The sequence below is a fragment of the Veillonella sp. genome, from assembly GCF_032470285.1.
Classification (GTDB): domain Bacteria; phylum Bacillota; class Negativicutes; order Veillonellales; family Veillonellaceae; genus Veillonella.
On the sequence record NZ_JAWEKP010000001.1, the window covers coordinates 230,687 to 288,357 of the forward strand.

Below are 57,671 nucleotides of genomic sequence, written 5' to 3' on the forward strand. Positions count from 1 at the left end.
GTTTGATGAAATACAACATAGGGTAAGCCAATGGATGGGGAAAAAACGTTTTAAGCATACCTTGGGTGTTGTTGAATCTGCAACTCAGTTGGCTAAACTTTATAATGTTGATGTAGAAAAAGCACGATTAGCGGCATTACTACATGATTGTGCTAAAGAAATGCCTTTGAAAGAGATGCAAGATTTGGTGAAGGAGAATAATTACAAAGCTGATGAAGAATTATTAGCCAATGGTAATCTTTTACATGGATTAGCAGGTATGATTCGAGCTAAACTTGAGTTCTCTATAACCGATTCAGAGATTTTAGAAGCTATTCGTGTTCATACAACTGGTAAGGTGGGAATGTCTAAATTAGATAAAGTTATATTCTTAGCAGATTATATTGAACCCAATCGTGATTTTCCAGGTGTTGATGAACTTCGAAATGTGGCTAAAAAAGATCTAAATAAGGCTGTATTGCTTGGTTTTGACAATACTATTAACCACCTTATTGAGCAACATCTTTCAATTTATCCTTTGACCATTCTTGGTCGTAATGATGTATTAAAATCTTGTAAATAATGGAGTTTTTATATGGACGAACGTGAACGTGCAAGAGCTCGCCGACGTAGAAAAAGACGTCAACAAAAGCCATCTGTGAAGTGGCCTAGAGTTATTTTGGCTATTGTTGTAGTTTTCACTTTGCTCGGTGGGATAGGGTATGGCATATATAGTGGTGTATCTTATGCATATAGAGCAATTGTAGGAACTACTGAAGCTACTGAAGCCGTGACAGATAGTGGAAATAAACAGGACGCAAATACTGTATCAGTAGAGCAAAAAGGCTTAGATAAACCTTTATATATTTTGGTTATCGGCACTGATGACAATAATCCTAGTCAAGGTGATAGTCTATTCCTATTATCTGTAAACCTTGATCAAAAAACGATGGACGTTATCGGCATTCCAAGTAATAGTAAAATCGATAATCGTGATCAAACCGATGCGACTATGTTAAATAGTATTTATGAAAAAGGAGGCATTGAACTTAATAAAGCTGTTATTGAGGATATGTTCCATATTTCAATCCCGTACTATGTAGTAGTTAATCAAACTGCCTTCAAGAAAACTAATGATGTGTTAGGAAATCAGCAAATTTATGTAGAACAACCGATGGAACATATTGATGCAGAAGGCAATATAGATATTGATTTGCGACGTGGTTACCAAACTTTAGATAGTAATAATGCCTTAGCGTATTTACGATATTCAGATCCTAAACACGATACCTTTACTCGTGTGCAACGACAAGAAAGATTCCTAAAATTGTGGGTGGAACAAGAACATAATGCATTTTTCTTAACAAATGCATGGCATATTTGGCGTATTTGGGATCATTATGATAGTAATATTTCTACTTTAGATGCTATTAAGTTGGTATACAATGCGAGCAAAATTAATAAGGAAGAAATTCATTTCTATATTCTTCCTGGAGAAAAAGAGCTTATAGGTGAAACGACTTATTGGAAGGTAAACCCTACGGAAGCTCAACGTTTAGTAGGGATAACAATGGGTAATTTGCCAGCTAATGAAATGACACAATTTATATCTGCACCAACTAATAGTACGTCGAAGGTTGCACCTGAATCAGAACATAATGGTGGCACTATTACAAAGCCAACAGAACCTGGTGAGGAGAGCGGTAGTAAGCGATAAGATAAGAGGCTAAATAATGAAAAAGAAAGAAGATATTAAACAAATCGTATTAGAGCTTGCACAAGCTGCATTTGATAAAAAGGGGAGAGATATTGAGATTCTTGATTTAGAAGGAATTTCTATGTTAGGCGACTATTTCTTAATTGTTAGTGCAAATAATAGTAAGCAATCTCAAAGTATTGCTGATGAAATGGAAGATAAAGCAGCCGAATTAGGTATAACAGTACAGCATAGAGAAGGTTATCGTGAAGGTGAATGGATCTTATTGGATTTTGGCGATATAATTTGTCATGTCTTTGGTGGTGATGAATTGCGTGAATTCTACAGTCTAGAAGAATTGTGGAATGATGCTGGTCGAGTTCCATTTGAAGGAGTATAATATGGCTACAGAATTGTTGGAAAATACAATTGCCACATTAAAAGTGTTGCGTACTAGTGATCAAGGTGCTTTTTTAGATGGTCAAACTGGCAATACTAATGATGATATATTGCTTCATAAAGATCAACAAATTGCTCCTGTGGCTATCGGAGATGAAGTCGAGGTTTTTTTATATCGAGATCCAAAAGGTCGTTTAACTGCCTCTATGCGTCTACCAGCCATGAAGGTTGGCCAAATTGGTTATGTTGAGGTTATCAATACTACAAATTTTGGTTGTTTTGTTGAGGTAGGTACAGAACGTGGTATCTTTATGCCTCATGCGGAGATGCGTGGTAGACCTCAGGTAGGTGAAAAAGTATGGGTTCGTCTATATACTGATAAATCCGGTCGTTTGGCGGTATCCATGGATGTAGATGATGAAATGCGTCGTGCTTCTAAAGCTGCAACAGAAGCTATGGTAGGACAACTTGTAAAGGGGGCAATCTATAATTTAACTAGTGAGGGGGCTTTTTTTATTACCCCTGAGCGTTGGATTGCCTTTTTGCATCGTTCCGAAATGACGAGAAAGTTAAAAGTAGGGGAAATGATTGAAGGCCGTATTACTTTCAAACGTGATGATGGTCGCGTTAATGTCTCTATGCGTCCTACAAAGGAAAAGGCTCTTGTTTCAGATGGAGATATTATCATGGGGTACCTGTTAAATCGTGGGGGTAAGATGCCTTATAGTGATGAATCTTCTGCTATGTTGATTAAAGATAAATTTAACATTAGCAAATCTGCCTTCAAACGTGCTTTGGGGCATTTAATGAAAGAGAAAAAGATTGTTCAAGAGGAGGGGTGGACATTACTTACCGACATAGGTCGGCAGTGGACACCGCCTGCTAATAATGAGTCCCAAGATGAGGAATAAAGTCAATGAAAATAGTCATTGTAGGTGCTGGTAAGGTTGGTTATTCATTAGCACAACGACTTATTCAAGATGATCATGATGTATATGTCATCGACCGTTCTCCAGAACGCATTCATAATCTTGAAAATACGTTAGATGTTAGTCTAGTTCTAGGGAATGGCAGTGATGTTCAATTATTGAATGAAATCGATATGTCTGATGTTGGTATGTTTATTGCTGTTACTGATTCAGATGAGGTTAATATGCTATCCTGTTCGGTAGCAAAAATAAAAGGTGTTCCTACGACTATTGCACGCGTTCGCGATAATAGTGTGGCGGAACATATGGATGAGGAGATACGAGCTCAATTAGGTGTTGATCTCTTCATCAATCCTGAAATGGTTACAGCTCAAGAGTTATTACGAATTTTAGAAACACCATCAGCTATAGATGTTGAGGAGTTCGGACAGGGTGCTGTGCGCCTTATGGAATTCAAATTGAATAATGAATTTCCTCTATTAGGACAGCCATTAAAAGAGATTCGCTTTCCTGAAGGTGTTCTGTTAGTTGGTATTTTACGCTATGGTGAAATGATTATTCCTCATGGTGAAAGTCGATTACAGGCTGATGATAGTGTATTTTTCCTAGGTTTGAAAGAGTCCGTTTCTGAAGTGGAGAACCTTTGGTTCCATAATTATAATACATTCTATAAACGGGCTGTCATTATTGGGGCAGGTCTCTTAGGTCGGAACTTAACTGTATTACTAGAAAAAGCTGGTTTTTCTGTGAAGGTTATTGAAAAAGACTTTGACCGTTGTGAGAACCTGGCAAATCAAGTGGATAAAGCCATGGTTATCAATGGAGATGGCACTGATTTTGATTTGCTCGAAGCTGAGGAAATTGCTGATAGTGATGTAATTATTGCTCTAACTGATGACGATAAACTTAATTTACTAGTAGCACTCGTAGGTAAGCATATGGGCATCCCAAAAACCGTTGTTCGTGTGGGACGGCCAGAATATATTATGCTGATGGAGCAAGTAGGTATTGACGTTGTATTTTCTCCACGTTTATTAACAGCAAGTCAAATTTTGCGCTTTGTACGAAGTGGAGAAGGGGTTGTATCTATTTCCACCTTTGAAGGTGGTAAAGCTGAATCTATCGAAATTGAAATTACCAATGAATCGCCTGTGGCAGGTAAACAATTGAAAGATATACGTTTACCTGGGAAGGCCTTAGTAGGTGTAATTTTACGGGAAAATGAAGCTATCGTACCTCGTGGTAATACTCAAATTTTAGATGGTGATCATATCGTTCTCTTTACATTACCTGAATCGGTAAGCAAATTGCTTAAATATCTTACTTAGTAAGGAGGGGCTATGCGAATTCAAATCGTTATGTCCTTAGTGGGTCGACTACTCTATATATTTGGGGTTTTTACTTTAATCCCTTTTATATACAGTGTTGTATTTGAAACTGCATATTGGTCATTCCTTATAACTACAAGCCTTTCTTTAGTTTTGGGGACGCTTTTATCTTATTACGGTTGTGAAAGTCAAAGCTTTAGTATTCGTGATGGGTTCTTAGTTGTATCCTCTACTTGGATATTCACGGTTATTTTGGGGGCTTTACCTTTTTTGGGGAGTGGCATATTGACTAATGTTTTTGATGCTTTATTTGAAGCCACTTCGGGTATTACTGCAACTGGTGCAACTATTATTTATAGTGTTGATGCGTTACCAAACACATTTGTATTGTGGCGTGGTCTTATGCACTGGGTTGGAGGGATGGGGATCATCGTCCTTATCTTATCATTTTTAAAGAATTTAGGAGCAGATGCAGCACATTTCTTTAATGCAGAGGCATCTGTACCAAAGCCTGGCGTTGTAATGCCACGTATTCAATCAATGGCCAGCAAGCTTTGGCAGTTGTATATTGCCTTTACTGCTCTTTGCTTTCTTATGCTGTGGGCTGGCGGTATTGAACCTTTTGATGCGTTAAATTATGCCTTTTCTATTATTGCCACGGGTGGATTTGCACCGACATCAGCAGGGGCTTTTATTTATGAACAAAGTAATTATATTTGTTTCGTATTTATATTCTTTATGTTTCTTGCTGGTGGCAATTTCTCTGTGTATTACAATGCACTTCAAAAAGGAATTCGCGTTTTAATTAATGATTTTGAAACACGTATGTACTGGCTTGTAGTGTTTATTGGTATTGCCATTGTATCAATATCTCTAGCATTACAATCTAGCTATTCTAGTCCTTTAGAGATTGTTAGAAATGCTGCCTTTAATTTAGTTTCGCTTCAAACTGGTAGTGGTTTTGCTATTAGTGATTATGATTTGTGGCCTGCTGCAGCACAGATGATGTTATTTATTTGTACATTTTTTGGTGGCTGTAGTGGTTCTACAACGGGCGGTGTAAAAATTATACGACTTATTATTTTGATTAAGAGTTCTATAATTTATCTGCGAAAATCAATTCATCCTGATATGGTTCAAGTAGTACGTATTAATGGCAAACCGATGCCTACTAAATGGATCCAGATGACACATCAATTTTTATTTTTATATTTAATGATTTATGTGGTATCTGTTTTTCTAATGACTTGTACTGGTCTTAATACATATGATTCTATGCAAGTGGTTACGGCCTTTCTTAGCAATGTAGGACTAGGGTTTGGTGGCTTTGGTCCTACTGACTCCTTTAGTGTTATGCCGGATACTGCTAAATGTATTGCTATTGTAGACATGTTACTAGGTCGTTTGGAGTTATTTACGATTTTAGTTATGCTTCACCCTCAGTTTTGGGAAGGGTATTTTATTAAAAAAGAGGTTCCTAAACGATATCGTATTCTATAGAAGGGCGGGAACTATATGGAAGTTATAAAACGTCCTCTAGGGCTTTATAAAGCAAATTGTTATGTGCTTATCAAAGAGGGAAAATCTATAATCATTGATCCGGGCTTTCATTGTAACCACATTATTGATATGGTTGCAGATTCTGAGCCCATAGCAGTTTTATTGACACATGGTCATTGTGATCATGTGTCAGCCTTGGATGAAGTGTGTATACATTATAATATTCCCGCTTATTTACATCCTTTAGATCAAGAGTTGTTACAGTTAATTCGACGGAGACCAAGTGTATATAAGAAAAAAATGTATACACACTGTAATGATTTAGTAGAGGGGCAATTAAATTTAGATCCTTTTGATATATTAGTTCATCATACACCTGGGCATAGTGCGGGATCGGTTTGTTTAGAAATTGAAGGTTATCTATTTACTGGTGATACCTTATTTAAGCAAAATGTGGGAAATACAGATAATTATAAAAGTGATCCAGCTGATTTGATTAAGAGTTTGAAATATCTTTTAACCTTGTCCAAGGATTTGATTGTTGAGCCAGGACATAGGGAATCTACCATATTAAAAAATGAGGAAGAATTTATTAAAAATATTGTAGTATAGTGTTGACAAAAGTCCTGATAACCGATATACTAAGCAAGTACTTTGGTTACGGCCCCGTGGTGTAGCGGTTAACATGTCGCCCTGTCACGGCGAAGATCGTCAGTTCAAATCTGATCGGGGTCGCCATTTATGCCTCGGTAGCTCAGTTGGTAGAGCAACGGACTGAAAATCCGTGTGTCGACAGTTCGATTCTGTCCTGAGGCACCATTTATATGCGGGAATAGCTCAGCGGTAGAGCACCGCCTTGCCAAGGCGGGGGTCGCGAGTTCGAATCTCGTTTCCCGCTCCAATTTTATATGGCGGCATAGCCAAGCGGTAAGGCAGAGGTCTGCAAAACCTTTATTCCCCAGTTCGATTCTGGGTGCCGCCTCCACAATCGTTACCCATGCCGGGGTGGCGGAACAGGCAGACGCAACGGACTTAAAATCCGTCGGTTGGAAACAACCGTACCGGTTCGATTCCGGTCCTCGGCACCAATTAAGACTAACTTTGGGTTAGTCTTTTTTTCTTATATACAATTAAAACGATTTGTGAAAATTATTACTATAAGTTACGTATAAATATATAAGAGATAGATAAATCTATGAATAAGAAACCTAAGTTATTAATTAGTGAATGCCTATTTGGTGTACCTTGTCGATATGATGGCAAAGATAATTATATAGAAACGATAGAGGCTCTAAAGGAATATTATGAATTAGTACCTGTATGTCCGGAAGTGTTAGGGGGACTTAGTACGCCTCGTGATCCTGCGGAGCGGCAGGGTGAACGTATATGTACTGTTAATGGAGCTGATGTTACCGATGAGTTTGTAAGAGGTGCTCAATTAACAGTTGATATTGCACTAAAATATGGTTGCAAGCAAGCTTTGATGAAGGCGAAAAGTCCTAGCTGTGGATATAAGCGCATTTATGATGGAACTTTTACTAGAACAATGAAAAATGGCCATGGATGTACTGTAGAGGCTCTACTTGAAAAGAATATAACAATTTATACTGAAAATGATATAGAGCTTTTACTTGCAGAAAAAAAGAGATGAGTTTAACTCATCTCTTTTTGATTATATCAAGTTATTTTACTGGTAAAATAACTCAATATAATAGAAAAATAATGGCTACAATATTAATTAAAGACTACTTGTTTGCATTAACAGGATCATTTGCTAATGGTTGTTCACCAAGTAATGTAGTTAAGTTATGTAGATTAAATCGATATTGAGCATTACTAAAATCTCGTGTTGCATCATATCGTTGACTTGGAGCATGCATGAGACCAACTAATGTATCGTATAGCAAATCATTAGTAAAGAATTGATGCTCGTGTTTTGCAAGTACCTCAGCAGTCTGTGGATAGGTTGAGCGATATTGTGGAGATAGGTATACCCAGAATGGAATATGTGTCATAACAAAATCAAATGTATCAGGGTTATGCGATTTGTCTAAACTTTCACCGTGATCGGAGAAATACACCATGGCTTGTAAGTTTAATTTGTCTTTGCCATAATTGTAAATTTGTTGTAATAACCAGTCTGTGTATAATTGGCTGTTAGCATATGCTTCTTGACCATCAGGATACGGACCTTGTTTCCACTTGCTAAATTCATGAGGGTAACGGTCATTGTAATAAATATGACTACCCATAATATGTATAACGATAAAGTTGTTTTTGGTAGGATCTACAGTTTCTAATAATGGCAATAGAGCTTCATCATATCGATCTGAGAATGCATAAGATTCATGGGCCCATTTTGTTGTGTCTGCAGTCTTAGCCATTAATGAAATAGCTGTATCATATTCACCGAATACACCTTGATTGCTAAACCAAGAAGTCGTGTATCCCGCTTTTTTAGCAATATCTAAGATATTGGCTGAATCAAGAAATGGTTTATCATCATATTGATTTCGTTCAGATAGTGCACGCTCCAAGGTTGGTACTGTTTGTACGTAGGATGAATAGGCATTATCAAAGAAGACAAAGTCTTTATTGTCCGAACGCATATTGCCTTGCCATGGAGTATCGTCATATGGGAAGTTTGGATTATATACTTTCATATAATCTCGAGAACTAGATTCTCCAATGACTAGAATAATAGTACCAGGTGTTTTGTTCACCGCTGTTTCCTTTGTGTCTAAATTAAAGGAATCAAATACTAAGTGGTGATTATCATTATATTGTTGCATTTGTTTTACATAATCGCCTGCAGCAATCCAGTTCGCCACAATACAGGTTTGTGGGAACAAGAAGAATGGTACATATACTAAAAAAGCTACAAGGGATGCGATAAGCATAGCTGAGCGCATAGGGCGTGTAGTATTTAAGTTTACTACTGCTTTCATCCCTAAGGTAGACCAGTACAATAAATAAGTCCATAAGATAAGACCAATACTTATTGCTATAAGACCAGGTATTCCAGCTGCATTCTTTAAAAAACCAAATGCTTCTTCTGGATTGGTCATATATACGGCTAGCAGACTGGCTGGCGTTAAGCAATGCCAAGTAGTCATGTAATAGCCAATTTGTAAGAATGGTATTAAGCTCAAGATCATGGAAATGATAGCCATGATTAAGGATGTTGTTTTATGGAAGCGATTTGTTTGGTTCAGTAAAAACTGAATGCCTGATAATCCCATGAAAATTAATAAGCCAAATAAAAAATCATTAGCAAATTCATAGAAGTATAATGGCTTCACATAGGACCAATGGAATAAAAGAGGAAAGGTAAGTGCCCATAAGATTCCGACTAGGCCATACCCTAAAAAAGGCCTGTGGAAAACGGTACACCCCATAAAATATTGAAATAAAAAGGTACCTACAATTGTTGGTACAGCTAAAATCGTAATATCCTCTACATCAAGCCCTAAGGTTATGGGCTCATAAATTAAAAATAAGATGATATATAAAACAATACCTATAATACCAAAGCGAAAAATTGGATTTCGCCCAATTTGCCTCACACTCGATGACATAATAAATCCTCTCTAAAAGGAATACACAATAACGTATCTTTTTTTAATATAAAATAATTACAATAATAAAGATAGCAGATGAGTGTAAAAAAAACAATTATTTGAAAGTACTACTATAAATGCTTTATAATTATATAGTTAAAAACATTTTTTCTGAGGATTGGGTTTTATGGGAGATTATAACTACAAGTTGGACGTTTTTGAAGGTCCCCTTGATCTGCTCTTGCATCTCATTGAAAAACATAAAATAGAAATTACCGATATTCCTATCGTTGAAATAACGAGTCAATACTTGGCATATCTAGACAATTGGAACCATTTTGATATTCATTATAGTAGTGAATTTCTTGTTATGGCATCTACCTTATTACAGATTAAATCACGCATGTTATTACCTAAGGCTGAACCTGAGCCTGATGAAGCAGAGGATCCACGTGACGAGTTGGTAGCAAAATTAGTAGAATTTAAGAAAATTAAGGATATTACATCTCTATTAATGGAGCGTACCGCTGTATCTGCGAATATATTTAGTCGTCCTGAAGAAACGAGTGTGCTTGGATTAGATAGTGTATATAATTTGGAACTTTCACAGTTATATCAAATTTTTTATCAAACTATAAAACGGGCTAAAGAGTTACCAGAAGAAGAGACAATTCGTGAGGTAAAGGTTGAAAAGGATACGTATAGTTTAGAGGACATGATTATATCCTTGTCTAGTCGTATACATCGTGGCGAATGTCTATATTTTAGGGAGTTATTAGTAGCAATTGATACGAAAAGTGGTATGGTAACTATCTTTATGGCTGTTTTAGAATTATTAAAACAACAAGTTATTGAAATGCGCTATGAAGATGATGATATTATATTCACTGCTACCTTAGAGAGGGCCGTGTAGAAAGGGGGCCATATGAGCTTACCAACGATGCATTTAGAAGCCGTTTTGTTTTCATCGGCAAAGCCTATATCGATAGATATGTTAGCAGAAGTGTTTGGGCTTTCCACAGAGGCGACACAAAAATATATAGAAGAATTACAACGAGAACTAGAAGAACAGAATCGAGGTATTCGAATACGTATATCTGGAGCTGGTGTTGAATTAGTAAGCGCTGTTGAATGTGCTGATTATGTTGGGCATATTCGTAAAAGAGAAGATAAATTATCTAATGCGGCTATGGAAACATTAGCTGTTATCGCCTATAAGCAGCCTATTACAAAGGCTGAAATCGAAGAGGTGCGCGGTGTAAATAGCGATAAAATTATAAAACAATTATTAACTCGATCTCTTATAGCTGAATTAGGTCATAAGGATACTGTAGGTAGACCGATTCTATATGGCACGACTGATGAATTTTTGAGAAGTGCTGGTGTAGAATCGATAGAAGCCTTACATCAAGAAGTTTCGGAAACAGAAGGATAGCATGGAACGATTACAAAAATATATTGCCAGTTGTGGTATTGCATCACGGCGTAAGGCAGAAGAACTAATTACAGAAGGTAAAGTACAGGTCAATGGTCGCAAGGTAACCGAATTAGGGGTCAAAATTAATCCACAAAAAGATAAGGTTAAGGTTAATGGCCAATTATTGGCTCAAGAGAAACCAGTATATTATTTGTTAAATAAACCAAAGGGTGTCATTACATCTGTGTCTGACCCTCAAGGTCGAGAAACGGTTTTAGATTATATAAAAAATGAAACGAAAAGAATTTACCCTATTGGTCGTCTCGATTTATATACAGAAGGTTTGTTACTGCTTACGAATGATGGAGAGTTGGCACAAAATCTAACACATCCATCTAAAGGCATTGAAAAGACTTATGAAGTTCGTATCAAAGGTCGTGTTCGCGATGATGATTTACAAATTATTGCAAATGGTGTAGAGCTTGAAGATGGTATAACTGCACCTGCAACAATTGTAGATTTAGGTTTTGATGATCATAATGGTGTACATGAAGTAGAAATTACAATTCATGAAGGTCGTAATCGTCAAGTTCGTCGTATGTTTGAACACTTTGGCTATCGTATTCATAATTTAAAACGTATTGCGTATGCTGGTCTTACTTTAGGTGGTGTGAAACGAGGCGCTTCTCGTCAACTAACAATTCGTGAAGTAAAAGCGCTAAAAGCATTGGGGACAGATAAGGCATGAAGCAAATCATAGTCATTGGCGGTGGTGCGGCAGGTCTAATGGCAGCTGTTATAGCAGGCCGTGAAGGAGCACGCGTCATCTTATTGGAAAAAATGAATATGGTTGGCAAGAAAATGGGCATTACCGGTAAAGGTCGCTGTAATATTACGAATAGTGCAGATATGACCGAATTTATAAAAAATACGCCTGGTAATGGTAAGTTCTTGTACGGTGCTTATGAACGCTTTAGTAATGAAGATCTTCTGGACCTTTTGCATAGCTGGGGGTTAAAAACTAAAGTAGAACGTGGGGGACGAGTGTTTCCTGAATCCGATTCTGCATTAGAAGTTCGCAATATCTTTATGAAAATCCTAAAAAAGTATAATGTTCAAGTTCATTTAAATGAACCTGTTACATCGATTACTGTACAGGAAAATCGTGTAGTTGGTGTTACAACGGATAAGGAACAATATGCTTGTGATGCTGCTATTATTTGTACTGGTGGTGCATCTTATCCATTGACAGGCTCTACTGGTGATGGTTACGTTTTAGCCGAAAAAGTGGGACATACTATTACTGATATTCGTCCATCCTTGGTTCCTATCGTTACAAACGAAACGTGGGTAAAGGAAATTATGGGGCTTAGTCTTCGTAATGTTGAGGTTTCCGTAATTTCTAAAAGTAAGGTACAAGCAAAACAATTTGGGGAAATGATGTTTACTCATTTTGGTCTTACGGGGCCTACAATTTTATCATTAAGTCACACGGTAGGTAAGTTGCTTCGTAAGAAAAATCCTCAAGTTACCATTGAAATTAATCTTAAACCTGCTTTAACTGCAGAAGTATTGGATAAGCGCTTGCAAAAGGATTTTGATTTATACTCTAAAAAACAATTGTCTAATGGGATGAAGGATTTACTACCTGTTAATCTTATTCCCATTGTTATAAAGCTTGCTGAGTTAAATCCGGCTAAACCAATTAATCAAATTACAAAGGAAGAGCGTTTGCGCTTATGCCATGTATTGCAACATATGACAGTAACTGTTAAGGAATTACGACCTGTAGCGGAAGCTATTGTTACAGCAGGTGGTATTTCATTAAAAGAATTTAATCCTAAAACTATGGAGTCTAAATTGATTGGTGGTTTATATGGTGCTGGTGAAGTACTAGACATAGATGCTTTTACAGGAGGCTATAATTTACAAGCTGCCTTTTCCACAGGCTATGTGGCGGCTATGCATGCCGTACACGGTGATAAAGAATAGAGGTTATTATGAACACTAAAAAAATTGCCATTGCTATTGATGGTCCTGCTGGGGCTGGTAAAAGTAGCATTTCTAAAGTAGTGGCCAATGAATTAGGGTATTTATATATCGATACAGGTTCCATGTATCGCGGTGTTACATGGGCAGTTCTTGATAGTCAAATCGATGTTAAGGATCAAGCTGCTGTAGAAGCTTTATTACCTTCTTTAAATTTGACTTTAGAGCCTACTGCAACAGCATGCAAGGTCTATATTAAAGGGAAAGATGTTACATCATTAATTCGCCAGCAGCAAATTAATGATAATGTATCGACTATAGCTTCTTATAAAGGGGTTCGACAATATTTGGTAGAACGCCAACAAGAGATGGCCGCCGTTGGGGGAGTTATATTAGATGGACGTGATATCGGTTCTGTCGTATTACCTAATGCAGAGCTAAAAATTTATTTAACCGCTTCTGTAGATGCGCGTGCAAAACGTAGATGGTTAGAAGTACAAGGTACATCAAACGAGCAAACACTAGATGAAATTAAAAAGAATGTTGTTAGTCGTGATGAAATGGATAAAAATCGTGAAGAGTCTCCACTTGTATGCGTTGAAGATGCAGTAGTTGTAGACTCTAGTAATATGAATTTCGATGAAACTGTGGCATATATATTGAATTTAGTACAGGAGACAATCAATCATGAATAAATTTTCTACCTGGTTATGGCGTACCGCTTTTTGGCTTCGCTATAAGGTAGGGTATGGGTTGAAAGTATATGGTCGCGATAATTTTCCAATGGAAGGGCCTGTTATCGTGGTGCCTAATCATTTAAGTAATAACGATCCCCCTATCTGCGGCTATGCTTTGCCTAGACATGTACACTTTATGGCTAAACAAGAATTATTTGTGAATCCCATTTCACGTTTTTTTTGTACATGGCTTGGTGCATTTCCGTTAAATCGCGGTGCTATTGATAAAGTTGCTATTCGTCATGCCATGGGACTACTTAAAGACAATAAGGTTTTAGGCATATTTGCAGAAGGAAACCGTCAAAAAAGTGGTAAACTTGGTAGATTCCATGATGGTGCAGCATCAATTGCTCTTAGAACAGGTGTTAGCATAGTGCCTGTTGCTATCATTGGCTCTCACAATATGGAACGTAATAAAGTGGCTTGTATTATTGGTAAACCAATCCCAGTTGAAAAAGCTAAAGCGACTCCAGAAGCAATTCAAAAAGTAAATGATAGTGTTAAAAGTGAAATCCAACGAATGATAGATTCTTATCATAACAATTGTATAGAGGAGACTTTATGGAAATAATTTTGGCTGAAAACCATGGTTTTTGCTATGGTGTAAAACGGGCTGTCGAAATGGCAAATGAAGCTGCAAATAGCGATGGTAAAAGCTATACATTAGGACCTATTATTCACAATCCTCAAGTTGTAGGTCGTCTTGAAGATAAAGGGGTAAGCCCTGTTCAAGAAGTGTCTGATATCGCTGAAGGCACAATGATTATTCGCTCTCATGGTGTAGGACCTGCTATTTATGAAGAGGCAGAAGAAAAAGGATTACATGTTGTGGATGCCACATGTCCACATGTAAAAAAGGCACAGCAAGATGCAAAGTCTGTTATAGATGAAGGTATGACTTTGGTGATTTTGGGAGAAAAAAACCATCCTGAGGTCAAAAGCATTAATTTATGGGCAAATAACGAAGGAATAATCATCGAAGATGAAGAATCCGCTCAAAAACTACAAGTTGTGGAAAAAATGGGCGTTGTTGTACAAACAACCTTTTCACAATTCAAATTTAACAGTATAATAGACATATTAGAGAAAAAATCTAAGAATCTTAAGGTTTTCAAAACGATATGCAATGCAACGCAAGAACGACAGAATTCTGCCGTTGATTTAGCACGTAATGTAGATCTTATGATAGTGATAGGCGGTAAAAACAGCGGCAACACAAACCGATTGGCAGAGGTTTGTCGTGACGTTGGATGTACAACGTATCACATTGAAACTTCTACTGAATTACAACTGGAATGGTTTAACCGAGTACAGACGGTAGGAGTAACAGCAGGAGCATCGACTCCCGACTGGATTATTAAGGAGGTCATTGAGACAATGAAAGATTTTGCAGAATTATTAGCAGCCGAAGGTCAAGAAGAATTTAAGAAAGGGAACGTTGTAGAAGGTACAGTAGTTCAAGTCGAAGATGAACGAGCTTATGTATCTTTTGGCTACAAAACTGAAGCCATTTTGAACAGAACTGAAATTTCTTATCCAGCACCAGAATCTGCCAAAGATGTGTTAAAAAATGGTGATGAAATTAAAGCAGTTATCATGAATCACATCAAAGAAGATAATCCTATTTATCTTTCCATGACTCGCTTGGCTAAAGATGAAGATTGGCAATATGTTATCGAAGCACAAGAAAAAGATGAAGCTATCGTATGTAAAGGTATTGATGCTATCCCAGCAGGTTTAGTAGTAACAGTTAAATCTCTTCGTGGTTTCATTCCATTGTCCCAAGGTGATGTTCATTTCGTGAAATCCTTGGACAACTTGGTTGGTACAGAATTTGAAGCTAAAGTACTTGAAATCGATGAAAAGAAAAACCGTTTGGTTCTTTCTCGTCGTGCAGTATTGGAAGTGGAACGTCAAGCTAAATTAGCTGAAGCATTGAAAAATATCAACGTTGGCGAAAACTATAAAGGTATCGTTCGTAAAATTATGCCTTATGGTGCATTCGTAGATATCGGCGGTATTGAAGGTTTACTTCACATTTCCGATATTTCTTGGCAAAAAATCAAAAAAGTGGAAGATGTTCTTTCCGTTGGCCAAGAAATCGAAGTTAAATTACAATCTTTCGACGCTGAAAGCAATAAATTATCCTTGTCCTTAAAAGCTTTATCTAAGAGCCCATGGGACGTTGCTGAAGAAACATTGCATGTTGGCGATGTTATTAAAGGCAAAGTTGTTCGTTTAGTAGCTTACGGTGCATTCGTAGCTGTTAATGACGACATCCAAGGTTTACTTCACATTTCTCAAATTACAAAACAACGTAATGCGAAAGTTGAAGATTACTTGAATCGTGGTCAAGAAGTTGAAGTTAAAATCATTTCTCTTAACAAAGATGAAAAGAAATTGGGTTTGGCTTTGACTGAATTGATGGAATCAAAAGAAACTGCAGAAGACGCTGAATAATTCATTGTCTAATATAAGGCTAGCCAAGGTTTCCTTGGTTAGCCTTTTTGCGTACTTTACTTAGTATATGATAAAATATAGTAATGTATTAGATTAGATAATGAGGTGAAACTATGGCAAAACCATTAGTGGCTGTTGTAGGCCGTCCAAACGTAGGTAAATCTACACTTTTTAATGCCATTGTTAATAAACGTATCTCTATCGTTGAAGATATTCCTGGTGTGACAAGGGACCGTATTTACTTCGATGCAGAGTGGTTAAATCGTGAGTTTACAATGATCGATACTGGTGGTATCGAGTTCATTACTGACAATAGTCATGTTATTCCTAAGATGATGCGACTACAAGCGGAATTAGCAATTGAAGAAGCAGATGTAATTCTATTTGTCGTTGATGGTAAACAAGGTATTGTACCTGCTGATGAAGAGGTCGCAAATATTCTTAGAGCTAGTGGAAAACCTGTTGTACTCGTAGTTAATAAGATTGATAGTGTAAATCAAGAACCGAATATTTATGAATTTTACAATCTTGGTTTGGGGGACCCCATTGGTATTTCCGCTAAAAATCTTATGAATTTAGGTGATCTATTGGATGATACTGTAAAACATTTTCCTCCAGTAGGTACTAATGTAGATGATGAAGATACTATTCATGTTGCTATTATAGGTCGTCCAAATGTGGGTAAATCTTCTTTGACTAACGCATTGTTAGGACAAGATCGTGTAATTGTATCTGATGTAGCAGGTACTACTCGAGACTCTATTGATACGTATTGGACTCATGAGAATCAAAAGTTTGTACTTATTGATACAGCAGGTATGCGTCGTAAGTCTAAAATCGAAGAAGCCGTTGAACGATATAGTATTGTTCGTTCTTTGCGATCAGTAGATCGTGCTGATATTGTAGTCCTTGTACTAGATGCTCAAGATGGTGTTACAGAACAAGATAAAAAAATTGCAGGTTACGCTTACGAAGCTGGCAAGGGTGTAGTGATTGTTGTAAATAAATGGGATCTTGTTGAAAAAGATGACAAAACAACATTGCGTTTTACTGAAGATATTTATGATGAATTAGGTTTCTTGCAGTTTGCACCTATCCTGTTTGCTTCTGCTTTAACTAAGCAACGTATTCATCGTTTAGCTGATATGTTGAAGTTCGTATCTGAACAACAATACCGTCGTGTATCTACAGGGACGTTAAATCAATTATTACAAGATGCACAAACCGTAAATCCTGTGCCGTCTCGCAATGGTAGAATTCCAAAAATCTATTATATGACGCAAGCTAGTGTTAAACCGCCTACATTCATTTTATTTGTAAATGAACCAGAGCTAATTCACTTCTCTTATATGCGTTTCTTAGAGAATCGATTGCGTGAATCCTTTGGTTTTGAAGGAACACCGATTCGTTTAGTATTACGTGGCAAGAAACGGGATGATGAAGACTAATGGATATTATGATTATTGTATATGCTGTATTATCATATCTTATCGGTTCGATTCCTAGTGGATTAATTATAGGTAAGTTTTTCTTTAATACAGATGTACGGCAATATGGCTCTAAAAATATTGGCGCTACTAATACATATCGTGTTATAGGTCTTAAAGCAGCCTTACCTGTATTTCTATGTGATGCTTTAAAAGGGGCAGTAGGAGTAGTGCTACTCTCACCCTATGGGCCTATGTTTATGATCTTAGGTGGTATTCTTGGAATGATGGGGCATAACTGGTCTGTTTTTCTGGGCTTTAAAGGTGGTCGTGGCGTTGCTACGGGTTTAGGTGTACTTATTGCTCTTTCACCAATAGTAGCATTGATTTGCTTTTTGGTATGGGGTGTTATCGTATACTTCACTAAACTTGTATCTTTAGGCTCTATCATTGCCGCTGCATTAGTACCAGTACTGATGTATTTCACTGGAGAATCCTTCTGGTTTGTTGGCTTTGGCGGATTAGCAGCTTTGTTTGTCATTGTACGTCACTGGGATAATATTAAGCGTCTACTTGCTGGAAATGAGTTAAAAGTAGAGCGCATTAAAAAGGATTAAAGAATGAATGTTGTTGTTATCGGCTCTGGTAGTTGGGGGACGGCCCTTGCTATTAAATCCGTTTTAGCTGGAAATACTACAACTATATATTGTCGTCGTCCAGAATTTGCAGATAAACTTGCAAAAGACTTAGAGAATAAAGACTATTTACCAGGTGTAAAACTTCCAGAAGAATTACAATATAGTTCTGATTTAGAGGCCTGTATTAGTAATGCCGAAGTGGTATTAATGGTTACTCCTTCTGTACATGTACGTACCAGTTTAGAGGCTATTAAACCGTATGCTCATAAAAATCAAGCCTATATTCTATGTTCAAAAGGTGTAGAACGAACCAGTGGCAAACTTTTGACGACTGTGATGAAAGAGGTTCTTGCTACCATAGGGTGTAATTTAGCGGTTTTGTCTGGACCTAATCATGCAGAAGAGGTTGGTCGCAACTTACCTGCTGCATCTGTGCTGAGTACTGAAAGCCTAGAGGTAGCTACAACATTGCAAAAGGCATTATGTAGTCAAAATTTTAGAATTTATGCAAATACTGATATGATTGGTGTTGAACTAGCAGGAGCCACGAAAAACATCATTGCCCTTGCAGCTGGTATTGCAGATGGTTTAGCTTTAGGGGATAATTGTAAGGCTTTACTATTAACACGTGGTCTTCATGAGATGACTCGCTTTGGGGTGGCCTTAGGGGCCCAAAAAGAAACCTATGCTGGTCTTGCTGGTATGGGGGATTTGATTGCTACTTGTATGAGCCCACATGGTCGTAACCGTGCGGCTGGTCAAAAACTAGCCGAGGGTAAGACTATGGATTTTATTGTTAATCATACTAATATGGTTGTAGAAGGATTTTTCGCAACAGAAATTATTTATACAATGGCTTGTAAACATCAAATTGAAATGCCTATAACGAAGGCTTTATATGAGGTTTTATACGAAAAAAAATCTCCATCCATAGCATTAGCTGAGTTGATGGGGCGTGATATTAAAATTGAAGTATCATAAATAAAAGATACTTTTAATTTGGTTATTTATATACTATAATTAATGAGTATAATCTTGTGAGGGTTGTATGCGAATTATTGGCGGAACTGCTAAGGGACATGCTATAAAAGCACCTAAAGGATTAGATACTAGACCTACACTTGATCGTGTTCGTGAAAGTGTATTTAATGTATTAGCAAATAGAGGTATATTTGGTTCTGATATACTAGATATATTTTCTGGCACTGGTGCAGTAGCAATTGAAGCCTTAAGTCGTGGTGCAGCACATGCAGTAGCAGTGGACTTTAAAACGGGAAAACTAATTTTAGAGAATGCTAAACATTGTCGTGTGGATGATCGGTTAGAAATTATTCCGAGGAAACTTTCACAATTAAAAAATTATATAGTAGGGCGACAGTTCGATTATATATTTTCTGACCCGCCATATGAAAATGGATTTATACAAGATACTATAGATTTGGTTGTGAACTATGATTTGTTAAAACCTGAAGGTGTTTTATTATTAGAACATCATAAGGATGAGGTTTTTACCTTACCAGAATCATGGGAATGTATAAAAGAACAGAAATTTGGTTATACGTTGGTTTCCTATTTTGTAAAGACAGCTGAAAGGAGCTAAACCTGTGCGTATAGGTGTATGTCCGGGTAGTTTTGACCCAGTTACTAATGGACATGTTGATATTTTTGAACGGGGCAGCCGATTGGTTGATAAATTAATCATTGCTGTCAGCTCAAATCCGAATAAAAATTCCTTATTTTCTATGGAAGAACGGGTTGAGATGATTCGAAATTCTGTCAAACATATTCCTAATGTTGAAATTGATTGTACAGGTGGCTTACTCAATGAGTATGTTAAATCCAAGAATGCTACTATTATTATTCGAGGATTACGTGCATTGAGCGACTTTGAATATGAATTTCAGCGCGCATTATTTGCAAAATATTTGGATGATGACATTGAAACAGTATTTATTATGACAAATAACAAATACTCTTTTGTCAGCTCCACGGGTATTCGTGAACTAGCTAAATTTGGTGGTAAGCTAGATGGTCTTGTTCCGGATGATGTTAAGGAAAAACTTGAAGAACGCTTTAATACGGTCCATAATAAATAGGGGTGAATTGTATGAAAACAGAAAAATTATTAGAAGATTTAGAGGTTCTTATTGAATCTAGCAGCCGTATTCCTATGACTACAAAACGTATGGTTGAGGAAGACGAAATTATGCGTATTATTGATTCTATTCAGGAATCCTTACCTTTGGAACTTGAAGAATCTCGTCGTATTGTAGCAGATAAAGATAAAGTGTTAGCTGATGCTCAACGTCAGGCTGAAACTTTGATCGATCAAGCTAAAGACTACATTGCTAAATTGACAGCTGAAAGTGAACTTGTAAAACAAGCTCAAGAACAAGCGAATCAAATTATTAATGCAGCAAATCAATCCTCTGATGAGTTGAAAGCTAGTTCTATTCAATATGCTGGTGATGTTCTTAAATATGTTGAAAACAACTTGGAAAAAACATTGGAAAGTTTGCGTCAAAATCGTGAAAGTTTGAAACAAACTGAACAACGTACAGAAGAAAACCAATAGTTTAAACAAAGGCTAGATATCATATTATATCTAGCCTCTTTTTTTATATTTTAAATTCCATAGAAAATTTAAGATAAGTAATATCAATTTTCAGATAAATATGTAAAAAATAATGTGAGCGAAATAATAAACCAAAAATAAAAGCGAAGGGATACCTTCGCTTTTTATCATTCATTATAGTTTTCTGGCTTTTTAGGCTCCACAATCATAGTTTGATGGGTATTAAAAATAACAAATCCCAAAGGAGATCCAGGTGGCTTTTTGATATTTTTAATGTATGTATAATCTACTGGGACCTTACTAGTATCACGAGCTTTACTGAAGTAGGCTGCATATTGAGCTACTTTAGATAGAATCATATCGTCTGGCTCAACATTGAGTCTTAAAATAAGGTGCGAACCTTGGATATCCTGTGTATGGAACCAAATGTCAGTTGGCTTTGCAAATCGGTGTGTTAAATATTCGTTTTGTTGATTGTTACGACCGATGAATATTTCACCTTCATCAATTGTTAAGTGAATGTAGTTAGATTTGCCAAGCTTGTAAGATAGTGGTTTTTTTGATTTTTTTATGATACCTGCATCCATGCATTCTTTGCGTATTTCTTCTAAGCTTTCACGAGTTGTGGCTAAAGAGATGCTGTACAGAATAGATTGTAAGTATGCTAGTTTTGTAGTACTAGCATTGAGTTGGAACTCGCCACTAACCATACGATTTTTTAGTTTTGTATAAAGCTTATAATACCATTGTGCATTTTCCACAATCGTTAAGTTTGGCTTTAAAGGAATCGTTAACATTTCATTTTCTTCAGAGAGCAGATTTTGTAATTCAATAGAAGGCTCATATTGCACTTGAAGGTGTGCATTTATCATTAGAAGATCACCATATAATTTATAGGTTTCCATTTTCTTAGTATCTTCTAATTCATCTTTAATCTTTTGATGGCGACCTTCTTCCTTTTTGATGGCTGCTGTTAAGATTTTTTCTAACTCTTTATCAGCTGTATGAATTGCTTTTGTATTATGAATGGATTCCTCTAAGGCTTCAGAAATAGTGTTGTATTCTTTTAATACCTTATAGTTATGTAATAAAATACTTGCGTAAGCTTTTTTATTGTTATCGTTGACTAAAGTAAACAAACCTTTGCTATTTTCGAGTTTTACCTTGAGGTTGTACAAGGCTTTAGCAAGTGTATCTAGTTGAGAAGTATCTAAATCAGTTATGATTTCCTCACCACTTAATTTGGAAATATATAAAAGTTCATCCAATAAAGGTTTACCAAAACCATTAAAGATAGCTCGAATAGATTGCTGCACAGAGCCATTACCAAAGGAAGTAAGTAGATTTTTTATTTCATTATTATCAAAGTCCATTAAACTTACGCGATTAGCATTAGGTGGTAAATCATACTGTAATTTTGGACTAATAATACGTTCACGGTTCATGAGAGGGGAAACGTGAATTAAGGACTCTAAAATAATACCGTCTTGTACGAAGATACAGTTGGAATATTTGCCCATTAATTCAATATAAATATATGTACTCGTAATAGAACCATCCATTTCTAGTTTATCCGTTTGGATACACATGATACGGTCGCCGTTGATTTGTTCCACCTTTACGATGCGGCTACCTTCAATATGCTTTCGTAAGAACATGCAAAGTGAGCTTGGTTCTTTTGGTAGATCTTGAAGTGGTTGGCTAAGATACATTGCTGGTGTGGCACCTACGGTAATAATTAAGTTTTGGTCTTCGTTAAGTGCTCGAACTTTAAATAATAATGTAGTTTTATCTATTTGATATAGTTTTTGTATTTGACCTGTTTGTAGTCGCTCGTTTAATTCTTTAGCGAGTACAGACATGGTAAGTCCGTCTAAATTCATAGTACTCCTTTCAAATATATTTAGAAGTATAGTTTAGTATACCATAGTGTACATATAATTCTTAGTATTTAAACACGGATTGTGTAATTCGTGGTACAATAATAAAAACTACTAAGGAGGATGATTTATGAAAAGTATGACCGGTTTTGGTTCTGGCACAGCAACCAAAGATGGCATTACCTGTACGGTAGAAATTAAGTCCGTAAACGCTCGCTTCTTGGATCTGTTTATTCGTAGTCCAAAACAAATGAATCCTTTTGAAAGTACTATTCGTGGAATGATACAAGATCGTATTACTCGTGGTAAGGTTGAGGTATCAGTTTCTATTTTAGATACAGGGGAGCGACCTAAAACTTTTACTATTAATAGTGTATTGAGAAAACAAATACAAGAGTTGTTGGTACAAGAAGAATTCTATGATGATTCTAAAAAGGTACCTTTACAAGCTGTAAATTCGATTTCTACCGAATGGGTTCAACAACAAGATACACCAATTGGAGAAGATGTTCTATCAGATATTGTAAAAGAAGCAACGACTCAAGCATTAGATGCTTTAATAGCAATGCGAACTGCGGAAGGTCAACATATCAAGCAGGATTTATTAGATCGTATCGATACACTTGAAAAGATCATTACTAAAATTGACACTAATAAATCTGGTGCTGTAGAAGCATATCGCGAACACATAAAAACTAAAATTCAGGAATATTTAGTTTCTTTAGAAGCGAGTATTAGTGAGGATCGTTTTATACAAGAGATTGCTCTATTAGCTGATAAGACGGATATTACGGAAGAGATTGTCCGATTTACCTCTCATGTGGTACAATTAAAAAATACACTTGCAGATACAAACTCAATCGGTCGTAAGGTCGATTTTATTTTGCAAGAAATGAATCGTGAGGTAAATACAATCGGCTCCAAAGCAATGGATTCGATTATTACTGAGCTTGTGGTTCAACTTAAATGTGAGTTAGAGAAAATTAGAGAACAAGTACAGAATGTAGAGTAATAGGAGGTCTATGAATGAGTATTCAATTACTGAATATAGGCTTTGGTAATATGGTATCTGCTAACCGTGTTATGGCTATTATTAGTCCTGAATCCGCCCCTATAAAGCGGATGGTTCAAGATGCTAGAGACAAGGGATTGCTCATTGATGCCACATATGGTCGTAAGACACGTGCTGTATTAGTTATGGATAGTGGTCAAATTGTATTATCTGCAATTCAACCTGAAACCGTAGCACATCGACTTGTGCAACATGATGTGGATGTTGATACAGTGGAATCATAGGAGTGCATATGTCAGACAGAGGATTATTAATCGTTATATCCGGGCCATCTGGCGCAGGTAAGGGTACGATTTGTGCGAATATTCGTAAAGAAATGCCTAATTTAGTTTATTCCGTTTCTATGACAACCCGTGCTCCACGTGTGGGTGAAAAGGAAGGAATTAACTATTTCTTCCGCTCTAAAGAGGAATTTGAGTCTTTACTTAGTGAAGACGCATTCTTAGAATATGCTAAGGTATATGATAATTACTATGGTACTCCAAAACAACATGTAATGGATTTATTAGATGATGGAAAAAGTGTACTATTAGAAATCGATATTCAAGGCGCTATGCAGGTTAAGGAACGTTTTAGCGATGCTGTATTTATTTACATTGTACCGCCTTCACTATCTGAGTTATCTGAACGTTTACATAATCGTGGCACAGATGCTAAAGAAGTCATTGATAAACGATTGTCATTGGCTTGTTCAGAATTGGCCTTAGCTCATCGTTATGACTATATCGTCGTAAATGATGATTTAGCAGAGGCTTCTGAAAAGGTTGCCTCTATCTTGCGAGCTGAGTCTTGTAAGATTAGTCGTAATAAAGAGCAAATTCAATATATTTATAAACAATATCAAGAGTCTAAGGAGAAGTGATAGTATGATGGTAAAACCTCCATTAAAAAAATTGGAAAGCCAAGTAGATAGCAAATATACATTGGTGACTTTAGCGGCTAAACGCGCTCGCGAATTAACAGATGGCGAACCTTGCTTAGCAGAATCTACACATGCGACTGACAAGCCTGTATCTTTGGCATTTTATGAAATTGCTGAAGGTGAAGTGACATATAAACGCACTAAAGAAGGCATTAAATAAAAAATCAATTCCTTGTATCATTGATACAAGGAATTTTTAAAAGGAGAAGAACATGCGCGGAAAACATATCATTGTCGCAGTATCTGCAGGTATTGCAGCGTATAAGGCAATTGAAGTGGTAAGCAGACTTCGTAAAAAAGGGGCTGAAGTAAAGGTTGTAATGACACAAAATGCAACGTATATTGCGTCACCTTTAACATTTGGCGAAATCAGTGGACATCCTGTAGCTCTAGACATGTTTGAACAAGTTCATCAGTGGGATGTAGAACATATTGCACTGGCCACTTGGGCAGATGCATATGTAGTTGTGCCTGCAACAGCAAATGTGATCGGAAAAATTTATGCAGGCATTGCTGATGATATGTTAACTACAACAATTATGGCTACCACAGCACCTAAGTATCTTTGTCCTGCTATGAATACAGAAATGTATAATAATCCTATTACTCAACGCAATTTAGAAGGATTACGTTCTTTGGGGTACCATATTATGGACCCTGCAGAAGGCTGGTTAGCTTGTGGTATTACTGGTGTAGGACGTTTACCGGAGCCCGAAGCAATTGTGGATTGGCTAGAAGCTAAAATGTGCAGCACCAATGAGCTTGAAGGTACTACTATACTTGTTACAGCTGGCGGAACACAGGAGAGTATTGATCCTGTTCGGTATATTGGAAATCGTTCTAGCGGTAAGATGGGATATGCCATTGCAGAACAGGCTGCACACATGGGGGCTAAGGTGATATTAGTAAGTGCTCCCACATCCTTGCCTATACCAAGTGGCGTAGACTTTATTTCTGTAGATTCTGCGGTATCTATGCAGGAGGCTGTTGAAGCTCGTTATAATGATGTTAATGTAGTTATTATGGCTGCCGCTGTTTCTGACTTTAGAGTCCTTCATAAAGCAGAGCAAAAAATAAAAAAAATGGAGTCTATGACCATAGAACTTGTAAAAAATCCAGATATTCTACAAGGGTTGGGCTCTAAAAAAAGTCATCAAATTCTTGTTGGTTTTGCGGCAGAAACAGAACATGTAATCAAGTATGGTCAGGATAAAGTGGCTAAAAAAAATCTAGATATGCTTGTGGCCAATGATGTAAGCAAATCGAATGCAGGTTTTAATGTAGATACGAATGAAGGCTATTTTTTATATCCTGATAAAGAGCCTAAAGAAATGCCTAATATGAAAAAATCTGACCTTGCTCGACATATCCTTAGAGAAGTTATTGACTTAGTAGCAAACAAACATAGCTAACATAAATTAATTCTTGTGTGTGTTCTTTTAAGAAGGGTGTGTTTTTGTTATATGTTTGCTATACAAAAAGCGTATTTAGAGGGCTCCTTAGGAAAGGGAAAATGGAGTAATAATATTATCGCCGGATTGGTCGTAGGGGTTGTGGCTCTGCCTCTAGCAATGGCCTTTGCTATTGCTAGTGGAGTTACACCGCAAGCGGGCATTTATACGGCAATCATTGCAGGTATATTTGTATCCTTGTTTGGTGGCTCCCCTGTTCAGATTGCGGGCCCTACAGGGGCATTTATCGTTCTATTGAGCAGTATCGTTGTCAATTATGGCTTTGAAGGTTTACAAATTGCGACCATGATGGCAGGGATTATTCTGGTTTTAATGAGCGTTGCAAAGTTAGGGACAGTCATTCGGTTTATACCGACACCTGTTATTATGGGTTTTACAGCAGGTATTGGTGTTACGATCTGGGTAGGGCAATGGCCATATTTCTTTGGATTTCCACCGTTGCCTTATATGGCTCATTTCCATGAAAAATTATGGGCTATGATTCAGTCCTTACCATACTCTGACTTACCTACATTGGGGATTGCACTCTTAAGCTTAAGTCTACTGTTAGTTTTACCTAAAATCCCATATATTAATAAAGTTCCAGCTCCCATTGTAGCTATGATTGTTGCTACGGTTATTCAAGCTATCTACCAATTTCCTACGGTTTTAACCATTGGTAGTGCATTTGGTGGCATACCTCAAGATTTGCCAGAATTTTCTGTACCAAAATTGAGTTTTGATAAAATCTTATCCTTAATCGGGCCGGCTTTTACAATTGCCATGCTAGGCGCTATTGAATCCTTATTGTCTGCAGTTGTTGCTGATGGTATGAGTGGCACCAAGCATGAATCTAATACTGAATTATTTGGACAAGGATTAGCTAATATATTTGCGCCATTGTTTGGTGGAATTGCATCAACCGGTGCTATTGCGCGAACTGCTACAAATATTCGTCAAGGTGGTAATTCTCCGGTGGCAGGTATTGTTCATGCCATTACATTAGGTGCCATTCTTTTATTTTTAGCCCCATATGCAGTGTATATTCCGTTGGCATCTATGGCAGCCATATTATTTGTAGTAGCCTACAATATGAGTGATGTACCACGTTTTATACGAATGCTTATTCTCGCACCTCGTCCAGATCAAATAATATTATTGCTTACCTTTTTCCTGACTATTTTTACGGATTTAGTAGTAGCTGTAAATGTAGGTGTAGTACTTGCAGTGTTGCAGTTTATGCGCAAAATGGTTAATACAATTGATGTGCATGAAGCAAGTAGTGCCGAATTATCAGCACAGATTAGGCATGAGATTACAATCCATCCAGAAATAATGGTATACACTGTAGAAGGCCCATTATTCTTTGGTGCTATAAGTGCATTTGATAGAGCGTTAAACTCTATACATAAAGATCCTAAATATTTAATCATTCGTTTTGTAAAAGTACCATTTGTAGATTTAACGGGTTTACGTATTTTACGAGGTATTATTGAAGAACTTCAAAAAAGAGGCATAGAAGTTTTGCTTAGTGATGTGAGTTACGATATACGTAGAGAGATGTATAAATCTGATTTCTTGGATATTCTGGGCCGTCATCATATCTATCGTCAGTTTGAAAGTGCCCTTCATAAGGCTGAACATGATTTAGCTTTAAAAGAGGCAAGAGAGGTATAATAATGACTTGCTTTCTCACTGTAAATACACTATAATATTTTTGTAACTCATCAAGAGTAGTGGAGGGATAGGCCCTGTGAAGCTACAGCAACCATTCCAAGCGGAAAAGGTGCTAATTCCTATGACAAATGTCGTTAGATGGGAGGGTCTCTCATGAGTGCATGAGAGACTTTTTTTCGTATTAGGAGGATAAAATGGCTGAAAAACATATGTTTTTTACTTCTGAATCTGTTACTGAAGGCCATCCAGATAAAATAGCTGACCAAATTTCTGATGCTGTTTTGGATGCGATTATTGAAAAGGATCCAACTGCTCGTGTGGCTTGTGAAACTTTAGTTACTACTGGTTTAGTTCATGTAGTAGGTGAAATTTCTACTCACACATATGTTGATATTCCTCGCATCGTACGTGATACAATTCGTGAAATTGGTTATACTCGTGCAAAATTTGGTTTTGATTGTGATACTTGTGGTGTACTTGTATCCATCGATGAACAATCTGCGGATATCGCCATGGGCGTTGATGAAGCACTTGAATCAAAAGATGGCAATGGTGAAGTGCTTGATAAAATCGGTGCTGGTGACCAAGGTATGATGTTTGGCTATGCATCTAATGAAACACCTGAACTCATGCCTTTGCCAATTTCCTTGGCACATCGTTTATCTCGTCGACTTACAGAAGTTCGTAAGGATGGGACTTTAACTTACTTACGTCCAGACGGTAAAACTCAAGTTACTGTAGAATATGTTGATGGTAAACCTAAGCGCATTGATACAATTGTTATTTCTACGCAACATAGCCCTGAAGTGACCCAAGAACAAATTAAAGCCGATTTGAAGCGTTATGTAATTGACGCAGCGTTGCCTGCTGAATTCGTTGATGAAAATACTAAATACTTCATCAATCCAACTGGTCGTTTCGTAATTGGAGGCCCTCATGGTGATGCTGGTTTAACTGGCCGTAAAATTATTGTAGATACATACGGTGGTATGGCCCGTCATGGTGGCGGTGCATTTTCTGGTAAGGATCCATCTAAAGTGGACCGTTCTGCAGCATACGCAGCGCGTTATGTAGCTAAAAATGTTGTAGCAGCAGGTCTTGCTGATAAATGTGAAGTGCAAGTTGCTTATGCAATTGGGGTTGCTCATCCTGTATCTATTTTAGTTGATACTTTTGGTACAGGTCGCATAGAGGAAACAAAAATTCAAGAGCTTGTTAAAAAACATTTCGACCTTCGTCCAGCAGGAATCATTGAAATGCTTGATTTGTTAAAGCCTCATTATCGCAAAACTGCAGCGTATGGTCACTTTGGTAGAACTGATGTGGATTTACCTTGGGAACGTACAGATAAAGCACAAATCCTAAAAGAAGAAGCTGGCTTATAATACAAAAGGTCTTGGTAGAATTTCTACTGAGACCTTTTATAATAAACGAAAGGAAATAATGTATGCGCGTAGCACAAGTTATAATTAACAGACCAGCCAAACAACTTCATAAACCTTTGAGCTATTTAATGCCTGAAAAGTTTGGTAATGTTTTACCTGGTACGCGCGTACTCATTCCTTTAGGACATAGTCGTGAAGAAGGCATTCTTATTGGTTACGACGAGTTAGTTGAGCCGCCAGAGTTCATTTTACGAAATATTGTGCAAGTATTAGATAGTGAACCTTGGTTTACACCGGAAATGATGGATACGGCCCGTCGTCTAAATGAGTATTATTTATTCTCTTATGGCGATGCATTGCGATTGTTTACAGTGAATAAGACATTAAAATCTTACGAGGCACCAAAGGAAGAATGGTTAGTAGTTATGCCAGAATTTTCGGTGGCACAATTTAGTGAACGGAAAAAGAAACAACGAGAATTAGCAAAATACTTACTTGAAGTGGGCGGAGCATCTAAGGCATTACTGCTAGCTAAAGGCTATTCTCGTATGGTCATTAAACAAGTGAGTGAAGCTAAAGGTATTGTCGTTGAAGCTCGTTTTAAAGCCACAAAAACAACATTTGATGAGCTTTTAACAGAAGAAGTTAATATTCCTCTTACTGAAGCTCAACAAGCTGTATATGGACCAATACAAGCTGCAATGAATAGCCATGAACATAAAACCTTTTTACTTCATGGTGTCACTGGTAGTGGTAAGACTCAATTATATTTACGTGCTACAGCAAAATGTATTAGTCAGGATAAGACGGCTATTATTTTAGTACCTGAAATTATATTGACTGATCAAATTGTGAGACGATTTGTAGAAACTTTTGGTGACGAAGTCGTAGTATTTCATAGTAAATTGACGGTACAACAACGGAACAATAATTGGGAGCGTTTGCGCCGTAAGGATAGTCACATTATTATTGGTGCTCGTTCTGCCGTATTTGCGCCAGCTGAGGATATCGGCCTTATTGTGGTCGATGAAGAACATGATCCATCTTATAAACAAGAGGATATGGTTCGATATCATGCACGTAACGTGGCATTGTGGCGTGCTGAGGCACATGGTTGTCCCGTTATTTTAGGTTCTGCTACACCATCTGTTACTTCGTATTATAAAGCTAAGCAAGGGGAGTATCATTTACTAGAGTTGCCAAATCGCATTTTTGAGCAACCTATGCCGAAGGTTACTATAGTAGATATGAAGGAAGAAATTCTTCATGGAAATTACTCCGTTTTTTCTGATGCCATGAGTCGCTTAATTCAACATACATTGGATGAGCATAATCAAATGATTATTCTGTTAAATAGACGCGGTTATAGTACTTTTGTTATGTGCCGGGATTGTGGGGAAACTATTATGTGTCCTCATTGTGATGTAGCTATGGTTTATCACCAAGCTGGTGAAGAATTGCGTTGTCATTATTGTGAACATCATGAACCAATTCCAACTGTTTGTCCCAAATGTAATAGTAAGAGGATTAAGTTTTTTGGTTCAGGCACACAAAAGGTAGAGGAAGAGTTACGTCGTCACTTTAAATCGGCCCGCATTGCTCGTCTTGATCAAGATGTGACAAAAAAAAAGCAATTAGCAGAAGATATTTTACATGACTTTGGGGCTCATAAATATGATATTTTGTTGGGAACACAAATGGTATCTAAAGGTCATGACTTTAAAGATGTAACAGCTGTTGGTATTTTAACAGCCGATTCAGTTTTGAATATTCCTGTTTATACAGCTTCAGAACGAACTTTTGATTTACTTACTCAAACCTCTGGACGTGCCGGTAGGGGTGAAAAACCGGGTAGCGTTGTAATACAAACATATAATCCTTTAAATTATGCTATAATAAAGAGTAAGGCTCATGATTATATAGGCTTTTACAATGAAGAAATTAAAAATCGTAAAGCTTTAGGATATCCTCCATTTCGCGAAATGATTCATATGGTAGTGCGTCATCAAGATATGAAAACATTAGAGTCTATAGCAAATCGTATTGTCGATGACTTGGAGTCTTATAAAGGAAATCAGGATATTTTGATTAATGGTCCTTATGAAGCGCCTATAAAAAAAGTGCGCGATATGTATCGTTTAGCTATTATGATTCGCGGTACAGATTTAACAAATTTGAAAGAATATATATATAACTCATGGATTTTCACGCAAGAAGGACTGCTGATTGACGTGGATCCCGTGTAGTGTAGGAGTATCAATGGCTGTATTAGATGTTGTGAAAGCAGGTCATCCCGTTTTAAAACAAGTGGCGGAACCTGTAGAACATGTTAATAAAAAACTTAGAGTCCTTATCGATGATATGGCTGAAACTATGTATAAGACTGAAGGAGTTGGTCTTGCAGCACCTCAAGTGGCTGTAGCTAAACGTATTATCGTTGTAGATGACCAATCTGGTAGTGGTCTTATTGCGCTAATTAACCCTGAAATCACTCATGCTGAAGGTTCTCAAGTTGGACCTGAAGGATGCTTAAGTGTGCCAGGATATTTCGGAGATGTGGAACGATTTAATAAAGTCACCGTTAAAGGTATTGATCCATATAATAAGAAGGTAACTATAAAAGCTGAAGGTTTTTTGGCGCGTATTTTCCAACATGAAATTGATCACTTGGAAGGTCATTTGTTTATTGAAAAAGCAACTAACTTACGATTAATTACTGATCATCCAGAGGAGAAAGAAATTGTCTGATAATAAACAATTACGCATCGTTTTTATGGGGACACCAGACTTTTCTGTGCCTACCTTAGAGGCTTTGATTCAAGCTGGTCATTCTATTGTCGGTGTGTATTGCCAGCCTGATAAACAAAAAGGGCGTGGTAAACAAGTTCAAATGCCCCCTGTAAAAGTAGCTGCTTTAGAGCATGACTTGCCTGTATATCAACCAGTCACTTTGCGTGATGAACAAGTGAGAGCCGAATTAGAAGCATTACAACCAGATGTAGTGATTGTTATTGCGTATGGTAAAATTTTACCTCCTTGGCTTATTCGATTGCCGCAATATGGTTGTATTAATGTTCATGCCTCTATTTTACCTAGTTATAGAGGCGCTGCGCCAATTCACTATGCAATTCTTAATGGAGACTCTAAAACGGGTGTTACCATAATGCATATGGATGATGGACTTGATACAGGTGATATCATCGACATTGTGGAGACAGATATTTTACCCGGTGAAACGACAGGACAGTTATTTGAACGTATAGCTGTACTGGGGGGTGAAACTATAGTACCTGTATTAACTCGTTGGGTTAATGGAGAAATTGTGGCTACACCACAAGATGATACAATGGCTACACATACTACTAAGATTACAAAGGAAATGGGGCAGATCGACTGGTCTAAGCCGGCTAATGAAATTGCAAACCTCATTAGAGGACTTAATCCAGCACCTGGATGTTATACATATCTCGATGGAAAACGTTTAAAAGTATGGTCTGGAGAAGTGGTTCCCAGTGATACGACTCACTGTTTGATAGATGTTCATGGTAAACATGTACCAATTGCTATATCAGCCACAACTGTGCCTGGTACAATCGTATCTAAAATAGCCGGTTTAGGTGTATTTTGTGGTGATGGAAATATAATTCTATTAACAGAAGTCCAACCAGAAAATAAAAAACGCATTTCTGCAATTGATTTTATAAATGGACATCAGATAAAGGAAGGTATCGTTTTTGGGGACTCAATATAAGCAGTACGAAACGTATCCGTTATACTTGATTTTATCAACTATTACATGTGCTTTGCTCACAGCAGTACTAGCCTTTCTAATGTATATATTAGAACCAGGACTTTTACAATTGCATCCATTTGCATCAATTATAAGTAGTGTAGTTATATCTATACTTATTGCTATTATATGGATTTTGTGCTTATCTTTAATTGTTGCTAGCACAGGTATTATACGGTTACATCCTATTGTTTTAAGACTAGCCAATCAGTTTATTTATGGATTATTTCCATTGACTTTGGCGATTGGTAAGGTGAGAGGGGTTACTAAGGATCAACTCCGCCAGTCTATGATTGATTTAATCAATCATTTAGTAATGTTAGATATGTATACGGTAGATCCAGAACGTATATTATTATTAACTCCTCACTGTTTACAAGAAAGTTCGTGTGTTCATAAGGTTACACATGATGTATATAATTGTAAGCAGTGTGGGCGATGCCAGGTTGGTAATTTGTTGCAAGTGGCTAAGGACTATGGTTGTCAATTTATAGTTGTCACTGGAGGCACCTTAGCGCGGATGAAGGTAAAGGAAGCACGCCCAAAAGCTATTGTAGCAATAGCTTGCGAACGAGATTTAGCAAGTGGAATGGCTGATGTATTTCCCATCCCAGTTATTGGGGTATTAAATGAACGTCCTAATGGGCCATGTTGTAATACAACAGTCGATTCTGAACGTGTTCGAGCAGTAGTAGAACAATTGATTGGTAGGAATAGTAATGATAGAGGTAAAGACTAATCAACAACAAAATATTCGATTGCTCGCTGTAAAAGCATTGAGTGAAATTAATCGCAATGGTGCTTATGCAAATATAAAGTTGCAAGAGTATTTACAGAAATATCATCTATCCGATTTAGATCGAAGATTCTTTACTGAACTTGTGTATGGGGTCATTCGTAGAAAAAATTACTTGGATGCTATTATTGTTCACTTTGCAAAGCGACCCTTAAAGAAACTATCTTCTATGGTTGTGGAAATCCTTAGACTTGGTATTTATCAAATTATCTATATGGATAAGGTTCCTGAAAGTGCGGCTGTTAACGAATCTGTTAAACTCGCCAAAAAGCTAACTAGAGGTTTATCTGGTTTTGTAAATGCTGTTTTGCGTTCGGTTTTACGTGAAAGTGATAGCATTTCTATCGGTGAACTAGCTAAGTCCGAAGCTGAAGAAATTTCCTTTATCTACAATCAACCATTATGGCTTGTCAACTTATGGATAAAAGAAATGGGAAAAGATAAGACCGTAGATCTTTGTTCTTGGTTTAATGAACAACCTCGTTTGACGGCTCGCATAAATACAGTGAAAGTATCTATTGAGGATTGTTTAAAAGAATTAGAAGATTTAGATTGGATTGTAGAACAGGATACATATATTCCTGAAGTAGTTTATATTGATGGACATCAAGGTCATTTAGAAAAAGCTAAACCTGTTTTAGAAGGTCATATTACTTTTATGGATAAAGCATCTATGTTAGTAGCCCATGTGGTAGATCCTCAACCAGGAGAGCTTATCTTAGACTGTTGTGCTGCACCAGGTGGCAAGTCTATGCATATGGCAAGTCTTATGAATAATACAGGAGCTATTATGAGTTGTGATATTTACGACCATAAATTAGAACTGATTAATCAAAATGCTGAGCGATTAGGTGTATCTATTATTTCTACTAAGCTTCAAGATGGTCGTTATCTTCCTGATAATTGGAAAGAACAATTTGATCGCGTCTTAGTTGATGCTCCTTGTTCTGGTCTAGGTATATTACAAAAGAAATTAGACATGCGTTGGCGTAAAACAGAGTCTTTACTTATTGAGTTGCCGCCGTTACAACTTGAAATATTAGAAAAAGCTTCTGAAATGGTTAAGGTTAATGGATATTTAGTATATTCCACATGTACTATGAATAGTGGTGAAAATGAAGCTGTTCTAAATAAATTCTTGGCAATTCATAAGAACTTTATCATCGATCCTGTATCATATAAAGGGGCACCACAAGCTATAGATGGTATGATTACAACCTATCCACCGCGAGATCATATGGATGGTTTCTTTATGGTTCGCATGAAACGCTTATCATAATATAAGAAATGGAGCACCATGATAGAATTATTGGGTAAGTCTTTAGAAGAATTACAATCTATCTTTAAGACCCATAATATACAAAAGTTTCGAGCGAAACAGTTAATTGAATATATCTATCATAGATATATTTTTGATTTTGAAGACATGACACAATTTCCGAAAGACTTGCGTCAATGGCTAGGTGATAATTGTGTTATTTCTTTACCTACATTAATTACAGAGTCTATTGCCCCTGATGGAAAGACTCGCAAAATACTTGTAGAGATGTCAGATCAAAGTCGTGTGGAAGCAGTTTTGATGGAGCAACACTATGGGTATTCTGTATGTGTTTCCTCTCAAGTGGGGTGTGCTATGGGATGTGTATTCTGTGCTTCTACACAAGGTGGCTTATACAGAGATTTAACAGTCGCTGAGATTATTGGACAAGTTGTCATATTTGGGGCTCTTACTAAAGAGGAAATACACTCTGTTGTCGTTATGGGCGCTGGGGAGCCGTTACAAAATTATGATAATGTATTACAAGCATTACAACTACTACATGATCCTATGATTTGTAATATTAGTTATCGTAAGATGACGATTTCCACTTGTGGTTGGGTTCCTAATATTTATAAATTAGCTGATGAAGGTTTGCCAATAACCTTAGCACTTTCATTACATGCTACAAATAATGAAGTTCGTCGTAGTATTATGCCCGTTGGGGCACGTTATGAATTGACGGAAGTCTTAGATGCGGTAAAATACTATTATAATACGACACAGCGTCGTGTTACCTTTGAGTATATTCTTATAGATTCTGTAAATGCATCTATAGATGATGCTCATGCTTTGGGGAAAATCTGTAAAGATTTCCCAAATTGTCATGTTAACTTGATCCCAGTTAATGGCAATGAACATATTGAATTATATAAACCATCTATTACGAATATGAATACATTTAAAGACATCGTTAGTTCCTATGGCGTATCAGTAACGGTACGAAAGGAAATGGGCGATGCAATCCAAGCCGCATGTGGACAGTTAAAGGCTGCTCATGGTCGGAAAAAGGAGAATCATGAATAATTTTGTTGGTTTAAGTAAAATTGGGCTTGTACGCCAGCGTAACGAGGACCGTTTTTTCATTGATGGCCATATTTGTGCTGTTACTGATGGCATGGGTGGTTATAGCGGTGGTGAAATTGCAAGTACCTATGCTGTAGATGAAATAAAAGAATATTTGTCCTCCCTTGAAACGATAGGTCAACAAGACTTATGTGATGCTATCATTCACGCTAATCAACGTATTGTAAATCGCGTTGCTTGTGAAGAACGACTTGCTGGTATGGGTACTACCGCTGTAGTTACAGCTATAAATGGTAATCAACTTTACTGGGCAAGTGTTGGTGATAGTCGTTTGTATGTATATAGAGATGGTCATTTACGACAAATTACTACGGATCATTCTATGGTACAAGAATTATTAACAGCTGGAGAGATTACAAAGGATGAAATGCTAAATCACCCTCAACGTAATTTATTAACCCGTGCAGTCGGTGTTGATGAAATCTTAGAGGTTGATAGTGGTGTAGAGTCTATTCTTCCCGGTGATCGTATTTTACTTTGCACTGATGGATTAAGTGGCTATGTATCTGATGATGTAATTGCCTCTGCATTACAATCAACGGATGATGATATGTTGGTTATTGAATCATTGATGGAAGCTGTATATGAAGTCGGAGCAGGAGATAATGTGACCATTGTGGTGGGAACAATCTAATCTAGAAATGGAGAAATAATGAGTACTATGAATATAAAAGGCATACTTCTAGATAACCGCTACCGTATTGTTGATAAAATTGGCGTTGGTGGAATGGCTGATGTATACCTTGGAGAAGATACCTTACTAGGTAGACAAGTAGCAATAAAAGTATTGCATGCTAATTTTGCAAATGATGATGAATTTGTGACTCGATTTAAACGAGAAGCACAAGCGGCAGGTAAATTAAATCATCCCAATATTGTAAATATGTATGATGTAGGTTTTGACCAAAATTTACATTACATTGTTATGGAATATGTAGATGGTGAAACCTTAAAAAAATATATAACTCGTCATGGAAGATTGTCTATAGATGAGGCTGTTAAATTTACTATTGCCATAGCTGAAGGCTTAGAACACGCTCATACAATGGGTATTGTTCATTGTGATATAAAACCACATAATGTTATTATTACCAATACGGGGCGCGTTAAAGTAACTGACTTTGGTATTGCTCGTGCAATAAATGCAACTAACACAGTTATGTATACGAATTCGATTTTGGGTTCTGCACACTATTTATCACCAGAGCAAGCTAGTGGTAAACCAGTAGATGGAAATACAGATATCTATTCATTGGGTGTTGTATTGTATGAAATGCTTACAGGTCGTGTACCATTTGAAGGGGAAACGCCAATTGCAGTAGCATTAAAACACGTTCGTGAGAAGGTAGAACCTCCAACTCGATATAATCCATCAATCCCTCCGCTTTTAGAAGCTGTTGTTATGAAGGCATTATCTAAAAATCCTGCAGATCGCTTTGATTCTATCTCTGATATGATCAGTGATTTGCGGTTATCTCAAGGTTTTACAATGGGGAAAACACAACGTCATGAACCATATGATTTTGCTACACAAATGATTCCTGCGGTTGATCCTGAAGCACTTGAAGATCTAAGTACTATTCAAGAAGAACGTAAAGACGAGGGTAAAAAGAAGAGTATGTTAAGTAAAATTGCATCGATTCCACAAAAATACATCGTTCTAGGTGCTGCTGTCATTTTTTTAGTAGCATTTTTAGGTGCTTTCTTAAGCTACGGAAATTTCTGGAGTAATACAACAGTAGATGTACCTAATGTGGTAGGCAAACAAGTTTCTGTAGCAAAAAATATCTTAGAAGATAAACATTTGCGTGTGTCTACAAGTGAAGTTACGAATCCTGATGTGCCAGCTGGTCAAGTTATTTCTCAAACACCTGGGGCTGGAGAAAAGGTTAAAGAGCAACGGACAATTCACCTTGTAGTTTCTAAAGGTGTAGGCGATATTACGGTGCCAGATTTAACTGATTTAACTGTCGATCAAGCCCGTCAACGACTTAAAGATTTAGGTTTAGTTGTGGGGAAAATAACACAACAATCTGTAGATGGTAAAAAAGATGGTGTAATTATTGCTCAGAGTCCTTCAGGAGATTCTAAAGTGTCTAAAGGGACAACAATTGATCTCGTAGTAAATAAAGCGAAGGCTAAGAAAGTCAAAGTACCTAATCTTGTTGGTATGACATTAAAAGATGCTCGTGATACATTGAGTAATATTCAACTAGGTGTAAACCAAGTATCTGGATCTGTGGAAGAAAAATCTGTGGTTATAGAGCAAAGCATTAAAGCTGGCGACGAAATTGACGAAGGTTCCACATTAAATCTTACGACTGAGTTCAAAGATGATAAAAAGAAATCCGATAAAAAAGAAGGAAACAGTGGTAATAAAACAACTGGTACTATAGATGTTACTGTACCAGCTGGTTCTAAAAATCAAGAACTTAAAATTGTCGTAAAAGATGATGAAGGTTCTGCCGTAATCTATGATGATACGAATAAACCTGGAGATCGTGTTGTTAAAAAAGTGTCTGGTGTAGGTAATGTACGTATTGAGGTGTACCTCAATGGTGCATTAGTGCAAGAAACTGCATTATAAGAGGTACTATGATTACAGGCATTGTTGTCAAAAATATGAATGGGTACTTTTATGTACAAGATGATACAGGTACCATTCATGAATGTAAGGTTCGTGGCAGACTTAAGCAAGGACGCTATAGTTTACTTGTAGGGGACCGCGTTACGATTTCGGAGGATGGGTTCGTTGAATCCATCCATGAACGTCATAATTCGATGGTTCGCCCTGCAGTAGCTAATATTGACCAAGTTGTATTAGTTGTGGCTGCCCATGAACCAGATATTAATGAGTTATTACTCAATAAAATGCTCGTTATGATTGAACATGCGGATATCCCTATTGTACTATGTATCAATAAATGTGACTTGATGGATTCAGAGACGGAAACTATGGTTGATCTTTATAAATCAATCGGCTATGAGGTTTTGATGACATCCACATATAATATGACAGGCATTGATGATTTGCGTCATGTGCTTCAACATAAGGTAACGGCTTTTGCAGGACCATCTGGTGTTGGTAAAAGTAGTCTTTTAAATGCGGTAGACCCCAAATTTGCCTTCCAGACTGGGGAGGTAAGTGATAAGATTAAACGTGGTAAACATACTACTCGTCACGCTTCTTTATATAGTTTAGATGCAGATTCTTTTATCATGGATACACCTGGATTTAGTGCTATTGAATTTAATGATGTTTCCCTTGAAAGATTGCCTACATTATTCCCAGAATTTGGTGAATATGTTGATACTTGTAAATTTAATCCTTGCTATCATGAACATGAACCTATTTGTGGGATTAAAGCTGCTCTAGAAGCTGGTCATATTCATCAAGGACGATATGATGCTTATATGTCTATACGTAATGATATAGAAAGTCAACGAAAGAGGTTTTAATATGATAAAAATTGCACCATCTATGCTTTCCGCAAATTTTGCGGTGTTAAGCGAGGAATTAAAATCTATTGAAGCAGCGGGGGCTGATTTATTACATATCGACATCATGGATGGACACTTTGTTCCGAATCTAACCTTTGGTGCTCCCATTGTGAAAGCAATTCGTCCATATACAAAATTACCATTTGATGTGCATTTGATGGTTACTAATCCTGGTGATTATGTAGAAGAATTTGCAAAAATTGGTGTAGAATATTTTACTTTTCATCAAGAAACTGTACCTCATATGCATCGTTTGATTCAACATATCAAGCAGTGTGGGATGAAGGCTGGTGTAGCATTGAATCCTAGTACACCTGTATCTCTACTAGAAGATGTAGCTGCAGATTTAGATATGATTTTAATTATGTCTGTGAATCCAGGATTTGGAGGACAATCTTTTATTAAGAATGCCATAAAAAAAGTTAAACAAGCCAAGATATTGTTAGAAGAAGTAGACAATTCAACGGCAGTCATTGAGGTGGACGGTGGTATTAACGATATTACTTGTGTACCGATTAAAAGAGCGGGGGCTACAGTTTTAGTTGCTGGTTCTGCAGTGTTTGGAGCAGAAAATCGTGCAAGTATGATTGACTCCATTCGCAATAATTAAATAAATATTTTCATAATATTCTATAATTCAAATTTGAACATAAGATTGTACATCAATAAGAAAGAGAATGTATTTAAAATAAGGAGTGAGGAATACTTAAAGAATTCCTCACTCCTTGCTTGCTTTTGCCATGATTTTTTGTTAGAATTATTAGGTATGAAAAATATGCACGTCAGTGGACTTCGGTACTGTGCCTAATTTTGGGTGACCCGAAGGATGAAGCGGCGGAGGTTAATTAACAGGAGGTGCCACAATGGCAGTAGTATCAATGAAACAATTATTAGAGGCTGGTGTACACTTTGGTCATCAGACTAGAAGATGGAACCCTAAAATGGCGAAATTCATCTTCACTGAACGCAATGGTATTTATATCATTGATTTGTCTAAAACAGTTAAAAAAGTAGAAGAAGCTTACAATTTCTTGCGTGAAGTTGCTTCCCAAGGCGAAGTAATCTTGTTCGTAGGTACTAAAAAACAAGCTCAAGAAGCTATTAAAGAAGAAGCTATCCGTGCTAACATGTTCTTCGTTAACGAACGTTGGTTGGGCGGTATGTTGACTAACTTCAAAACAATTGAAACTCGTATTAAACGTTTAAAACAATTGGAAGCTATGGCAGAAGACGGTACTTTCGAAGTATTGCCTAAAAAAGAAGTTATCGGTCTTCGTCATGAAATGGATAAATTGGAAAAATATCTTGGTGGTATCAAAGATATGCCTAAAATGCCAGGTGCTCTTTTCGTAGTAGATCCTAAAAAAGAAAAAATTGCTATTGCGGAAGCTAAAAAATTGGGCATTCCAGTGGTTGCAACAGTTGACACTAACTGTGACCCAGATGAAGTTGATTTCCCAATTCCAGCAAATGACGACGCTATCCGTGCTGTTAAATTGTTGGCTGGCAAAATGGCTGACGCTGTTCTTGAAGGTCGTCAAGGCGAATCCTTCGAAGAAGCATTAGATAACATGGTAGCTGACTCTGCTGAAATGGTTCGAGACGGTAAAGCTTAATCGTTGTCGTATTAGCATTTGAAAGATAAATCTATAACATATATAATTGGGGTAAGGACTATATCCTTACCTTAATTAATACTAGGAGGAACAAAATAATGGCAATTACTGCTGCTTTGGTAAAAGAATTGCGCGACATGACTGGCGCAGGTATGATGGACGCTAAAAAAGCATTGGTTGAAACTGACGGTAATATCGATAAAGCGGTTGACCTTCTTCGTGAAAAAGGTTTGGCTGCGGCAGCTAAAAAAGCTGGTCGTATTGCAGCTGAAGGTGTAGTACAATCCTACATTCATGCAGGTGGTCGTATCGGTGTTTTAGTGGAAGTTAACTGTGAAACTGACTTCGTTGCAAAAACTGATGATTTCCAAAATTTAGCACGCGATATCGCAATGCAAATTGCGGCTGTAAATCCTACATACTTGAACCGTGAAGAAGTTCCTACTGAAGTCATTGAACACGAAAAACAAGTATTGTTGGAACAAGCTAAAGTAGAAGCTGAAGAAGACGTTAAAGCTGGTCGTAAACCAAAACCTGAAGCTGTTTTAGAAAAAATGGTTGCTGGCCGTATCGAAAAATTCTATAAAGAAAATTGCCTATTAGAACAAGTATTCATTAAAGATGGTGATAAAACTGTTACAGACATCATTAATGAAAGTATTGCAAAAATCGGTGAAAACATCAACGTACGTCGTTTTGTTCGCTATGGTTTAGGTGAAGGCATTGAAAAACGCCAAGATGACTTCGTAGCAGAAGTAATGGCATCTGTTGGTAAATAATTAATAAACAATAAGAGAACACCGTACAGTGTTCTCTTATTTTGCAATAGAGGAGTAAAAATATGGCAAAAAGAAACTTTCGACGTATTGTTTTAAAGTTGAGTGGTGAAGCATTAGCAGGTGAACAAGGTTTTGGTATTAATCCTGATGTTGTCGAAGAATTTGCAAAAGAAATTGCTGCTTTAGCAAAATCCACTGATTTAGAAATCGCAATTGTTGTTGGTGGTGGTAACCTATGGAGAGGTTTAGCTGGTAGCAATCAAGGTATGGATCGTGCTACTGCTGACTATATGGGGATGCTTGCAACAGTGATGAACTCCTTAGCATTGCAAGATGCATTAGAACAAGCTGGTGTAGATACACGTGTACAAACGGCTATCGAAATGCAAGAAATTGCAGAACCTTATATTCGTCGTCGCGCTATTCGTCATTTAGAAAAAAAACGTATCGTCATCTTCGGTGCTGGCCTTGGTAAACCTTACTTCTCTACAGATACAACAGCTGCATTACGGGCCGCTGAAATTGAAGCCGATGCTATTTTAATGGCAAAGAAATTTGCTGATGGCGTATATGATTCTGACCCTAAGACAAATCCTAATGCCGTTAAATTTGACGAATTAACATATAACGAGATTATCACAAAAGAATTAAAAGTAATGGATGCTACATCCACAACTTTATGTAAAGATAACAATATTCCTATTATTGTATTTAGCATGGATATTCCTGGTAATATTACAAAAGCTGCTAAAGGTGAAGAGATAGGGACCATTGTTCGAGGAGAATAATTCATATGGAAATTAAAGAATTGTTACAACAAGCAGAAGACCGCATGAATAAGTCTATTGAGGCTTTAAAACATGAATTCGCATCTATTCGTACAGGCCGTGCTAGTGTAGCACTACTTGATAAAGTAATGGTTGATTATTATGGAAGTCTATCACCCATTAATCAAGTTGCGAATATCTCCGTGCCTGAACCTCGAATGATTGTGATTGCACCTTGGGATAAAACAATGATTGGTGCTATTGAAAAAGCAATTTTACAATCTGATTTAGGTTTGAACCCTGGTAATGATGGTGCACAAATTCGTTTAAGTATTCCTCAATTAACTGAGGAACGTCGTAAAGAAATCGTTAAAGTAGTTCATAAAAAGGCTGAAGATGCAAAAGTTGCAGTGCGCAACATTCGTCGCGATGTAAATGAAGCATTAAAAAAAGAAGAGAAAGCTAAAACGATTACTGAAGATGATGCTAAAGACGGTTTAGATCAAATCCAAAAGCTTACCGATGCTAAAGTTAAGCAAATCGATGAGTTAAAAGCAGTAAAAGAAAAGGACGTATTAGAAGTATAATGTTAGATTCTAATAGCCTTATTGGAATACCATGGCAGCTTGCAAAGTCTCGTTTGCAGGCTGCCCATATTCCTTTTAAGGTAATGATTGGTGGATCCTTTAATCGCTTCTTTGAAATTTCAGATAAAGGATTTTATGTGGCACGTATTACAAAGGTTGATGAGTGCTTACATATACTACTATATAGACCAATGATTGCCAGCGACTTCGGAAATTCTATCGAGGTAGACTATGCTAAAGAAATTATTTAACCGTAAACGTTCTGATACGCCTGTCATTGATCGTAATATAATTCCACAACATGTTGCTATTATTATGGATGGTAATGGACGATGGGCTAAACGCAGAGGCATGCCGCGCTCCATGGGGCATCGTGCTGGTGCAGATGTATTAAAAGAAATTGTTATGGCCGCAGATGAGATCGGAATTAGAGCTCTTACGGTATATGGTTTCTCCACGGAGAACTGGAAACGTCCTGAACAGGAAGTTTCTTTACTTATGTCTCTCATAAAAGAATACTTAAATAATAATGTTAAGTATATGCATGAACATAATGTACGCATTCGATTTATTGGTTTTATTGGAGGGCTTTCAGAAGACCTACAAAAAATCATTCAAGATGCAGAATTATTAACTCAGAATAATACAGGCCTCACATTACAGTTAGCGATTAACTATGGTGGGCGTGATGAAATAGTTAGAACTATCCGCGACATTGTAAAATCCGTTGCGGATGGCGTTATTACAATGGACAAAATTACTGAAGAATATGTAAGTTCTCAATTATTCACTAAAGAGTTTAGTGATGTAGATTTATTAATTCGTCCTAGTAGTGATTTTAGAATTAGTAATTTTTTGTTATGGCAACTAGCGTATGCTGAATTTTGGTTTACCGATTTGCATTGGCCAGATTTTACTAAGGAAACTTTACTTGAAGCTGTGGCGGCATATCAGAAACGAGAACGCCGATTTGGTGGCTTATGTGATGAGGAATAAAAAATGTTAAAAACACGTGTTATTACCGCTGTTATTGGTTTTATTATTGCCTTAGGGGCCATTACATTTGGTGGATTAGTGTATGATGTGCTAATTACACTTTTAGCTTTATTAGGGTGGCGTGAGTTTGTATTACTTGGTAAAGCTAAACGTGTTCGGATATCCATTATATGGGGATATATTAGCATTTTATTGCTAATGATTGCTCTTGCATGTCATCAGTATATTATAGCTATAGCTATTTTAGTATTAAGTTTATTTGCCAATTATATGTTGTGTACATTTGGTGAAACTAAGTACTCGATGTCTAGTGTATCCTTTAGTGTATTTGGTTTATTATATATTGGTATGGGTATGACTTCATTGCTCTTGATTCGTCATGACTCAATTTACATGAATTTATCAATGCCTTTTGAACTATATAACTGGGGCACTATTACACTTTGGTTATTATTGTTTACTACTTGGGCTAGCGATACCTTTGCATACTTTTCAGGTCGAGCTTTTGGTAAACGTAAAATAGTACCATCCATTAGTCCTAATAAAACACTAGAAGGTTTTATTGGTGGATTTATCGGCTGTATCCTTACAGGTGCAGTATTTTCGTATATCGTTGGCATTCCTTGGTGGATGGGAATCCATGTAGGTATGATTAGCGGTATATTAGCACCATTAGGTGATTTGTTTGAATCAAAGATTAAACGACTATGTAATGTAAAAGATTCTGGTACATTATTACCAGGTCATGGCGGTGTATTGGATCGCTTTGATAGTTTATTATTTGCGGCTCCTATTACATTAGTATATATATTACTATTTTTGTACTAATTTCATAGAGGTACACTTATGAAATACCTAAGTATTATTGGTAGTACTGGCTCTATCGGTACACAGACGCTTGATGTGGTGTCTCAACATCCAGATCAATTCAAGGTGGTTGCCTTAGTGGCACATCATAATATTGACCTCTTAGAACATCAGATTAAAGAATATAAACCTTTGGTGGCGGGTCTTGTAGATGAAGGTGCTTTTAAAGAATTACAAGCACGCTATACAGGTCCTACAAAATTGATAGGTGGTAAGGAAGCCCTCATTGCAGCAGCTACAATTCAAGAAGCAACAATGATTGTTACTGCTATTGTAGGTGCTGCGGGAATTGAGCCCACAGTGGAAGCTATAAAACAAGGTAAGACTATAGGTCTTGCTAATAAGGAAACTCTTGTTGCTGGAGGTCCATTAATTACGGCTTTAGCTAAAGAACATGGCGTGCAAATCCTACCTATCGATAGTGAACATAGTGCTATATTTCAGTGCTTAGAAGGACAGAAACGTGACAATGTTGATTCTTTAATTGTCACTGCTTCTGGTGGTCCTTTACGCACATGGGATTCTAGTAAAATTCAAACTGCAACTGCTGCAGATTGTTTGCGACATCCTACTTGGAATATGGGTAATAAAATAACTATAGACTCTGCCTCTTTATTCAATAAAGGCTTAGAGGTAATAGAAGCTCATTGGTTATTTGGTTTTGATTTTGATCATATTGATGTAGTAGTACATCCTCAAAGTATTGTTCATTCTATGATACGTATGAAGGATGGTGCGATATTAGCGCAAATGGGTAATCCAGATATGCGCGAGCCCATTCAATATGCTTTGACGTATCCAAAACGTGAAGTTTTAAGTATGAATCATCTTGATTTTACTCAAGCACTACAATTGGAGTTTTTACCTCCACGGTATGACGATTTTCCTGCACTTCGACTTGCGTATGAGGTGGGACGTGCTAGTGGATTTAAACCTGCTGTATTTAATGCAGCTAATGAAACGGCAGTATATGCCTTTTTAGAAGATAAAATCGCCTTTGGTGATATTTATAAAGTCGTTACTTCTGTTCTTGAATCTATGGGACCAGAAGATGATTTCACATTAGATAATTTATTATCCATCGATAGATGGGCCCGTGAAAAGGCAACATCGTTGATGTTATAGGAGAATATATGATTACGGCATTAGCCACAATATTTGTATTTGGTTTAATCGTGTTTATTCATGAATTAGGCCATTTTATTACAGCTAAGATGTCAGGTATGCAAGTTGATGAATTTGCTATAGGTTTTGGTCCAGCCATATTTAAAGTACAAAAAGGGGAAACTTTATATTCTATTCGTATAATTCCTCTTGGAGGATTTAATCGTATTGCTGGTATGACACCTGACGAGCCTCTTAATGAGCGCTCCTTTTATAATAAACCTGCGTGGAAAAAATTTATTGTTATTTCTGCAGGGGCTGTATTTAACTTTATATTAGCCATTGTACTTTTCTTTGGCCTAAATGTGACTGTAGGAAATCTTACATATACAAATGAACCTGTAATTGGTAACATTATTGCGGGTAGTTCTGCAGAACAGGCTCATTTAGAAGCTAACGATAGAATTATTACGATTGATGGTAAAAAAATTAGTACTTGGGATGATATTCGTCCTAGCTTACAAGGCACAGCAAACCATGATGTAACTGTTGTTGTAGAGCGTGAAGGAAAAACTATAGAGACTACGGTAATACCTAAAATGGAACAAGATAGTCCTAAGATTGGCATCTACCCTAGCTTTACTCGTGAAACTTATAGTATTGGTGAATCTTTGAGCCTTGCTGTTAGTCGGACGGGGCAAACTATTGTTGCTATGGTCAGTGGGATTTACGATATGATTCGTGGCACACAAGCAGCCGAATTATCTGGTCCAGTAGGAATTTCCCAAATGGCAGGTGCTATTGCACAATCAGGATTTGCACCACTATTAAGTTTTGCTGCATTCCTTAGTATTAACTTAGGGGTTATTAATCTTTTACCATTACCTGTTTTAGATGGTGGTCACTTGATTATTATCTTGGCGGAAGCTATAACAGGCCGTAGATTACCTGCTAAAGCTCTTATGTATATACAAATGGTTGGGGTTGCCTTAATGGTAGCATTATTCTTATATGTAACAACGCAGGATATTTTCCGTTTACTATAAGACAGATGGGAGATTACAATGATTGTACGTAAACCAACAAATGGTATCTATGTAGGTACAGTTAAAATCGGCGATTATGCACCGGTAAGTATTCAATCTATGATTACTACGGATCCAGTACATACAGAGAAGGCAATTGCAGAAATTAATCATTTAGCAGAGGCTGGTTGTGAACTGGTTCGTGTCGCCGTTCCTACAATGGCATCTGCAAAGGCTTTAAAGGCTGTTAGAGCGGGCATTTCAATTCCTTTGATCGCCGATATTCACTTTGATTATAGATTAGCTTTAGAAGCTATTGAAAATAATGTTGATGGATTGCGCATTAATCCAGGAAATATTGGTGGTGAAGATAAGGTTTTAGCCGTTATTGAAAAGGCAAAACCTAAACAAATCCCAATTCGCATTGGTGTTAATGCAGGCTCTTTACCAAAGCATATTCTCGATGCTCATGGAGGACATCCTACAGCGGATGGTATGGTTGAAACAGCTTTAGAACACGTAAGAATTTTAGAAAAACTCGATTATCGTCAAATGAAATTATCCATTAAAGCAACGGAAGTACCTCTAATGGTGGAAGCATATCGTAAGTTATCTGATAAGATTCCTTATCCGTTACATTTAGGTGTAACAGAAGCTGGTACTATTAAACAAGGCACTATTAAATCTGCTATGGGGATTGGTGCATTATTGCTCGATGGCATTGGTGATACATTACGGGTATCCTTAACTGGAGATCCAATTCACGAAATTGAAGTAGGTAGAAGTATTTTAAGTAGCTTAGGATTAAGAAATTTTGGGGCCACTATGATATCTTGTCCTACATGTGGTCGTTGCCAAGTAAATTTATTTGATATGGCTAGTATTGTAGAAGAACGTCTAGCATCCATAAAAGCGCCTATTAAGGTTGCCGTTATGGGGTGTGTTGTAAATGGTCCAGGGGAAGCGCGTGAGGCCGACTTTGGTATTGCTGGTGGTGATGGTCAAGGTATTATTTTCCGTAAAGGGAAAGTTATTAAGACTGTACCAGAAGCCGAATTAGTAGATACATTGTTTAGAGAAATTGACCAATATTTAGAAAATTTAGATGAGGAGTCTTTATGTTAGCCACTAAATTATATGCACCTACATTGCGTGAGGTTCCATCTGACGCTGATGTAGTAAGCCAACAGCTTATGCTTCGCGCTGGTTTTATGCGTAAAACTGCAAATGGTTTATATAGTTTTTTACCATTAGGTTGGAGAAGTATCAAAAAGATTGAAGCTATTGTACGTGAAGAAATGGATCGTGCTAGTGCTCAAGAAATTATGATGCCAATTTTACAGCCTGCAGAAATTTGGAAAGAGTCTGGCCGTTGGAACGCATATGGCGCAGAAATGATGCGTATCAATGATCGTCATGATAATGAATTCTGTCTAGGACCAACACATGAAGAGATGATTACAACCCTCGTTAAAAATGAGATTAACTCATATCGTCAATTACCAGTCAACTTATATCAAATTCAAAGTAAATTCCGTGATGAGCGTCGTCCACGTTATGGCTTGATGCGTAGCCGAGAATTCATTATGAAAGATGCTTATTCTTTTGATGTAGATGAAGCCGGTTTAGATGAATCCTATAAATCTATGTACGATGCATATACACGTATTTTTACACGTTGTGGTCTTACATTCCGCCCAGTAGAGGCTGATAGTGGTACAATCGGTGGTAGTGGTACGCATGAGTTCATGGCCATTGCCGAAGCTGGTGAAGCTGATATCGTATATTGTACTAAGTGTGATTATGCAGCTAACATTGAAATCGGCAAGCCTAGTATCATGAAACAAGACGAAGAAGTTCTTCAAGAGTTATCTGTTGTGGATACACCAAATGCAAGTTCTATTGAAGCTGTGGCAGACATGTTAAATTTACCATTACATAAAACTATTAAAGCGGTAGTATTTTCTATTGATGGTAAAGTGGTATTAGCCATTGTTCGTGGTGACCATGAAGTAAATGAAGTCGCTGTACAACATGCCGTTCTTGGCGCTGTAGAGCCTGAGATGGCTACCCCTGAAGAATTAGAAAAAGTAGGTTTAACAGCTGGCTTCATCAGTCCTATTGGTTTAAAACAAACAGAAGATTTTGCTATTGTTGTTGATGAATCTGTTATGGAAACTTACAATGTTTGTGGTGGCGCTAATAAGAAAGATGCTCACTATGTTAATATTAATCCAAAACGGGACTTTAATGTAGAAGATATTATTGTTGCTCCAATTCGTTTGATCACGAAGGACGATGTGTGTCCTAAATGTGGTGGCGCTTTAGAACATGCTAAAGGCATTGAAGTAGGTCAAGTATTTAAATTGGGTACAAAATATTCTGAAGCATTACAAGCTACATTCTTAGATCAAAATGGTCGTCCTAATCCAATGATTATGGGTTGCTATGGTATCGGTGTATCTCGTACACTAGCTGCTGCTATTGAGCAATATCACGATGAAAATGGTATTATTTGGCCATGTTCTATCGCTCCATTTGAAGCAGTTATTGTCCCAATTAATGCAAAAGATGAAGCATTAATGTCTACTAGTCAAACTATTTATACTGCATTACAAAATGCTGGTGTAGATGTATTGTTAGATGATCGTAAAGATCGTGCAGGTGTTAAGTTCAAAGATGCTGATTTGATTGGTTATCCACTTCGCATTACAGTAAGTAAAAATACTCTTGAGAATAACGAAGTAGAAATTCAAATCCGTAAGTCTGGAGAAGCTCTTCCATGTGCTATTGATTCTGTAGCTGATAAAGTAACAGAATTGCTTCAAAACTTATAATAGAATTGCGATTCTAGTGAATGTTCATTAGGGTCGCAATTTTTCTTTCTAAACTTGAATTAATAGATTAAATAAGTCATAATTAAATGATAGAATATTTGGAATGGAGGTGCTATATGCTTGTAGATTTTCATATGCATTCCATCTTTTCAGATGGTGTTGAAACACCTAAAGATCTATTGCAACATGCCATAGACTGTAATGTATCTATGATGGCTTTAACCGATCATGATGAAATAGACGGCATTCAAGCATTGCGTGCTGCTCAAAAGAAGTTAGATCCTAATGAATCTATTAAAATCGTAAATGGCTGTGAATTTAGTGCTGATTATAAAGATAAGTCAATTCATATTTTAGGATATTGTTTTGATGAAAATAATAAAGATTTAATCGATTTTATTACGTTTTTTAAAGGAAAACGTGAAGAACGTATCGATGAAATTATCCGTCGTTGTAATAATGAAGGATATTATATTACAAAAGAAGAGCTCATTAAACAATTTCCTGATACTAAAGCTTATGGTCGCCCACATATTGGTAAACTTTTAATTGATGGTGGTTATGCCAAGGATATTAATGATGTATTTAAAGGTATTCTTCGAAAAGATAGTCCTTGCTATGTTCCTAAGGTAAAAGTAGAGGTTCCTTATATTATTGATATTATACATAAAGCTGGAGGACTTGCTGTTATGGCTCATCCTAAATTGGTTACTAGTGATGAATATGTGTTGGAAATGTTAAATTATGATTTTGATGGTATGGAGGTATATCACTCAAAGCATAATGATGATGATGTGGAGCGATATAAAGAATTCGCTAAAAAGCATAAGCTATTTATTACTGGTGGTTCTGATTACCATGGTATTGTAGGCAAGAAACCTGATAGATTTGGTGATTACTTAGTATCTGGTAAGGATGTATCAGAATTTATTAGTTTGTTATAAATGACGAGGTAGGCTATGGAAGTCGTTGCTTTTGTAGGTAGTAGTGGCACAGGTAAAAGTCATCGTGCCCTCGTAGTTGCTCATGAAAATAAAATTGAATGTATCATCGATGATGGTATTTTGATTCATGATAATAAAATTGTAGCTGGCTTTTCTGCAAAAAAAGAGTCTAGTCGTTTAAAAGCTGTTCGTCGTGCTATTTTTCAAGACGAAGTACAAGTTAAATCCGTACGAGAACAATTAGATAAGATTAAACCTAATAAGCTTATGATTATCGGCACTTCTGATAATATGGTTAAGAAGATTACTAAAGCTTTAGGCTTACAAGAACCTGATCGATATATTCGTATAGAAGATGTTGCAACACCTAAGGAAATTGAAAAGGCACAACATGCACGTCTTAAAGAGGGTAAACATATAATTCCTGTGCCGACTATGGAATTAAAGCCACACTTTAGGGGGTATTTGATTGATCCAATCAAAACCATGTGGCGCCGCAGGACTTTGAAAAAACAAGATCAAGATACCTTAGGTCAAATTGGTTCTGAAGGATTTGAACGTTCTGTTGTACGGCCTGCTTTTAGCTACTATGGTCGACTCACTTTTGACGATGAAGTAATTATTAAATTGATTAGAAATGGGTTAAAAAAAGTAGCTGGTGTCGATGAGACCAGTATAATTTCTTTTAAAAAAAGCGACAAAGGTCAAAACGGTCTTGTTGTTGATATGGCTGTAGTTATTGAACATGGATATCCTGTTAAACCGTTGATGCAACAGGTACAAAAATCTGTTCGCAATGAAATTGAATATATTACCGGCATGTCTATTGAACGCATGTCCATTAAAGTTAAGAATATTATTGAAACAAAACGTAAGATTGTTAAAGTGTAGGAGTTAGAATGAAGTCTTATTATATTTACACCTATGGTTGTCAAATGAATACCGCCGACTCTGAGCGATTATCGCATCAGCTGGAATCTGTTGGGTATATACCAACAGAGAATGTTGAAACTGCAGATTTAATTCTGCTAAATACTTGTGCAGTGCGTGAAAATGCAGAAACTAAAGTTTATGGGCGTATAGGTGAGCTAAAAAGACTAAAACGTAATAATAAAAACTTGATTATCGCCGTCACAGGATGTATGGCTCAAAAAAATCAAGCAGAAATGTTTAAACGAGCTCCTCATATTGATATTGTATTGGGTACTCATAATATTCAACATATTAACGAGATGATTGAAGAAGTACAACATGGACATACGCATCAAATCAGCGTAGATATGGATAACTCTGTATTGCCTGAATTAGAGGCAAAACCAAATGGCTCTTTTTATGCATGGGTACCTATTATGAATGGCTGTAATAAATTTTGCACCTATTGTATTGTTCCCCATGTACGTGGTAGAGAGATTAGCCGTCCTGTAGAGGCCATTGTTAAAGAGGTTACAGACCTAGGGGTTAAAGGATTTAAAGAGATCACTTTATTGGGGCAAAATGTAAACTCTTATGGCCTAGATTTTAAAGATGGTACAGATTTTGGTACATTAATTGATGCTCTTGATGGTATTCCTGGTATAGAACGTATTCGCTATATGACAAGTCATCCTCAAGATATGAGTAAGTCTATGATTGATGCTCTTGGTAGGTCATCCAATATTGTGACGCATTTACATTTACCTATTCAATCTGGTTCCAATCGTATTTTAAAGAAAATGAATCGTCATTACACGGTAGAGCATTATAAAGAATTACTTTCTTATTGCCGTGAAAAAATAAAAGATGTGGTGGTGACTACGGATATTATTGTAGGTTTCCCAGGAGAAACTGAGGAAGATTTTCAAGCTACATTACAATTATTAAAAGATGTGCGCTATGACATGGCGTATACGTTTATCTACTCTAAGCGATCTGGAACGCCAGCAGCAACTATGGATGATCAAATTCCAGAAGAGATTAAGCGCGTTCGCTTACAAACATTGATGGATGTACAAAATGAAATCTCTTATGAATTAAATAAACCTATGGAAGGACAAGTATTTGATATTATTGTAGAGGGACCAAGTCCTCGTGATGAAGACATGTGGTTCGGTCGTACATCTGGTAATAAAATGGTTTTATTCCCTAAGGATGACTCCCTATCAATTGGTCAAACTGTACCAGCTCATATCGATAAAGCTCAAACATGGGTTTGTTATGGTAGTATTGTAAAATAAACTATTAGAATCAAAAAGAACTCGTCACTATTATGTTAACTCTAAGGTTAGAATTTTTATCTAAAATTAGTTTGCTAAACATGTGGTGGCGATGTTCTTTTTTACCATAGATGCTGATTAGAAATCATATGTGTTATAATAATAAAATAATATAAAAGTTGTATATTGAAGACATTCATAGGTATGAACACCATTTACATTTTGTATTTTTACAAAGAAGGTGTAACTATGAAACTTGATTTAAACGCTGTAGGCGAAACGGCATTATTGACACTATATGCAAGAGCGAAAGATTATGAGTCAGATCAATCTGTATTAAAGGATCAGAAATCCTGGGATATTTTAAAGCATATTGATTATGATTTTGATCAATTTAAAGATGTTAAGATGTCTTATTATGGAATTTTAGGACGAGCAAAAGTAATCGATGAAGAGATACGAAACTTTATATCTCTATATCCAGATTGTATCGTCGTATCATTAGGTGCCGGTTTAGATACTATGTTTTATCGAGTCGACAACGGTTATATTGATTGGTATAATATCGATTTTGCCGGAGTGATTGAAGCACGTACACAATTTTTTGAGCCTCATGAACGAGTCCATAATTTAGTGAGTTCTATAACTGATGAATTGTGGACTAAAAATATTGAGATAAATGGACGAAAACTACTGCTTGTTAGTGAAGGTGTAGTTATGTATCTTACATTGGATGAAATGAAGCAGTTTTTAGGCTTGCTGACTGATTCTTTTGAAGAGTTTACGTTATATCTTGATATGATTTCTCCATATGTGGCGAAACGCACTAAACAACATGATATGCTTAGTAAAATGAATGTTTCTTTTCAGTGGGGAACTAAGGACGGTCATGAAATTGTAGTTATGAATCCTAAGCTTAAACAGACTGGATTGATTAATTTTACAGGAAGTATGTTGTCCTTAGCACCTATTGTTTATAAATTATTATACCCGTTTATATATTTGTTTAATAATCGTATGGGAATATACGAATATAAGCGGAATCTGTGATATGACTCATAATATATGAGGTGAATATGAGTAAAAAGCAAACACCTATGATGGAGCAGTATTTAGATATTAAATCTAGATACTCTGAAGAATTATTGTTCTTTCGATTAGGTGATTTTTATGAATTATTTAATGAGGATGCTTTAGTCGCATCACGTGAACTTAATATTACCTTAACAGGTCGTCCTACAGGAGATGAGGAACGCACACCGATGTGTGGCGTTCCTTTTCATGCGGCTGAAAGCTACATAGAAACGCTTGTAAAAAAAGGATATAAAGTTGCTATCTGTGAACAACTAGAAGATCCTAAAGCAGTTAAAGGCATTGTTAAGCGCGATGTCATTAAAGTTGTTACTCCTGGTACAGTGATGACAGAAAATGGTAACGATGCACGGTCAAATAACTTTTTATCATTATTTTATATGGTAAAAGATATGTGGATTCTTGTGTTTTCTGATGTATCTACAGGGGAAGTTATTTGGCACCGCATTACTGATTGTGAAAAACGCAGTGATATGTACGATGCACTCAGCATGTATAGACCAAGTGAAATCATATTGCCTGAAGGAACGATATTACCGCAAGATATTCAGGATTTTATTGAAAATCAATTTAGTAATGTCGTATTTTCTCCTTTTTCTACATACTATACACAACGTGAAGTAGCTGAAAAAGCTGTAACTCATTTCGGTGATTTAGGCCTTATGGAAGAGGATGTATGGGAAGCATTAGGTTATATGCTTTTATATTTAGAGGATATCATTAAATCTGAAATTTCTCATATCAACTATGTACATCAATTAAGTGTAGGTAATCGCCTTATTCTTGATACATCTTCTTTGCGGCACCTTGAAATTACTCATAATTTACGCGATGGTGGACAAAAAGGTACTTTACTGGATGTACTAGATCGTACGTTGACACCAATGGGGGCACGCCTTTTAAAACAATGGCTTGAAAGTCCATTAACTGATATAAATCAAATACAACGTCGTCAAGCAGCCGTTTCAGAACTTATTACACGCGGTGCTGAACGTTCTCATATTCGTAACTTTTTAGATTGTATTTACGATTTTGAACGCATCGTTGGTCGTGTTGAAACCGGATCTGTGTCTCCCAGAGATTTAACGGCTCTTCGTGAGTCATTAGCAGTTCTACCTGATATTAAGAATGTATTAGGTACATGTTCAAGTCTAGCTTTAACATCTATTAATGAGCGCATGCAAGATCATAAAGATATTTATGACTTATTATGTCGAGCTATTGCAGAGCAACCAGCGTTGACATTAAAAGACGGTCGTGTTATTAAAGATGGATTTAATGCTGATTTAGATGAGCTACGTTCTTTAGCGACTAATAGCGAGCAATGGCTTGCTAAGATGGAAGCGGATATTAAAGAAGCTACAGGGCTTTCAAAAATTAAGACTGGTTACAATAAAGTGTTTGGTTACTATTTCGAGGTATCCCATAGTAAATCAGAACAAGTACCAGACTATTTCATACGAAAACAAACCCTGGCCAATGCTGAACGCTATATTACGCCTGAGTTAAAAGAGTTTGAAATTAAAATTCTCAGCGCAAAAGATAAAATCATCGCTTTAGAGCACGAACTATATCAACAATTGCGTAATGATATTAAACTCGTTATCAAAGATGTGCAAGAAACGGCTCGTGCTCTTGCAGACCTTGATGTATTATGCTCATTAGCATTAGTTGGATACGAAGAAAACTATATTTGTCCAACTATTGTGATGAATGGTCAAATCAATATTCGTGATGGTCGTCATCCTGTTATTGAAAAGTTCTTAAAACGTGAGGTATTCGTACCAAATGATATCGTTTTAAATCATGATGAAGAAGAATTTTTACTCATTACAGGCCCTAATATGGCAGGTAAATCTACTTACATGCGTCAAGCGGCTATCTTAATGATTATGGCACAGATTGGTTCCTTTATCCCTGCTCGTGAAGCGTCTATCTCACCTGTGGATCGTATTTTTACACGTGTCGGTGCTAGCGACGATATTTCTACTGGTCAAAGCACGTTCATGGTAGAAATGAAAGAGGTAGCGTATATTTTAGAAAATGCTACTCATAATAGTTTAATTATTCTCGATGAAATTGGTCGGGGTACGAGTACCTTTGATGGTTTGAGTATCGCACAAGCCGTAGTGGAACATATTTGTAAGCACATTCATAGCAAGACTTTATTTGCAACGCACTACCATGAATTGATTTGCTTAGAAGAAAGCTATAGTAAATTAAAAAATTATACCGTTGCAGTTAAAGAAAAAGGGAAAGATGTTGCTTTCTTGCGTCGTATCATTAAAGGTGGTGCAGATCGCAGTTATGGTATCCATGTTGCCAGACTGGCGGGCCTACCTAACTCTGTATTAAAACGAGCTGAAGTGATTTTAGAATCCTTGGAAGATCAAAGTCATGATGCAAGTGACTTAAATAATCGAGTTATGGGTGCTCAACTTACTAATGTGGCAAAACCAGCGGTTAAGCAAGTTAGTGATTCTCCACTAGGCAATTTATTTACCCATTCCGTAGTAGATAGCTTACTGGAAGTCGATGTAATGAGCATGACTCCAATTGAAGCATTAAATAAATTATATGAACTACAAGAGGAGGCTCGTAAAGGAGGCGGGAAATAATGGCAACCATTCACGTATTGGATGAAACGACAATCAATAAGATAGCTGCCGGTGAAGTCGTTGAACGTCCCGCATCAGTTATTAAAGAGCTCATTGAAAACTCTATTGATGCGTCTGCCACTAATATTGAGGTTGAAATTGGTGAAGGCGGTGTGGCCTATATGCGGATTACTGATAATGGTATCGGTATGACGGAGGAAGATGCTCGCTTGGCGATTCTACGTCATGCAACCTCTAAAATTCAACAAGTAGAGGACCTCTTTGATATTGCGTCCCTAGGCTTCCGTGGGGAGGCTTTGGCTAGTATTGCCTCTGTATCTCATTTCTCTTTGACTACTCGTAAAGCAGACTCTGATTTGGGGACTCGTATTACTGTTGATGGCGGCACTTTTACCGATTGCATTCCTTATGGTGCGGCACCTGGTACAACTATCGAAATTAAAGATTTATTTTATAATACGCCGGCTCGTCGTAAATTCTTAAAAACGGAGCGTACAGAAGCCTCTAAAATTCAAGATATTGTAGGGAAATTAGCTCTAAGTAATCCACATATTTCTTTTAAGCTTATCATAGATGATCGGGTAGCTATTATCACACCAGGAAATGGCGATATTAGTGATACTGTAGCTGCGCTATATGGATATAAAACCAAAGATGATATTTTTACTGTTGCTTATGAAAGTGATTCTATCTATATCGATGGCGTAGTGAGTAAGCCCACACTTCTTAAAAGTA

57 protein-coding genes, 5 tRNA genes and 1 riboswitch (2 of these 63 running past the window's edge) are annotated in these 57,671 nt (G+C 36.8%); of the genes, 60 read left to right on the top strand and 2 right to left on the bottom strand.

Annotated features, from left to right (window positions below):
• The 13 genes from yqeK to E7B10_RS01125 all read left to right on the top strand — a co-directional run.
• Positions 1-562: the 3' portion of a bis(5'-nucleosyl)-tetraphosphatase (symmetrical) YqeK gene (gene yqeK / locus E7B10_RS01065; protein WP_004693186.1), read on the top strand. Its footprint begins 8 nt before the window's first position; 562 of the gene's 570 nt are visible here — the last part of the coding sequence; its start codon lies beyond the left edge, outside the window; the stop codon is at positions 560-562.
• Between the two features lie 12 nt (positions 563-574).
• Positions 575-1,696, top strand: a complete 1,122-nt coding sequence (locus tag E7B10_RS01070) for an LCP family protein (RefSeq protein ID WP_316055445.1) — start codon at positions 575-577, stop codon at positions 1,694-1,696.
• A gap of 16 nt (positions 1,697-1,712) precedes the next feature.
• A complete protein-coding gene (gene rsfS, locus E7B10_RS01075; protein WP_021148083.1) occupies positions 1,713-2,075 on the top strand; it encodes a ribosome silencing factor in 363 nt (120 codons plus the stop codon).
• Position 2,076: 1 nt separating this feature from the next.
• The gene (locus E7B10_RS01080) at positions 2,077-2,985 is read left to right on the top strand and encodes a S1 RNA-binding domain-containing protein (RefSeq protein ID WP_024061794.1); all 909 of its coding nucleotides are present in this window, start codon (positions 2,077-2,079) and stop codon (positions 2,983-2,985) included.
• 5 nt (positions 2,986-2,990) lie between these two features.
• Positions 2,991-4,331 carry a Trk system potassium transporter TrkA gene (gene trkA, locus E7B10_RS01085; RefSeq protein ID WP_008713810.1) on the top strand — a complete coding sequence of 447 codons (1,341 nt, stop codon included), beginning with the start codon at positions 2,991-2,993 and terminating at the stop codon, positions 4,329-4,331.
• Between the two features lie 12 nt (positions 4,332-4,343).
• On the top strand, positions 4,344-5,831 hold the full coding sequence (locus tag E7B10_RS01090; protein WP_060918836.1) for a TrkH family potassium uptake protein: 1,488 nt from the start codon (positions 4,344-4,346) through the stop codon (positions 5,829-5,831).
• Positions 5,832-5,846: 15 nt separating this feature from the next.
• Positions 5,847-6,443 (top strand): MBL fold metallo-hydrolase, encoded by a 597-nt coding sequence (locus E7B10_RS01095; RefSeq protein ID WP_060918837.1) that lies wholly within the window; start codon positions 5,847-5,849, stop codon positions 6,441-6,443.
• Between the two features lie 50 nt (positions 6,444-6,493).
• Positions 6,494-6,569: transfer RNA gene (locus E7B10_RS01100), tRNA-Asp, on the top strand.
• Positions 6,570-6,574: 5 nt separating this feature from the next.
• Positions 6,575-6,650, top strand: a tRNA-Phe gene (locus tag E7B10_RS01105).
• A gap of 7 nt (positions 6,651-6,657) precedes the next feature.
• A tRNA-Gly gene (locus tag E7B10_RS01110) sits at positions 6,658-6,732 on the top strand.
• A 9-nt stretch (positions 6,733-6,741) separates the two neighbouring features.
• Positions 6,742-6,816 (top strand) — tRNA-Cys (locus E7B10_RS01115).
• Between the two features lie 14 nt (positions 6,817-6,830).
• Positions 6,831-6,919: transfer RNA gene (locus tag E7B10_RS01120), tRNA-Leu, on the top strand.
• 107 nt (positions 6,920-7,026) lie between these two features.
• Positions 7,027-7,482: a DUF523 domain-containing protein gene (locus E7B10_RS01125; RefSeq protein ID WP_004693200.1), complete on the top strand. Its 456-nt coding sequence runs from the start codon at positions 7,027-7,029 to the stop codon at positions 7,480-7,482.
• Positions 7,483-7,576: 94 nt separating this feature from the next.
• Here the strand turns inward: E7B10_RS01125 and E7B10_RS01130 are convergent, their stop codons facing one another.
• Positions 7,577-9,409 (bottom strand): phosphoethanolamine transferase, encoded by a 1,833-nt coding sequence (locus tag E7B10_RS01130; RefSeq protein WP_316055446.1) that lies wholly within the window; start codon positions 9,407-9,409, stop codon positions 7,577-7,579.
• 169 nt (positions 9,410-9,578) lie between these two features.
• On the opposite strand from E7B10_RS01130, the gene E7B10_RS01135 reads away from it, so the two are divergent.
• From E7B10_RS01135 to E7B10_RS01195, 13 genes are all read left to right on the top strand, one after another.
• The gene (locus E7B10_RS01135; protein ID WP_077708377.1) at positions 9,579-10,304 is read left to right on the top strand and encodes a ScpA family protein; all 726 of its coding nucleotides are present in this window, start codon (positions 9,579-9,581) and stop codon (positions 10,302-10,304) included.
• A gap of 12 nt (positions 10,305-10,316) precedes the next feature.
• Positions 10,317-10,826 carry an SMC-Scp complex subunit ScpB gene (gene scpB / locus E7B10_RS01140; protein WP_004693207.1) on the top strand — a complete coding sequence of 170 codons (510 nt, stop codon included), beginning with the start codon at positions 10,317-10,319 and terminating at the stop codon, positions 10,824-10,826.
• A 1-nt stretch (position 10,827) separates the two neighbouring features.
• The gene (locus tag E7B10_RS01145; protein ID WP_004693208.1) at positions 10,828-11,556 is read left to right on the top strand and encodes a pseudouridine synthase; all 729 of its coding nucleotides are present in this window, start codon (positions 10,828-10,830) and stop codon (positions 11,554-11,556) included.
• Positions 11,553-12,800: an NAD(P)/FAD-dependent oxidoreductase gene (locus E7B10_RS01150; RefSeq protein ID WP_024061799.1), complete on the top strand. Its 1,248-nt coding sequence runs from the start codon at positions 11,553-11,555 to the stop codon at positions 12,798-12,800. The genes E7B10_RS01145 and E7B10_RS01150 overlap by 4 nt, the downstream gene beginning before the upstream one ends.
• 8 nt (positions 12,801-12,808) lie before the next feature.
• Positions 12,809-13,492, top strand: coding sequence for a (d)CMP kinase (cmk, locus tag E7B10_RS01155; protein WP_004693214.1), 684 nt, complete (start codon positions 12,809-12,811; stop codon positions 13,490-13,492).
• Complete coding sequence (locus E7B10_RS01160) at positions 13,485-14,105, top strand: 1-acyl-sn-glycerol-3-phosphate acyltransferase (protein ID WP_008600814.1); 621 nt, start codon at positions 13,485-13,487, stop codon at positions 14,103-14,105. Before cmk ends, E7B10_RS01160 begins: the two co-directional genes overlap by 8 nt.
• Entirely contained in the window at positions 14,096-15,994 is a 1,899-nt protein-coding gene (locus E7B10_RS01165; protein WP_008600816.1) for a bifunctional 4-hydroxy-3-methylbut-2-enyl diphosphate reductase/30S ribosomal protein S1, read from the top strand. Before E7B10_RS01160 ends, E7B10_RS01165 begins: the two co-directional genes overlap by 10 nt.
• A gap of 113 nt (positions 15,995-16,107) precedes the next feature.
• Positions 16,108-17,442, top strand: coding sequence for a ribosome biogenesis GTPase Der (gene der / locus E7B10_RS01170; protein WP_008600817.1), 1,335 nt, complete (start codon positions 16,108-16,110; stop codon positions 17,440-17,442).
• On the top strand, positions 17,442-18,038 hold the full coding sequence (gene plsY / locus E7B10_RS01175) for a glycerol-3-phosphate 1-O-acyltransferase PlsY (RefSeq protein WP_008713826.1): 597 nt from the start codon (positions 17,442-17,444) through the stop codon (positions 18,036-18,038). Before der ends, plsY begins: the two co-directional genes overlap by 1 nt.
• A gap of 3 nt (positions 18,039-18,041) precedes the next feature.
• Positions 18,042-19,040, top strand: a complete 999-nt coding sequence (locus E7B10_RS01180) for an NAD(P)H-dependent glycerol-3-phosphate dehydrogenase (protein ID WP_004693223.1) — start codon at positions 18,042-18,044, stop codon at positions 19,038-19,040.
• A 67-nt stretch (positions 19,041-19,107) separates the two neighbouring features.
• Positions 19,108-19,659 (top strand): 16S rRNA (guanine(966)-N(2))-methyltransferase RsmD, encoded by a 552-nt coding sequence (gene rsmD / locus E7B10_RS01185; protein WP_008713828.1) that lies wholly within the window; start codon positions 19,108-19,110, stop codon positions 19,657-19,659.
• Positions 19,660-19,663: 4 nt separating this feature from the next.
• A complete protein-coding gene (gene coaD, locus E7B10_RS01190) occupies positions 19,664-20,155 on the top strand; it encodes a pantetheine-phosphate adenylyltransferase (protein WP_004693226.1) in 492 nt (163 codons plus the stop codon).
• Between the two features lie 11 nt (positions 20,156-20,166).
• On the top strand, positions 20,167-20,634 hold the full coding sequence (locus E7B10_RS01195) for a hypothetical protein (protein ID WP_004693228.1): 468 nt from the start codon (positions 20,167-20,169) through the stop codon (positions 20,632-20,634).
• Between the two features lie 167 nt (positions 20,635-20,801).
• On the opposite strand, the gene E7B10_RS01200 is transcribed toward E7B10_RS01195, so the two are convergent.
• The gene (locus tag E7B10_RS01200; RefSeq protein ID WP_008713830.1) at positions 20,802-22,517 is read right to left on the bottom strand and encodes an NFACT family protein; all 1,716 of its coding nucleotides are present in this window, start codon (positions 22,515-22,517) and stop codon (positions 20,802-20,804) included.
• Between the two features lie 127 nt (positions 22,518-22,644).
• On the opposite strand from E7B10_RS01200, the gene E7B10_RS01205 reads away from it, so the two are divergent.
• The 34 genes from E7B10_RS01205 to mutL form a co-directional block, all read left to right on the top strand.
• The gene (locus tag E7B10_RS01205; RefSeq protein ID WP_118091443.1) at positions 22,645-23,526 is read left to right on the top strand and encodes a YicC/YloC family endoribonuclease; all 882 of its coding nucleotides are present in this window, start codon (positions 22,645-22,647) and stop codon (positions 23,524-23,526) included.
• A 14-nt stretch (positions 23,527-23,540) separates the two neighbouring features.
• Positions 23,541-23,810 carry an extracellular matrix/biofilm regulator RemA gene (gene remA, locus E7B10_RS01210; protein ID WP_004695657.1) on the top strand — a complete coding sequence of 90 codons (270 nt, stop codon included), beginning with the start codon at positions 23,541-23,543 and terminating at the stop codon, positions 23,808-23,810.
• 8 nt (positions 23,811-23,818) lie between these two features.
• Positions 23,819-24,448: a guanylate kinase gene (gmk, locus tag E7B10_RS01215; protein WP_004695659.1), complete on the top strand. Its 630-nt coding sequence runs from the start codon at positions 23,819-23,821 to the stop codon at positions 24,446-24,448.
• A 4-nt stretch (positions 24,449-24,452) separates the two neighbouring features.
• Positions 24,453-24,668 (top strand): DNA-directed RNA polymerase subunit omega, encoded by a 216-nt coding sequence (gene rpoZ / locus E7B10_RS01220; RefSeq protein WP_004695660.1) that lies wholly within the window; start codon positions 24,453-24,455, stop codon positions 24,666-24,668.
• 52 nt (positions 24,669-24,720) lie between these two features.
• Positions 24,721-25,920 (top strand): bifunctional phosphopantothenoylcysteine decarboxylase/phosphopantothenate--cysteine ligase CoaBC, encoded by a 1,200-nt coding sequence (gene coaBC, locus E7B10_RS01225; RefSeq protein WP_118091442.1) that lies wholly within the window; start codon positions 24,721-24,723, stop codon positions 25,918-25,920.
• A 51-nt stretch (positions 25,921-25,971) separates the two neighbouring features.
• Positions 25,972-27,636: a SulP family inorganic anion transporter gene (locus E7B10_RS01230; protein ID WP_316055447.1), complete on the top strand. Its 1,665-nt coding sequence runs from the start codon at positions 25,972-25,974 to the stop codon at positions 27,634-27,636.
• 44 nt (positions 27,637-27,680) lie between these two features.
• A riboswitch (SAM riboswitch) is annotated at positions 27,681-27,781 on the top strand.
• Positions 27,782-27,830: 49 nt separating this feature from the next.
• Positions 27,831-29,021: a methionine adenosyltransferase gene (gene metK, locus E7B10_RS01235; RefSeq protein WP_004695665.1), complete on the top strand. Its 1,191-nt coding sequence runs from the start codon at positions 27,831-27,833 to the stop codon at positions 29,019-29,021.
• Between the two features lie 62 nt (positions 29,022-29,083).
• Positions 29,084-31,267, top strand: a complete 2,184-nt coding sequence (gene priA / locus E7B10_RS01240) for a primosomal protein N' (protein WP_287501401.1) — start codon at positions 29,084-29,086, stop codon at positions 31,265-31,267.
• A 13-nt stretch (positions 31,268-31,280) separates the two neighbouring features.
• Positions 31,281-31,769 carry a peptide deformylase gene (gene def, locus E7B10_RS01245; RefSeq protein WP_287501402.1) on the top strand — a complete coding sequence of 163 codons (489 nt, stop codon included), beginning with the start codon at positions 31,281-31,283 and terminating at the stop codon, positions 31,767-31,769.
• Positions 31,762-32,772, top strand: coding sequence for a methionyl-tRNA formyltransferase (gene fmt / locus E7B10_RS01250; RefSeq protein ID WP_012864310.1), 1,011 nt, complete (start codon positions 31,762-31,764; stop codon positions 32,770-32,772). The genes def and fmt overlap by 8 nt, the downstream gene beginning before the upstream one ends.
• Positions 32,756-33,550 carry a DUF116 domain-containing protein gene (locus tag E7B10_RS01255; protein ID WP_004695673.1) on the top strand — a complete coding sequence of 265 codons (795 nt, stop codon included), beginning with the start codon at positions 32,756-32,758 and terminating at the stop codon, positions 33,548-33,550. Before fmt ends, E7B10_RS01255 begins: the two co-directional genes overlap by 17 nt.
• Positions 33,531-34,886, top strand: coding sequence for a 16S rRNA (cytosine(967)-C(5))-methyltransferase RsmB (gene rsmB / locus E7B10_RS01260; protein WP_077708383.1), 1,356 nt, complete (start codon positions 33,531-33,533; stop codon positions 34,884-34,886). The genes E7B10_RS01255 and rsmB overlap by 20 nt, the downstream gene beginning before the upstream one ends.
• 18 nt (positions 34,887-34,904) lie before the next feature.
• Positions 34,905-35,951, top strand: a complete 1,047-nt coding sequence (gene rlmN, locus E7B10_RS01265; RefSeq protein WP_077708384.1) for a 23S rRNA (adenine(2503)-C(2))-methyltransferase RlmN — start codon at positions 34,905-34,907, stop codon at positions 35,949-35,951.
• Positions 35,944-36,645 carry a Stp1/IreP family PP2C-type Ser/Thr phosphatase gene (locus E7B10_RS01270; protein ID WP_004697417.1) on the top strand — a complete coding sequence of 234 codons (702 nt, stop codon included), beginning with the start codon at positions 35,944-35,946 and terminating at the stop codon, positions 36,643-36,645. The genes rlmN and E7B10_RS01270 overlap by 8 nt, the downstream gene beginning before the upstream one ends.
• Before the next feature lie 27 nt (positions 36,646-36,672).
• Entirely contained in the window at positions 36,673-38,598 is a 1,926-nt protein-coding gene (gene pknB, locus E7B10_RS01275; RefSeq protein WP_008600842.1) for a Stk1 family PASTA domain-containing Ser/Thr kinase, read from the top strand.
• Positions 38,599-38,606: 8 nt separating this feature from the next.
• A complete protein-coding gene (gene rsgA / locus E7B10_RS01280) occupies positions 38,607-39,470 on the top strand; it encodes a ribosome small subunit-dependent GTPase A (protein WP_008600844.1) in 864 nt (287 codons plus the stop codon).
• A gap of 1 nt (position 39,471) precedes the next feature.
• Positions 39,472-40,122, top strand: coding sequence for a ribulose-phosphate 3-epimerase (gene rpe, locus E7B10_RS01285; protein WP_004695686.1), 651 nt, complete (start codon positions 39,472-39,474; stop codon positions 40,120-40,122).
• A gap of 253 nt (positions 40,123-40,375) precedes the next feature.
• Entirely contained in the window at positions 40,376-41,128 is a 753-nt protein-coding gene (rpsB, locus tag E7B10_RS01290; protein WP_004695687.1) for a 30S ribosomal protein S2, read from the top strand.
• Between the two features lie 98 nt (positions 41,129-41,226).
• A complete protein-coding gene (gene tsf / locus E7B10_RS01295) occupies positions 41,227-41,907 on the top strand; it encodes a translation elongation factor Ts (RefSeq protein WP_004695689.1) in 681 nt (226 codons plus the stop codon).
• Between the two features lie 62 nt (positions 41,908-41,969).
• On the top strand, positions 41,970-42,695 hold the full coding sequence (gene pyrH / locus E7B10_RS01300; protein WP_004697414.1) for a UMP kinase: 726 nt from the start codon (positions 41,970-41,972) through the stop codon (positions 42,693-42,695).
• Between the two features lie 5 nt (positions 42,696-42,700).
• Positions 42,701-43,261, top strand: coding sequence for a ribosome recycling factor (frr, locus tag E7B10_RS01305; protein ID WP_024061704.1), 561 nt, complete (start codon positions 42,701-42,703; stop codon positions 43,259-43,261).
• A complete protein-coding gene (locus E7B10_RS01310) occupies positions 43,261-43,512 on the top strand; it encodes a hypothetical protein (RefSeq protein ID WP_004695694.1) in 252 nt (83 codons plus the stop codon). Before frr ends, E7B10_RS01310 begins: the two co-directional genes overlap by 1 nt.
• Positions 43,493-44,257, top strand: coding sequence for an isoprenyl transferase (locus tag E7B10_RS01315; protein WP_008600848.1), 765 nt, complete (start codon positions 43,493-43,495; stop codon positions 44,255-44,257). The genes E7B10_RS01310 and E7B10_RS01315 overlap by 20 nt, the downstream gene beginning before the upstream one ends.
• A 3-nt stretch (positions 44,258-44,260) precedes the next feature.
• A complete protein-coding gene (locus E7B10_RS01320) occupies positions 44,261-45,085 on the top strand; it encodes a phosphatidate cytidylyltransferase (protein ID WP_024061702.1) in 825 nt (274 codons plus the stop codon).
• An 18-nt stretch (positions 45,086-45,103) separates the two neighbouring features.
• Positions 45,104-46,249: a 1-deoxy-D-xylulose-5-phosphate reductoisomerase gene (locus E7B10_RS01325; RefSeq protein ID WP_004695700.1), complete on the top strand. Its 1,146-nt coding sequence runs from the start codon at positions 45,104-45,106 to the stop codon at positions 46,247-46,249.
• 8 nt (positions 46,250-46,257) lie between these two features.
• Positions 46,258-47,274, top strand: coding sequence for an RIP metalloprotease RseP (rseP, locus tag E7B10_RS01330; protein WP_004695702.1), 1,017 nt, complete (start codon positions 46,258-46,260; stop codon positions 47,272-47,274).
• 18 nt (positions 47,275-47,292) lie between these two features.
• Complete coding sequence (ispG, locus tag E7B10_RS01335; protein WP_287510702.1) at positions 47,293-48,378, top strand: flavodoxin-dependent (E)-4-hydroxy-3-methylbut-2-enyl-diphosphate synthase; 1,086 nt, start codon at positions 47,293-47,295, stop codon at positions 48,376-48,378.
• Entirely contained in the window at positions 48,372-50,090 is a 1,719-nt protein-coding gene (locus tag E7B10_RS01340) for a proline--tRNA ligase (protein ID WP_287510703.1), read from the top strand. The genes ispG and E7B10_RS01340 overlap by 7 nt, the downstream gene beginning before the upstream one ends.
• 116 nt (positions 50,091-50,206) lie before the next feature.
• Positions 50,207-51,034 carry a PHP domain-containing protein gene (locus E7B10_RS01345; protein ID WP_004695708.1) on the top strand — a complete coding sequence of 276 codons (828 nt, stop codon included), beginning with the start codon at positions 50,207-50,209 and terminating at the stop codon, positions 51,032-51,034.
• A gap of 15 nt (positions 51,035-51,049) precedes the next feature.
• The gene (locus tag E7B10_RS01350; RefSeq protein ID WP_004695710.1) at positions 51,050-51,925 is read left to right on the top strand and encodes an Asp23/Gls24 family envelope stress response protein; all 876 of its coding nucleotides are present in this window, start codon (positions 51,050-51,052) and stop codon (positions 51,923-51,925) included.
• An 8-nt stretch (positions 51,926-51,933) separates the two neighbouring features.
• Complete coding sequence (gene miaB / locus E7B10_RS01355; RefSeq protein WP_004697437.1) at positions 51,934-53,247, top strand: tRNA (N6-isopentenyl adenosine(37)-C2)-methylthiotransferase MiaB; 1,314 nt, start codon at positions 51,934-51,936, stop codon at positions 53,245-53,247.
• Positions 53,248-53,475: 228 nt separating this feature from the next.
• Entirely contained in the window at positions 53,476-54,276 is an 801-nt protein-coding gene (locus E7B10_RS01360; protein ID WP_004697379.1) for a class I SAM-dependent methyltransferase, read from the top strand.
• A 26-nt stretch (positions 54,277-54,302) separates the two neighbouring features.
• Positions 54,303-56,936, top strand: coding sequence for a DNA mismatch repair protein MutS (gene mutS, locus E7B10_RS01365; protein ID WP_077708389.1), 2,634 nt, complete (start codon positions 54,303-54,305; stop codon positions 56,934-56,936).
• Positions 56,936-57,671: the beginning of a DNA mismatch repair endonuclease MutL gene (mutL, locus tag E7B10_RS01370; RefSeq protein WP_287510705.1), read on the top strand. It continues 1,316 nt past the right edge of the window; only the first 736 of its 2,052 coding nucleotides appear in the window; it begins with the start codon at positions 56,936-56,938; the stop codon falls past the right edge of the window. Before mutS ends, mutL begins: the two co-directional genes overlap by 1 nt.

What these genes read in the sequence shown, in the direction of transcription:
- E7B10_RS01315 (WP_008600848.1), top strand. Translation starts at nt 43,493, where the DNA reads ATGCTAAAGAAATTATTTAACCGTAAACGTTCTGATACGCCTGTCATT.
- rsgA (WP_008600844.1), top strand. Translation starts at nt 38,607, where the DNA reads ATGATTACAGGCATTGTTGTCAAAAATATGAATGGGTACTTTTATGTA.
- E7B10_RS01150 (WP_024061799.1), top strand. Translation starts at nt 11,553, where the DNA reads ATGAAGCAAATCATAGTCATTGGCGGTGGTGCGGCAGGTCTAATGGCA.
- E7B10_RS01160 (WP_008600814.1), top strand. Translation starts at nt 13,485, where the DNA reads ATGAATAAATTTTCTACCTGGTTATGGCGTACCGCTTTTTGGCTTCGC.
- E7B10_RS01325 (WP_004695700.1), top strand. Translation starts at nt 45,104, where the DNA reads ATGAAATACCTAAGTATTATTGGTAGTACTGGCTCTATCGGTACACAG.
- E7B10_RS01130 (WP_316055446.1), bottom strand. Translation starts at nt 9,409, where the DNA reads ATGTCATCGAGTGTGAGGCAAATTGGGCGAAATCCAATTTTTCGCTTT.
- rpsB (WP_004695687.1), top strand. Translation starts at nt 40,376, where the DNA reads ATGGCAGTAGTATCAATGAAACAATTATTAGAGGCTGGTGTACACTTT.
- E7B10_RS01350 (WP_004695710.1), top strand. Translation starts at nt 51,050, where the DNA reads ATGGAAGTCGTTGCTTTTGTAGGTAGTAGTGGCACAGGTAAAAGTCAT.
- plsY (WP_008713826.1), top strand. Translation starts at nt 17,442, where the DNA reads ATGGATATTATGATTATTGTATATGCTGTATTATCATATCTTATCGGT.
- E7B10_RS01205 (WP_118091443.1), top strand. Translation starts at nt 22,645, where the DNA reads ATGAAAAGTATGACCGGTTTTGGTTCTGGCACAGCAACCAAAGATGGC.
- frr (WP_024061704.1), top strand. Translation starts at nt 42,701, where the DNA reads ATGGAAATTAAAGAATTGTTACAACAAGCAGAAGACCGCATGAATAAG.
- rsmD (WP_008713828.1), top strand. Translation starts at nt 19,108, where the DNA reads ATGCGAATTATTGGCGGAACTGCTAAGGGACATGCTATAAAAGCACCT.
- E7B10_RS01200 (WP_008713830.1), bottom strand. Translation starts at nt 22,517, where the DNA reads ATGAATTTAGACGGACTTACCATGTCTGTACTCGCTAAAGAATTAAAC.
- E7B10_RS01135 (WP_077708377.1), top strand. Translation starts at nt 9,579, where the DNA reads ATGGGAGATTATAACTACAAGTTGGACGTTTTTGAAGGTCCCCTTGAT.
- def (WP_287501402.1), top strand. Translation starts at nt 31,281, where the DNA reads ATGGCTGTATTAGATGTTGTGAAAGCAGGTCATCCCGTTTTAAAACAA.
- priA (WP_287501401.1), top strand. Translation starts at nt 29,084, where the DNA reads ATGCGCGTAGCACAAGTTATAATTAACAGACCAGCCAAACAACTTCAT.
- E7B10_RS01360 (WP_004697379.1), top strand. Translation starts at nt 53,476, where the DNA reads ATGAAACTTGATTTAAACGCTGTAGGCGAAACGGCATTATTGACACTA.
- E7B10_RS01180 (WP_004693223.1), top strand. Translation starts at nt 18,042, where the DNA reads ATGAATGTTGTTGTTATCGGCTCTGGTAGTTGGGGGACGGCCCTTGCT.
- E7B10_RS01070 (WP_316055445.1), top strand. Translation starts at nt 575, where the DNA reads ATGGACGAACGTGAACGTGCAAGAGCTCGCCGACGTAGAAAAAGACGT.
- pknB (WP_008600842.1), top strand. Translation starts at nt 36,673, where the DNA reads ATGAATATAAAAGGCATACTTCTAGATAACCGCTACCGTATTGTTGAT.
- E7B10_RS01145 (WP_004693208.1), top strand. Translation starts at nt 10,828, where the DNA reads ATGGAACGATTACAAAAATATATTGCCAGTTGTGGTATTGCATCACGG.
- rpoZ (WP_004695660.1), top strand. Translation starts at nt 24,453, where the DNA reads ATGATGGTAAAACCTCCATTAAAAAAATTGGAAAGCCAAGTAGATAGC.
- metK (WP_004695665.1), top strand. Translation starts at nt 27,831, where the DNA reads ATGGCTGAAAAACATATGTTTTTTACTTCTGAATCTGTTACTGAAGGC.
- E7B10_RS01080 (WP_024061794.1), top strand. Translation starts at nt 2,077, where the DNA reads ATGGCTACAGAATTGTTGGAAAATACAATTGCCACATTAAAAGTGTTG.
- trkA (WP_008713810.1), top strand. Translation starts at nt 2,991, where the DNA reads ATGAAAATAGTCATTGTAGGTGCTGGTAAGGTTGGTTATTCATTAGCA.
- cmk (WP_004693214.1), top strand. Translation starts at nt 12,809, where the DNA reads ATGAACACTAAAAAAATTGCCATTGCTATTGATGGTCCTGCTGGGGCT.
- E7B10_RS01340 (WP_287510703.1), top strand. Translation starts at nt 48,372, where the DNA reads ATGTTAGCCACTAAATTATATGCACCTACATTGCGTGAGGTTCCATCT.
- E7B10_RS01270 (WP_004697417.1), top strand. Translation starts at nt 35,944, where the DNA reads ATGAATAATTTTGTTGGTTTAAGTAAAATTGGGCTTGTACGCCAGCGT.
- E7B10_RS01195 (WP_004693228.1), top strand. Translation starts at nt 20,167, where the DNA reads ATGAAAACAGAAAAATTATTAGAAGATTTAGAGGTTCTTATTGAATCT.
- E7B10_RS01165 (WP_008600816.1), top strand. Translation starts at nt 14,096, where the DNA reads ATGGAAATAATTTTGGCTGAAAACCATGGTTTTTGCTATGGTGTAAAA.
- E7B10_RS01090 (WP_060918836.1), top strand. Translation starts at nt 4,344, where the DNA reads ATGCGAATTCAAATCGTTATGTCCTTAGTGGGTCGACTACTCTATATA.
- ispG (WP_287510702.1), top strand. Translation starts at nt 47,293, where the DNA reads ATGATTGTACGTAAACCAACAAATGGTATCTATGTAGGTACAGTTAAA.
- E7B10_RS01310 (WP_004695694.1), top strand. Translation starts at nt 43,261, where the DNA reads ATGTTAGATTCTAATAGCCTTATTGGAATACCATGGCAGCTTGCAAAG.
- rlmN (WP_077708384.1), top strand. Translation starts at nt 34,905, where the DNA reads ATGATAGAATTATTGGGTAAGTCTTTAGAAGAATTACAATCTATCTTT.
- E7B10_RS01095 (WP_060918837.1), top strand. Translation starts at nt 5,847, where the DNA reads ATGGAAGTTATAAAACGTCCTCTAGGGCTTTATAAAGCAAATTGTTAT.
- E7B10_RS01320 (WP_024061702.1), top strand. Translation starts at nt 44,261, where the DNA reads ATGTTAAAAACACGTGTTATTACCGCTGTTATTGGTTTTATTATTGCC.
- E7B10_RS01125 (WP_004693200.1), top strand. Translation starts at nt 7,027, where the DNA reads ATGAATAAGAAACCTAAGTTATTAATTAGTGAATGCCTATTTGGTGTA.
- rsfS (WP_021148083.1), top strand. Translation starts at nt 1,713, where the DNA reads ATGAAAAAGAAAGAAGATATTAAACAAATCGTATTAGAGCTTGCACAA.
- tsf (WP_004695689.1), top strand. Translation starts at nt 41,227, where the DNA reads ATGGCAATTACTGCTGCTTTGGTAAAAGAATTGCGCGACATGACTGGC.
- mutS (WP_077708389.1), top strand. Translation starts at nt 54,303, where the DNA reads ATGAGTAAAAAGCAAACACCTATGATGGAGCAGTATTTAGATATTAAA.
- rpe (WP_004695686.1), top strand. Translation starts at nt 39,472, where the DNA reads ATGATAAAAATTGCACCATCTATGCTTTCCGCAAATTTTGCGGTGTTA.
- E7B10_RS01230 (WP_316055447.1), top strand. Translation starts at nt 25,972, where the DNA reads ATGTTTGCTATACAAAAAGCGTATTTAGAGGGCTCCTTAGGAAAGGGA.
- der (WP_008600817.1), top strand. Translation starts at nt 16,108, where the DNA reads ATGGCAAAACCATTAGTGGCTGTTGTAGGCCGTCCAAACGTAGGTAAA.
- E7B10_RS01345 (WP_004695708.1), top strand. Translation starts at nt 50,207, where the DNA reads ATGCTTGTAGATTTTCATATGCATTCCATCTTTTCAGATGGTGTTGAA.
- pyrH (WP_004697414.1), top strand. Translation starts at nt 41,970, where the DNA reads ATGGCAAAAAGAAACTTTCGACGTATTGTTTTAAAGTTGAGTGGTGAA.
- rseP (WP_004695702.1), top strand. Translation starts at nt 46,258, where the DNA reads ATGATTACGGCATTAGCCACAATATTTGTATTTGGTTTAATCGTGTTT.
- miaB (WP_004697437.1), top strand. Translation starts at nt 51,934, where the DNA reads ATGAAGTCTTATTATATTTACACCTATGGTTGTCAAATGAATACCGCC.
- rsmB (WP_077708383.1), top strand. Translation starts at nt 33,531, where the DNA reads ATGATAGAGGTAAAGACTAATCAACAACAAAATATTCGATTGCTCGCT.
- gmk (WP_004695659.1), top strand. Translation starts at nt 23,819, where the DNA reads ATGTCAGACAGAGGATTATTAATCGTTATATCCGGGCCATCTGGCGCA.
- remA (WP_004695657.1), top strand. Translation starts at nt 23,541, where the DNA reads ATGAGTATTCAATTACTGAATATAGGCTTTGGTAATATGGTATCTGCT.
- coaBC (WP_118091442.1), top strand. Translation starts at nt 24,721, where the DNA reads ATGCGCGGAAAACATATCATTGTCGCAGTATCTGCAGGTATTGCAGCG.
- scpB (WP_004693207.1), top strand. Translation starts at nt 10,317, where the DNA reads ATGAGCTTACCAACGATGCATTTAGAAGCCGTTTTGTTTTCATCGGCA.